Annotated in this window: 51 protein-coding genes (2 of these 51 cut by a window edge); 23 read left to right on the forward strand and 28 right to left on the reverse strand. The window is 42.1% G+C overall.

Annotated elements, in window-relative coordinates:
• The 8 genes in view from ACO05V_RS16705 to ACO05V_RS16740 are tightly spaced (at most 14 nt apart) and all read right to left on the reverse strand, a layout consistent with a single transcriptional unit that may run on beyond the window.
• On the reverse strand, positions 1 to 536 hold the 5' portion of the coding sequence (locus ACO05V_RS16705) for a septal ring lytic transglycosylase RlpA family protein (RefSeq protein ID WP_421854047.1). Its footprint begins 400 nt before the window's first position; 536 of the gene's 936 nt are visible here — the first part of the coding sequence; it begins with the start codon at positions 534 to 536; the stop codon falls past the left edge of the window.
• Positions 523 to 1,581: a lytic murein transglycosylase B gene (gene mltB, locus ACO05V_RS16710; RefSeq protein ID WP_421854050.1), complete on the reverse strand. Its 1,059-nt coding sequence runs from the start codon at positions 1,579 to 1,581 to the stop codon at positions 523 to 525. The genes ACO05V_RS16705 and mltB overlap by 14 nt, the downstream gene beginning before the upstream one ends.
• Positions 1,578 to 2,699, reverse strand: a complete 1,122-nt coding sequence (gene rodA, locus ACO05V_RS16715; protein ID WP_421854053.1) for a rod shape-determining protein RodA — start codon at positions 2,697 to 2,699, stop codon at positions 1,578 to 1,580. The genes mltB and rodA overlap by 4 nt, the downstream gene beginning before the upstream one ends.
• On the reverse strand, positions 2,692 to 4,572 hold the full coding sequence (mrdA, locus tag ACO05V_RS16720; protein WP_421854056.1) for a penicillin-binding protein 2: 1,881 nt from the start codon (positions 4,570 to 4,572) through the stop codon (positions 2,692 to 2,694). Before mrdA ends, rodA begins: the two co-directional genes overlap by 8 nt.
• Before the next feature lie 9 nt (positions 4,573 to 4,581).
• Positions 4,582 to 5,049 (reverse strand): 23S rRNA (pseudouridine(1915)-N(3))-methyltransferase RlmH, encoded by a 468-nt coding sequence (gene rlmH, locus ACO05V_RS16725; RefSeq protein WP_421854058.1) that lies wholly within the window; start codon positions 5,047 to 5,049, stop codon positions 4,582 to 4,584.
• Positions 5,050 to 5,060: 11 nt separating this feature from the next.
• Complete coding sequence (rsfS, locus tag ACO05V_RS16730; protein ID WP_421854062.1) at positions 5,061 to 5,414, reverse strand: ribosome silencing factor; 354 nt, start codon at positions 5,412 to 5,414, stop codon at positions 5,061 to 5,063.
• Positions 5,415 to 5,428: 14 nt separating this feature from the next.
• Positions 5,429 to 6,085, reverse strand: a complete 657-nt coding sequence (gene nadD, locus ACO05V_RS16735) for a nicotinate-nucleotide adenylyltransferase (RefSeq protein WP_421854065.1) — start codon at positions 6,083 to 6,085, stop codon at positions 5,429 to 5,431.
• A complete protein-coding gene (locus ACO05V_RS16740; RefSeq protein ID WP_421854069.1) occupies positions 6,075 to 7,334 on the reverse strand; it encodes a glutamate-5-semialdehyde dehydrogenase in 1,260 nt (419 codons plus the stop codon). Before ACO05V_RS16740 ends, nadD begins: the two co-directional genes overlap by 11 nt.
• Positions 7,335 to 7,465: 131 nt before the next feature.
• On the opposite strand from ACO05V_RS16740, the gene tsaA reads away from it, so the two are divergent.
• The gene (gene tsaA / locus ACO05V_RS16745; RefSeq protein WP_421854072.1) at positions 7,466 to 8,185 is read left to right on the forward strand and encodes a tRNA (N6-threonylcarbamoyladenosine(37)-N6)-methyltransferase TrmO; all 720 of its coding nucleotides are present in this window, start codon (positions 7,466 to 7,468) and stop codon (positions 8,183 to 8,185) included.
• 11 nt (positions 8,186 to 8,196) lie between these two features.
• Positions 8,197 to 8,445: a hypothetical protein gene (locus ACO05V_RS16750; RefSeq protein WP_421854075.1), complete on the forward strand. Its 249-nt coding sequence runs from the start codon at positions 8,197 to 8,199 to the stop codon at positions 8,443 to 8,445.
• A 169-nt stretch (positions 8,446 to 8,614) separates the two neighbouring features.
• Here the strand turns inward: ACO05V_RS16750 and rpsA are convergent, their stop codons facing one another.
• The 6 genes from rpsA to gyrA all read right to left on the reverse strand — a co-directional run bounded on the left by rpsA (position 8,615) and on the right by gyrA (position 18,469).
• The gene (rpsA, locus tag ACO05V_RS16755) at positions 8,615 to 10,297 is read right to left on the reverse strand and encodes a 30S ribosomal protein S1 (RefSeq protein WP_421854078.1); all 1,683 of its coding nucleotides are present in this window, start codon (positions 10,295 to 10,297) and stop codon (positions 8,615 to 8,617) included.
• A 181-nt stretch (positions 10,298 to 10,478) separates the two neighbouring features.
• A complete protein-coding gene (gene cmk / locus ACO05V_RS16760; protein ID WP_421854081.1) occupies positions 10,479 to 11,162 on the reverse strand; it encodes a (d)CMP kinase in 684 nt (227 codons plus the stop codon).
• Positions 11,163 to 11,181: 19 nt separating this feature from the next.
• Complete coding sequence (locus ACO05V_RS16765; RefSeq protein WP_421854084.1) at positions 11,182 to 13,428, reverse strand: bifunctional prephenate dehydrogenase/3-phosphoshikimate 1-carboxyvinyltransferase; 2,247 nt, start codon at positions 13,426 to 13,428, stop codon at positions 11,182 to 11,184.
• A 23-nt stretch (positions 13,429 to 13,451) separates the two neighbouring features.
• Complete coding sequence (pheA, locus tag ACO05V_RS16770; protein WP_421854087.1) at positions 13,452 to 14,573, reverse strand: prephenate dehydratase; 1,122 nt, start codon at positions 14,571 to 14,573, stop codon at positions 13,452 to 13,454.
• Positions 14,574 to 14,612: 39 nt separating this feature from the next.
• Entirely contained in the window at positions 14,613 to 15,692 is a 1,080-nt protein-coding gene (gene serC, locus ACO05V_RS16775) for a 3-phosphoserine/phosphohydroxythreonine transaminase (protein WP_421854090.1), read from the reverse strand.
• Positions 15,693 to 15,781: 89 nt separating this feature from the next.
• Positions 15,782 to 18,469, reverse strand: a complete 2,688-nt coding sequence (gene gyrA, locus ACO05V_RS16780) for a DNA gyrase subunit A (protein WP_421854093.1) — start codon at positions 18,467 to 18,469, stop codon at positions 15,782 to 15,784.
• A 348-nt stretch (positions 18,470 to 18,817) separates the two neighbouring features.
• Between gyrA and ubiG the strand changes: the two genes are divergently transcribed.
• The 3 genes from ubiG (at position 18,818) to ACO05V_RS16795 (ending at position 23,374) form a co-directional block, all read left to right on the forward strand.
• Entirely contained in the window at positions 18,818 to 19,540 is a 723-nt protein-coding gene (ubiG, locus tag ACO05V_RS16785; protein ID WP_421854096.1) for a bifunctional 2-polyprenyl-6-hydroxyphenol methylase/3-demethylubiquinol 3-O-methyltransferase UbiG, read from the forward strand.
• 22 nt (positions 19,541 to 19,562) lie between these two features.
• Positions 19,563 to 20,306, forward strand: a complete 744-nt coding sequence (locus tag ACO05V_RS16790; protein ID WP_421854099.1) for a YciK family oxidoreductase — start codon at positions 19,563 to 19,565, stop codon at positions 20,304 to 20,306.
• Positions 20,307 to 20,509: 203 nt separating this feature from the next.
• Positions 20,510 to 23,374: an insulinase family protein gene (locus tag ACO05V_RS16795; RefSeq protein WP_421854102.1), complete on the forward strand. Its 2,865-nt coding sequence runs from the start codon at positions 20,510 to 20,512 to the stop codon at positions 23,372 to 23,374.
• Positions 23,375 to 23,415: 41 nt separating this feature from the next.
• On the opposite strand, the gene ACO05V_RS16800 is transcribed toward ACO05V_RS16795, so the two are convergent.
• The gene (locus ACO05V_RS16800; RefSeq protein ID WP_421854105.1) at positions 23,416 to 23,955 is read right to left on the reverse strand and encodes a hypothetical protein; all 540 of its coding nucleotides are present in this window, start codon (positions 23,953 to 23,955) and stop codon (positions 23,416 to 23,418) included.
• A gap of 101 nt (positions 23,956 to 24,056) precedes the next feature.
• The gene (gene fabV, locus ACO05V_RS16805; protein ID WP_421854108.1) at positions 24,057 to 25,259 is read right to left on the reverse strand and encodes an enoyl-ACP reductase FabV; all 1,203 of its coding nucleotides are present in this window, start codon (positions 25,257 to 25,259) and stop codon (positions 24,057 to 24,059) included.
• Positions 25,260 to 25,424: 165 nt separating this feature from the next.
• On the opposite strand from fabV, the gene ACO05V_RS16810 reads away from it, so the two are divergent.
• Positions 25,425 to 26,663 (forward strand): glycosyltransferase, encoded by a 1,239-nt coding sequence (locus ACO05V_RS16810; RefSeq protein WP_421854111.1) that lies wholly within the window; start codon positions 25,425 to 25,427, stop codon positions 26,661 to 26,663.
• Between the two features lie 13 nt (positions 26,664 to 26,676).
• Here ACO05V_RS16810 and ACO05V_RS16815 read toward each other — a convergent pair whose 3' ends face one another.
• The 4 genes from ACO05V_RS16815 to ACO05V_RS16830 form a co-directional block, all read right to left on the reverse strand.
• On the reverse strand, positions 26,677 to 26,871 hold the full coding sequence (locus ACO05V_RS16815) for a DUF1289 domain-containing protein (protein WP_421854114.1): 195 nt from the start codon (positions 26,869 to 26,871) through the stop codon (positions 26,677 to 26,679).
• 59 nt (positions 26,872 to 26,930) lie between these two features.
• Positions 26,931 to 27,647 (reverse strand): YebC/PmpR family DNA-binding transcriptional regulator, encoded by a 717-nt coding sequence (locus ACO05V_RS16820; RefSeq protein ID WP_421854117.1) that lies wholly within the window; start codon positions 27,645 to 27,647, stop codon positions 26,931 to 26,933.
• 188 nt (positions 27,648 to 27,835) lie between these two features.
• Entirely contained in the window at positions 27,836 to 29,002 is a 1,167-nt protein-coding gene (locus ACO05V_RS16825; protein ID WP_421854120.1) for a PLP-dependent aminotransferase family protein, read from the reverse strand.
• 113 nt (positions 29,003 to 29,115) lie between these two features.
• Positions 29,116 to 30,021, reverse strand: coding sequence for an acyltransferase (locus ACO05V_RS16830; protein WP_421854123.1), 906 nt, complete (start codon positions 30,019 to 30,021; stop codon positions 29,116 to 29,118).
• Positions 30,022 to 30,263: 242 nt separating this feature from the next.
• Between ACO05V_RS16830 and ACO05V_RS16835 the strand changes: the two genes are divergently transcribed.
• The 10 genes from ACO05V_RS16835 to ACO05V_RS16880 all read left to right on the forward strand — a co-directional run bounded on the left by ACO05V_RS16835 (position 30,264) and on the right by ACO05V_RS16880 (position 41,431).
• Complete coding sequence (locus ACO05V_RS16835) at positions 30,264 to 31,673, forward strand: ATP-binding protein (protein ID WP_421854126.1); 1,410 nt, start codon at positions 30,264 to 30,266, stop codon at positions 31,671 to 31,673.
• A 14-nt stretch (positions 31,674 to 31,687) separates the two neighbouring features.
• The gene (locus tag ACO05V_RS16840; RefSeq protein WP_012070560.1) at positions 31,688 to 32,368 is read left to right on the forward strand and encodes a response regulator; all 681 of its coding nucleotides are present in this window, start codon (positions 31,688 to 31,690) and stop codon (positions 32,366 to 32,368) included.
• A 16-nt stretch (positions 32,369 to 32,384) separates the two neighbouring features.
• Entirely contained in the window at positions 32,385 to 33,341 is a 957-nt protein-coding gene (locus tag ACO05V_RS16845) for an AEC family transporter (RefSeq protein ID WP_421854130.1), read from the forward strand.
• A 56-nt stretch (positions 33,342 to 33,397) separates the two neighbouring features.
• Positions 33,398 to 35,479: a PAS domain-containing sensor histidine kinase gene (locus tag ACO05V_RS16850; RefSeq protein ID WP_421854133.1), complete on the forward strand. Its 2,082-nt coding sequence runs from the start codon at positions 33,398 to 33,400 to the stop codon at positions 35,477 to 35,479.
• Position 35,480: 1 nt separating this feature from the next.
• On the forward strand, positions 35,481 to 36,854 hold the full coding sequence (locus tag ACO05V_RS16855) for a sigma-54-dependent transcriptional regulator (protein WP_421854136.1): 1,374 nt from the start codon (positions 35,481 to 35,483) through the stop codon (positions 36,852 to 36,854).
• A gap of 133 nt (positions 36,855 to 36,987) precedes the next feature.
• Positions 36,988 to 37,875, forward strand: coding sequence for an AraC family transcriptional regulator (locus ACO05V_RS16860; RefSeq protein WP_421854139.1), 888 nt, complete (start codon positions 36,988 to 36,990; stop codon positions 37,873 to 37,875).
• A gap of 23 nt (positions 37,876 to 37,898) precedes the next feature.
• On the forward strand, positions 37,899 to 38,435 hold the full coding sequence (locus ACO05V_RS16865) for a flavodoxin (protein WP_421854142.1): 537 nt from the start codon (positions 37,899 to 37,901) through the stop codon (positions 38,433 to 38,435).
• Positions 38,436 to 38,702: 267 nt separating this feature from the next.
• Entirely contained in the window at positions 38,703 to 39,017 is a 315-nt protein-coding gene (locus ACO05V_RS16870; RefSeq protein ID WP_421854144.1) for a DUF3301 domain-containing protein, read from the forward strand.
• Between the two features lie 239 nt (positions 39,018 to 39,256).
• The gene (locus ACO05V_RS16875; protein WP_421854147.1) at positions 39,257 to 41,143 is read left to right on the forward strand and encodes a methyl-accepting chemotaxis protein; all 1,887 of its coding nucleotides are present in this window, start codon (positions 39,257 to 39,259) and stop codon (positions 41,141 to 41,143) included.
• A gap of 126 nt (positions 41,144 to 41,269) precedes the next feature.
• Positions 41,270 to 41,431: a hypothetical protein gene (locus ACO05V_RS16880; protein WP_421854150.1), complete on the forward strand. Its 162-nt coding sequence runs from the start codon at positions 41,270 to 41,272 to the stop codon at positions 41,429 to 41,431.
• 11 nt (positions 41,432 to 41,442) lie between these two features.
• On the opposite strand, the gene ACO05V_RS16885 is transcribed toward ACO05V_RS16880, so the two are convergent.
• Positions 41,443 to 41,946 carry a hypothetical protein gene (locus ACO05V_RS16885; protein ID WP_421854153.1) on the reverse strand — a complete coding sequence of 168 codons (504 nt, stop codon included), beginning with the start codon at positions 41,944 to 41,946 and terminating at the stop codon, positions 41,443 to 41,445.
• A 218-nt stretch (positions 41,947 to 42,164) separates the two neighbouring features.
• Here ACO05V_RS16885 and ACO05V_RS16890 point away from each other — a divergent pair, with 218 nt between their 5' ends.
• Positions 42,165 to 43,409 (forward strand): multidrug effflux MFS transporter, encoded by a 1,245-nt coding sequence (locus ACO05V_RS16890; protein ID WP_421854156.1) that lies wholly within the window; start codon positions 42,165 to 42,167, stop codon positions 43,407 to 43,409.
• 76 nt (positions 43,410 to 43,485) lie between these two features.
• On the opposite strand, the gene ACO05V_RS16895 is transcribed toward ACO05V_RS16890, so the two are convergent.
• From ACO05V_RS16895 to ACO05V_RS16910, 4 genes are all read right to left on the reverse strand, one after another.
• On the reverse strand, positions 43,486 to 44,088 hold the full coding sequence (locus ACO05V_RS16895; RefSeq protein WP_421857002.1) for a TetR/AcrR family transcriptional regulator: 603 nt from the start codon (positions 44,086 to 44,088) through the stop codon (positions 43,486 to 43,488).
• Positions 44,089 to 44,125: 37 nt separating this feature from the next.
• Complete coding sequence (locus tag ACO05V_RS16900) at positions 44,126 to 44,413, reverse strand: TfoX/Sxy family DNA transformation protein (protein WP_421854159.1); 288 nt, start codon at positions 44,411 to 44,413, stop codon at positions 44,126 to 44,128.
• A 23-nt stretch (positions 44,414 to 44,436) separates the two neighbouring features.
• Complete coding sequence (locus ACO05V_RS16905; protein WP_421854162.1) at positions 44,437 to 44,970, reverse strand: isochorismatase family protein; 534 nt, start codon at positions 44,968 to 44,970, stop codon at positions 44,437 to 44,439.
• Positions 44,971 to 45,066: 96 nt separating this feature from the next.
• Positions 45,067 to 46,785 (reverse strand): ankyrin repeat domain-containing protein, encoded by a 1,719-nt coding sequence (locus tag ACO05V_RS16910; RefSeq protein ID WP_421854165.1) that lies wholly within the window; start codon positions 46,783 to 46,785, stop codon positions 45,067 to 45,069.
• A gap of 253 nt (positions 46,786 to 47,038) precedes the next feature.
• Here ACO05V_RS16910 and trpB point away from each other — a divergent pair, with 253 nt between their 5' ends.
• From trpB to map, 4 genes are all read left to right on the forward strand, one after another.
• Positions 47,039 to 48,301 (forward strand): tryptophan synthase subunit beta, encoded by a 1,263-nt coding sequence (gene trpB / locus ACO05V_RS16915; protein WP_421854168.1) that lies wholly within the window; start codon positions 47,039 to 47,041, stop codon positions 48,299 to 48,301.
• The gene (gene trpA, locus ACO05V_RS16920) at positions 48,298 to 49,083 is read left to right on the forward strand and encodes a tryptophan synthase subunit alpha (protein ID WP_421854171.1); all 786 of its coding nucleotides are present in this window, start codon (positions 48,298 to 48,300) and stop codon (positions 49,081 to 49,083) included. The genes trpB and trpA overlap by 4 nt, the downstream gene beginning before the upstream one ends.
• Before the next feature lie 82 nt (positions 49,084 to 49,165).
• Positions 49,166 to 49,372 (forward strand): ParD-like family protein, encoded by a 207-nt coding sequence (locus ACO05V_RS16925; protein WP_100188612.1) that lies wholly within the window; start codon positions 49,166 to 49,168, stop codon positions 49,370 to 49,372.
• A gap of 1 nt (position 49,373) precedes the next feature.
• The gene (gene map / locus ACO05V_RS16930; protein WP_421854174.1) at positions 49,374 to 50,147 is read left to right on the forward strand and encodes a type I methionyl aminopeptidase; all 774 of its coding nucleotides are present in this window, start codon (positions 49,374 to 49,376) and stop codon (positions 50,145 to 50,147) included.
• 3 nt (positions 50,148 to 50,150) lie between these two features.
• Here map and ACO05V_RS16935 read toward each other — a convergent pair whose 3' ends face one another.
• Positions 50,151 to 51,563, reverse strand: coding sequence for a peptidoglycan DD-metalloendopeptidase family protein (locus ACO05V_RS16935; protein WP_421854177.1), 1,413 nt, complete (start codon positions 51,561 to 51,563; stop codon positions 50,151 to 50,153).
• Between the two features lie 423 nt (positions 51,564 to 51,986).
• Here ACO05V_RS16935 and fdhD point away from each other — a divergent pair, with 423 nt between their 5' ends.
• Positions 51,987 to 52,859: a formate dehydrogenase accessory sulfurtransferase FdhD gene (gene fdhD, locus ACO05V_RS16940; RefSeq protein ID WP_421854180.1), complete on the forward strand. Its 873-nt coding sequence runs from the start codon at positions 51,987 to 51,989 to the stop codon at positions 52,857 to 52,859.
• Entirely contained in the window at positions 52,852 to 55,179 is a 2,328-nt protein-coding gene (locus ACO05V_RS16945) for an FdhF/YdeP family oxidoreductase (RefSeq protein WP_421854183.1), read from the forward strand. The genes fdhD and ACO05V_RS16945 overlap by 8 nt, the downstream gene beginning before the upstream one ends.
• Positions 55,180 to 55,302: 123 nt before the next feature.
• Here ACO05V_RS16945 and ACO05V_RS16950 read toward each other — a convergent pair whose 3' ends face one another.
• Both ACO05V_RS16950 and ACO05V_RS16955 read right to left on the reverse strand, forming a co-directional pair.
• The gene (locus tag ACO05V_RS16950) at positions 55,303 to 56,757 is read right to left on the reverse strand and encodes a TrkH family potassium uptake protein (protein ID WP_421854186.1); all 1,455 of its coding nucleotides are present in this window, start codon (positions 56,755 to 56,757) and stop codon (positions 55,303 to 55,305) included.
• Positions 56,758 to 57,232: 475 nt separating this feature from the next.
• On the reverse strand, positions 57,233 to 57,671 hold the 3' portion of the coding sequence (locus tag ACO05V_RS16955) for an electron transfer flavoprotein subunit alpha/FixB family protein (RefSeq protein ID WP_421854189.1). 494 nt of this gene lie beyond the right edge of the window; 439 of the gene's 933 nt are visible here — the last part of the coding sequence; its start codon lies beyond the right edge, outside the window; it ends in the stop codon at positions 57,233 to 57,235.

Raw genomic sequence — 57,671 nt, forward strand, 5'->3', positions numbered from 1 at the left:
TTTTTATGATAATCAAGACGAGCCGCAGCCGCATACGAAAGATCAATTAAACGATCACCGTGAAACGGCCCTCTATCATTAACCCTAACAATAACAGAACGCTGATTATCAAGGTTAGTTACTTTAAGGTAAGTCGGTAGCGGCAAAGATTTATGGGCAGCTGAAAAGCTATACATGTCATATGTTTCCCCATTTGAGGTTCTATGACCATGAAACTTCTTGCCGTACCAAGATGCGGTTCCCTCTGCGACATATCCTTGAGCAGAATCCATCACCCAATATTTTTTGCCCCACACCTCATAAGGGCTCTTATTACCACCACGGCTTTTTGCTTCCCATTTCGGAACAAGATCAGGAAGGTGGTCCACCTTGATATCACCAGTTGGAGCATGATCCTGTAAAATTGAGTAACGACCGCCACCTGATGCTTTTTCATAGTCCACATCATCTTTACCTAAAACGTGACGAGTACTCATACACCCATTCAATACCAGCAAACTGATGCTAGTAATAAATAGTATATTAATTACTTTCATGGGTTCCAATACTCTCCGCGAGTTCCAATACAGACATGGCATATCGCCGACTGGGGTTGTAATCCATAATGGTGAAAAAGTTGTCATACGCCAACCAATACGAAACCTCTTCAGGCCCTGTCCGCAAACCTATCAGCCCCGTCTTTTGGGAAATAAAAGACTGTGTAGGGAGTACATTTAATTCAGACCAATACGTCATATCTGCACTAGGTTCTCTACCATGATTAATGAAATCTGCTACTTTATCTGGGTCAGCTACATAGGCCATAACAAACCAAGGCTGTCTAGACTTCCAACCATGATGCTTAAGATAATTCGCTACGCTACCGATAGCATCGGCTTCAGAACCCCATAAATCAATATGACCATTTTTATCGTAGTCTATTGCCAATTTCTGATAGTTACTGGGCATAAACTGCCCCATCCCCATCGCACCACTGTATGACCCTTTTGTTTCGCCAATGTTCCAGCCCTCTTTACGAGCAAGCAATAAATAAGCTTCTAACTCACTTTGAAAGTATTCTTTTCGCCTTGGGTAATCAAAAGCCAATGTAGTTAATGAAGTGAAAACATCTTTTGCCCCTGTGATGCGCCCGTAATAAGTTTCAACTCCGATCAGTGCAACAATAACATTTGACTCAACACCAAACTCCCGCTCTGCTTTACTCAACCATTGAGCATTACGCTTTGCGAATTCTCGCCCAAGCTTTGCCCTTTCTTCAGTCACAAAACGAGTTTTATACTCATAATAAGGCGTAACAACTTCGGGTTGATTATCTGACTTTTCAATCACTTTGGGACGCACTTTAATATGAGAAAAAGCTAACTCTAAGCGCTTTCTATCATAAGCATGCTCTTTAACCAGCCTATTTATAAATACTTGAACTTCAGGATTTCCAGCATAAGAGTCCGCCTTATTTTTAGGCATATCTTCAAGAAGAGAATCACTGACTCCCGAATTCGAAGGTAACGAAGAATGATCCATACCACTACACGCAGTTAGACCAAGCGCTAGAAACAAAAATATAGCTTGCTTAATCATCATCTTGCTCTTTTATGTGTTTGTATTGACATTAAAATCCCAAATGTTGCCATGATAGTAATGATAGAAGTACCACCATAACTGACGAGTGGTAAGGGTACCCCAACCACAGGCAGAATGCCTGACACCATCCCAATATTTACAAACATGTACACAAAAAAAGTAAGCGTTAAACTCCCTGCCAACAGCCGCGCATAATTGTCCTCAGCATTTGCAGCGATATACAAACCACGAGCAATAACAAGCAAATAGGCTAAAATCAATATACCACAACCCAACATACCGAACTCTTCGGCAAGCACAGCGATAATAAAATCAGTATGGCTCTCCGGAAGAAAATCTAGCTGCGCCTGCGTCCCTTCTAAAAAGCCTTTGCCATAAAGACCACCAGAGCCGATAGCCGTTTTGGATTGAATAATATTCCAACCAGAACCCAGCGGATCACTCTCTGGATTCAAGAAAGTTAATACACGTTGGCGCTGATAATCATGCATAAACTGCCATAATGTATAACCTGCAATAGGTGCTAATGCGGCTGCACCTAATATATAACGCCATCCTAGCCCTGCAAGAAATAAGACAAAAATGCCAGACACAGCAACCAATAAAGATGTCCCTAGGTCCGGCTGCTTGGCGATCATTAATACAGGCAATACAATAAGACCAAGAACAACTAATATTTGTTTGAAATTTGGAGGAAGTTGTCTATCAGAGAAGTACCAAGCAATCATCATAGGCATGACAATTTTCATAATTTCAGAAGGCTGAAACCGCAATTCACCCGGCAAAGCTAACCAGCGTTGTGCACCCTTTGCCCCAACACCAAATAACAACACGCCAGCTAAAAGTATTGCGATAAAAATAAATAGTGCTGGTGAAGCTCGCCGCATATATTTGGGCGGCAGCTGAGCCAGAGCGACACAAATCAACAACCCAATCACTAATCGAAATATCTGCCGCTCAACCATAGCCACATTCTGCCCTGAGGCAGAATACAGAATAAAAAGACCACCACAAATCAGTAATAACAAAGACCCCATCAACAAGACATCAACGTGAACCAGCTTCCATAAGCGAGCATTGGTAAAAGACAGCGCTCTGCGATAAAAGCTCTCAGTCATTCTTATCACCCTTTAAATAGTCGTAACGTTCTGGATAATCATTGTGTAGATAAGCATCAAAAAGCGCTTTAGTTAGATCTGCAGGCTTAGAGCTACTACCACCGTTCTCAAAAATAGCGAAGACTGAGATTTTAGGATTCTTTGCCGGCGCAAAACCAATAAACAACGCGTGATCATGCAAACGCTTTTCAAGCTTATCTGAATCGTATTCTTCATCTTCCTGCAAGCTAAATACTTGGCCCGTACCTGTTTTCCCAGCAATATCATAATCCGTCCCTTGTAAACGCCTTGCCGTACCATGTGGGTCTGTTATGACTTTGCGCATCGCATCAATCATGCGATCCCAATTACGTTGATCTTTTAAAATAATGTCATGTTCATCACCAAGACCATCTTCAAACTCGGCAGGCTGGTCACCCACAAGCTGCGTCATGCGTGGATAAAAATAATGACCTTTACTTGCTAACGCAGAAGTAGCAGCAGCAATTTGTAATGGTGTTGCCACCATAAACCCCTGACCGATACCCACGTTCACAGAGTCACCTGGATACCAAGGCTCTTTGTACTTAGCCTTTTTCCACTCGTTAGAAGGCAGCAAACCGTGACTTTCACCATTCAAGTCCAGCAAGGTTGTTTGACCAAACCCAAAACGCGTCAAAAAATTATGGATAGGAGTAATGCCCATCTTATTTGCCAGTTGATAATAATAGGTATCAACTGACTCAATAATAGAGCGCTCTAAATTAATCCAGCCATGCCCTGTGCGTTTCCAGTCTCGATAGCGACGACCATCTGGATTTATTTGATAATAACCTTTGGCAAAATAACGTTCAGTCCATGACGAAAAGCCATACTCCAAACCGGCAAGCCCCATAAAAGGCTTAATGGTTGACGCTGGCGGATAGCCACCACGTAAAGCTCGGTTAAAAAGAGGGAGTTTTTTAGATTTACGTAGAGAGGCGTAGTCATTAACTGAAATACCCCGCACAAATAGATTAGGGTCATATCCAGGCTTAGAAACTAACGCGAGTATCCCACCTGTTGATGGATCTATGGCGACTACTGAGCCTGTGTAATCTCCTAGAAGATCATAGGCATATTGCTGGAGTCTAGCGTCTAAATAGAGATGAAGGTCTTTACCAGGTATTGGATTTTGTCGCTCAAGCTCAGACATAATCCGACCGCGAGCATTGACTTCTACTTTGCTGAGTCCGGCCTCACCAAATAATGTTTTTTCGTAGAAGCCCTCAACCCCTGTTTTACCTATAAACAGTGCCCCCTGATAAGCTAACTTGTCGACTGTTTCTAGATCTTTCGAAGTGATTCGCCCTACATAACCAATAGCATGAGCAAAAGCTTCACCGTAAGGATAATAACGCGTTAATTGCGCCTCCACTTGAACACCATCAAGCTTATAAAGATCAACAGAAACCTTAGCCCACTCTTCATCTGTTAATTGGGATTTTAAAGTAAGAGACTGATAAGGACGACGATACTCTTTTCGTCTTTCATCAAAATCTTCCCACTCATCATCACTAATATCGATAATACCGGAAAGCATTTGCTTTAACTTCGGAAAACTTTCTACCCGTTCAGGAATCACCGTTAAACTATGTATAGGACGATTGTCTGCCAACACCAATCCATTGCGGTCATAAATCAAACCTCTAGGGGGCGGTTCTGTAACCAACATAACGCGGTTGTCGTTCGCCTTGGTTTGATAAAGCTCATGCTCTATTACTTGAAGATAAAACAATCGGGCCATCAGTACGATAGCCATTAGCAAAACAAAAACAGCCGCAGCTAATACGCGCTGCCGCGTCAGTCGCTGCTCTTGACGATAATTACGGAAGTTTTGATGTCGACGGCTCAAAACATCACCTTATCTATGATACGGATGGTTATTCATGAGTGTCCAAGCGCGATAAATTTGCTCAGCCAAAATCACTCTCACCATGGGATGCGGCAATGTTAGTCGCGATAAAGACCAAGTCTGATCAGCGCGAGCTGTGCATCTAGGGTCAAGACCATCAGGCCCGCCCACTAACAAACTCACATTGTAGCCATCCATTCGCCACTGCTCTGTCTGGTCTGCCAACTGATCGGTAGACCATTCTTTACCAAGAACTTCCATTGCAATCACTTTATCTCCAGAAGGTATAGCCTCAAGCATACTATCCCCTTCCTTACGGATTGCCTTCGGTATATCGGTGTTTTTTCCACGAGACGACATAGGAATTTCAACAAGTTCTAACGCAAAATCTTTCGGCAAGCGCTTAGCATACTCATCGTAACCCTCAGCCACCCACTTTGGCATTTTATTGCCAACAGCAATTAAACGAACGCGCATTTACAAGAGCCTTACATTTTTTCTGGCTTAATATCCCATAATTTCTCAAGATCATAAAACGCTCGAGCTTCTTCAGTCATTACATGAACAACAACATCATGCAAATCCACCAACACCCAATCACTACCCATGCCACGACCTTCAGATCCTAATGGTTGAAGACCCTTACCTTTTAAATGTTCAAATACATTTTGACCCAAAGCATTAACATGGCGCTTTGAAGTACCGGTACAAATCACCATGTAATCCATCATGTCGGTATGACTTCCTACATTCAACACAGTGATCTTATCACCTTTCACATCTTCCAATGCTTCAACAGCAAAAGCCAAAATTTGATCTGCTGTGAGGTTAAGCTGACTCATATAATTACGTTACCCTATCGATATAATTGATGTTGTTCTATATATTTTTGGACTGGCTCTGGCAATAAATATGCAATCGACTCGTTTTTACGAGCTAACGATCTAATCATGCTAGAGGATATACCCAAAGGAGTAAGAGTCTCGAACCAGACCCGCCCTGAGGGCGCGCATTGTAACTCATGCGACGATGCGGCACGATAGTTTTCGCAAAAACCGTTCAATTCAGAAATCAAGTCAGGTTCCCAACCGGGACGAGACACCACCAACAAATGCGCATACTGGATTATCTGCTGCCAATTATGCCAAGTTGGAAGGGATAAAAAACTGTCCATTCCCAGCACCATAATTAGCGATTCATCAGGGCCAATTTCGTCACGAAGATCTCGCAACGTATCGATACTATAGCTTGGACCCTCTCTATCAATCTCACGAGAATCGACACTCAATCGGACATCACCAGAGACTGCAAGCCTAGCCATTTCAAGCCGCTGCTGGGGCAAAACGCTAGGACGATCTTTATGCACAGGCTGAAAACACGGTATTAACTTCAAAGCCGAGTAATGATAGCGATCCAAAATCTCAACTGCGGTTCTTAAGTGACCATTATGAACAGGATCAAATGTCCCCCCCATAATAGCAAGCCCTGAAACTTTAACGTTATCAATTGTCACGAGTATGACCGTCACCAAGAACCACATACTTCTGACTAGTCAAACCTAACAATCCGACAGGCCCACGAGCATGAATTTTATCAGTAGATATACCAATTTCAGCTCCAAAACCATATTCAAAGCCATCAGCAAAAGACGTCGAAGCATTCACCATAACTGATGATGAATCCACTTCCGTCATAAACGCCCGTGTCTTTGAATAATTCTGCGAAACAATCGCATCAGTGTGATGTGAACCATACTTGTTGATATGAGCTATCGCCTCATCCATACCAGACACAAGCTTAATTGATAACTTAGGCGCCAAATATTCTGTATACCAGTCTTCTTCTGATGCAGCTTCGATCACAGTGCAAATAGCACGAGCTTGATAACAACCTACTAGAGACACACCTTTTTCCTGTAATGCGGACACTAACTTAGGCAAAATATTCTCGGCAACCTCTGAATGCACCAACAATGATTCCATCGCATTACACACACCGTAACGACGTGTTTTTGCATTCATCGCAATAGCAAACGCTTTTTCTAGATCTGCTTCATCATCAATGTAAACATGACAATTACCATCTAGGTGTTTAATAACAGGCACTCGAGCGTCCTTACTAATACGCTCGATCAAGCCTTTACCACCACGCGGAACAATGACATCTACAAATTCAGGCATAGAAATCAACATTCCAACAGCCTCTCTATCAGTCGTATTAACAACCTGCACAGCATACTCAGGCAAGCCAGCAGCAACGATACCTGCAGTTACCGCTTCAGCAATCGCTTGGTTTGAATAAAACGCCTCAGAACCACCACGCAAAATAGTCGCATTACCTGACTTCAAACATAAACTTGCAGCGTCGATGGTCACATTTGGGCGGGACTCATAAATAATACCGATCACCCCAAGAGGAACACGCATCTGTCCACGTTGAATTCCAGATGGTAAATACACCATATCCGATATTTCACCAATAGGATCAGGCAAAGACGCCACCTGCTTTAAGCCTTCAATCATGCCATCAATGCGAGCATCATCAAGTAACAAGCGATCCAATAATGCAGAATCTAAACCTTTTACACGACCATTTTCCATGTCTTTCGCATTTTCTTCTATCAATCGAGGTCGAGCATTTTCCAAAGCGTCTGCCATAGCAAATAGAGCCATATTTTTTTGCTTTGTGGATGCTTTAGCAAGAAGACGAGAAGCCGCCCTAGCTTTCTGACCAATTTGATTCATATAAGATTCTAAAGACATTTTTAATCTCTAATAAAAGTAAAATAACAAACAGCAGATCACCAAATAAATCGCGATCTATTTCATCAAGACAGTATACTATCACAATATTTTTATTCATTTAGCGCAGATTTTCACGAAAGGATTACCCGTTGCCGCACTACAATTCTTTTACTCTCAACACCATTGGCATAGTGCACTCTTGTTACAAGGAAAAATTTGGTATACCAAGACAACCAGGACTAGTAACAGAAGCAACAGCTCGCTTAGAACTCATCCCTCCTTATAGCAGATTAGATATATTAGAAGGGCTAGATGGTTTTTCTCATATCTGGATCCAGTTTATCTTTCATGCCTGCATGACGGAAAACTGGAAAGCCAAAATACGTCCACCACGCCTTGGTGGAAAAGCAAAAATGGGCGTCTTTGCCACACGAGCCACGCACAGACCTAACCCTATAGGTTTATCCGTTGTGAAAATTGGGCGTATCTACCAAGAAGACAAAAAAACCTTCATTGATTTACATGGTGCCGATTTACTCGATGGCACCCCGGTACTCGATATAAAACCTTACTTACCCTATGCCGACAGCATTGCCGACGCAAAAGGCGGTTTTGCCCCAACACCAGCACAAATGCAAATGAAGCCCGTACTATTTTCTGACCTTGCAAAAGCACAATGTGAGAACTATCAAAATTTGCACAAAAGAGAAATAACGACTTTAATTAAACAAATTGTGGAGCAAGACCCTAGACCCTCTTATCTATCAGGACAAGTCGATAGAGAGCACGGCATCAAGCTTTGGGACATAAATATAAAATGGTGCGCAAGAAACGACCATTTTGAAATACTTTGTATTGAAGGCGAATAAGAGGGCAGGAGATGAATAAAAAACAGTTTTTAAATACTTATAAAAAAATCGACTCACTCAACCAAGAGAGAGCAGAAAATACTCAAAATCGGGCCATTTACCGTTCAGAACACGACGAACGCCTAATAAAAGACTTTCATTACGCCAAATTCCAAAAAAACCTCCATAACGCGCAGCAAAGTAATGCACTCAAAGAGCTACTAGAGAAAGATAATTGGAACGAAGAAGACACAGAAAAACTACTTAACTCACTGCGCTAAAAAACATACACCAAGTCTATACCCATGGTTATCCACATGTTCTGTGTATAGTTTTCCTGTCAATAAATTCAAAAAAATAAGCAAAAAAATAAGCAAAAAAATAAGCAAAAAAATAAGCAAAAAAAAAGCGGACCTGAGTCCGCTTTTTATAACAACCAGAAATCAAAACTTAGTTTTGGTTTTCTAGTTGTGCTTTGATCAAATCACCGATAGTGGTTGGACCAGTAGTTTCAGCTTGTTGCTTCTCAGAATGAGATTTCAACGCAGCTTTCTCTTCAGTTGCATCTTTTTGCTTGATAGAAAGAGTGATAGTACGAGCTTTACGATCAACATTAATAATCGCAGCTTCTACTTTGTCGCCTTCTTTCAATGCAGTTGTCGCATCTTCGATACGCTCACGGCTGATTTCAGATACTTTCAAAGTAGCCTCAACGCCTTCAGCAAGAACAACTACAGCACCTTTCGCATCAACTTCAGAGACAGTACCGTTAACGATAGTGCCTTTGTCATTTTCAGCAACGAAAGCTAGGAACGGATCTTCTTCTAGTTGCTTAACACCTAGAGAAATACGCTCACGCTCAGCATCGATAGACAATACAACTGTTTCTAGCATATCGCCTTTCTTGTATTGACGTACTGCATCTTCACCAGTTTCGTCCCAAGATAGGTCAGATAGGTGAACAAGACCGTCGATACCGCCGTCAAGACCAATGAACACACCAAAGTCAGTAATAGACTTGATTGCGCCAGAGATTTTGTCGCCTTTATTGAAAGAAGTTGCGAATTCTTCCCATGGGTTCATTGTGCATTGCTTGATACCCAAAGAAATACGACGACGCTCTTCATCAATGTCAAGAACCATAACTTCAACTTCATCACCAATCTGAACAACTTTAGATGGGTGAATGTTTTTGTTAGTCCAATCCATTTCAGAAACGTGTACTAGACCTTCTACGCCTTCTTCAAGTTCAGCGAAGCAACCGTAATCAGTCAAGTTAGTAACTTTAGCAGTTACTTTAGTGTTTTCTGGGTAACGAGCTTTGATAGCAACCCATGGATCTTCACCCAACTGCTTAAGACCTAGAGACACGCGGTTACGCTCGCGGTCAAATTTAAGAACTTTAACGTCGATTTCATCGCCAACAGCAATAATTTCGCTTGGGTGCTTAATGCGTTTCCAAGCCATGTCAGTGATGTGTAGAAGACCATCAACACCACCAAGATCAACGAAAGCACCGTAGTCAGTAAGGTTCTTAACGATACCTTTAACTTCTTGACCCTCTTCAAGAGAAGCAAGCAATGTTTCGCGTTCAGCGCTGTTAGTCGCTTCCATAACGGCACGACGAGAAACAACAACGTTGTTACGTTTTTGATCAAGCTTGATAAGTTTGAACTCTAGATCCACACCTTCCAAATGAGATGTATCGCGGATTGGGCGAACATCTACCAAAGAGCCTGGCAAGAAAGCACGGATATTTGCGATATCAACTGTGAAGCCACCTTTGACTTTACCGTTGATAACACCGTGAACAATGGCGTTTTCTTCGTAAGCTTTTTCAAGCACAGACCAAGTTTCTGCACGTTTAGCTTTTTCGCGAGACAATTTAGTCTCACCGAAACCATCTTCAACAGCATCAAGAGCAACTTTAACTTCATCACCGATGTTAATGTTGAACTCACCACTATCCGTTAGGAACTGAGAACGAGGAATTACGCCTTCAGATTTAAGACCTGCATGAACAGTTACCCACTCGCTGTCAATATCAACAACGATACCAGTAACAATTGAGCCTGGCGCCATTTCGACGGTTAATAGGCTTTCTTCAAACAGTTCTGCGAAGCTTTGAGTCATTGTATTTCCTATATAGTCGGCCTATATAAATAACTAGGCCATATCCACATTGCCAGCAAATGTGGGTCAATTTTTTTGGATGATGCGATAAAAGCTTGCTGGCACCTTTATCGACTTGAATAACATTTGATCTATTCTAGCACATTCTAGATGAAAAAAAGTAGACGCAAAAAAGAACAGATTATACAAGACCCGCTTTTGCTGTTTCAGCAAAAATCATCTCGACAACCTGTTCTATCGTCAAATCTGTACTATCTATAACTAAAGCGCCTGCTGCAGGCACAAGAGGAGCAATTGCTCTATTCGCATCACGCTCATCTCTTTCTTTAATCGTTTTAACAAGTTCGTCTAGATTAACAGCTTCACCTTTTTGCTGCAATTGCTGCAACCGACGCTGAGCTCGTTCTTCTGCCGAAGCGGTTAAAAATATTTTAATCTGCGCCGAAGGAAACACCACCGTCCCCATATCACGACCATCTGCCACCAAACCAGGCGCTTGTGAAAAAGCACGCTGACGTAGCAACAAACCCTCCCGAACCTCTGGAATAGCCGCTAATTTAGACGCACAATTACCAACTTCTTCCGTTCGAATCGCTTGAGTAACAATCTCGCCTTCTAGAATAATTTCAACTTTACCCTCTTCTGATTGCTGAAACTGTATATCTAAATGCTCAGCCAAGACTTTTAACGTCTCAACATCATCAGAAGACATACCGTGATGTGATACAGCAAGTGCAAGCAGTCGATATAAAGCACCACTATCAAGTATGTGCCATCCCAGCTTTTCTGCGATTAATTGACTTACAGTGCCTTTACCTGCACCACTTGGACCATCAATCGTAATAACTGGGCCTTGGTTGATCATAACTATTCCTCTTATAAAACTATTGCGCCACAGTGCAGTGAAAACCTAACTGCACAGCAACACTCTCCAACTCGTTAAATTCTTCTAATAATTTTTGGCAATCATTCACTTTTGTTACAGATTGGCTTCGCGCTCCTAATGCCAACATAGCAAGCGCCAATTTATCATCACCCGCACAATCCAACTCTCCGCCCATTGGAAGACCACCTTTAATAAGCAAATCGCCATTTTCATAAACACACGCAATCTTCATATGCTTAAGTGCATCCACCAACGCCAACACTCTATCTTCACAATAGTAAGGAAGAGAACCAACACCTTGGATAGAACTGTCACCCTTTGCATAAGCCGCAGCAACACACAACAAGGGCAATTCATCTCTAAACCGATAACTCTGCTCTGGGAATAAAGTGAACGAACTGAACTCGGCAAAACCAGCCTGAACCCGACCTTCATATAAGCCAAATTCACCCAATTCAGGAATAGACACTTCCGCCCCTATCGATTTTAAAAACGATAGGAATGTAAATGACACAAAATCTAAACCCGCATTTTCAATAAGCAACTCAGAACCTGGCAACAAGCTTGCCAATAACACCAACCAAGCCACTTCATATTCATCACCAGACAATACAATATCCGTACCAACTAAAGGCGCAGAAACAATCTTAAAGCCATCAGCACTACCCATGATAGTCACACCAAAATGACGCAACAACACTTCACAATGAGACAACTCTGTTGCCTCTGTTATGACAGATCCATTAGTAGGCGAATACAATGCAGCAAGAAACGCCGACATACGCAAACGCTCAGAACCACTCTTCAGGTTAATCGACACATTAGAAGGCGAATCTGGAACCAAGGTGACAGGCAAACAGTCCGCCACTTCAGATACCACTTCTCCACCCATTTTGCGCACCAAAGAAAACAAATCACTCATCGACTGATTGAGCAACTTATCTTCTGCAATAACAGACACATGAAACGATTGCCCAGCCAAAACAGGTAACAATAAATACAAACTGTCCCTAGATTGATGCACATTAATTGGTGCAATGGGTGCTTTTAAACCACGAAGACCAACCCCATGAATACGTAAGTGATCAGCGGATGCCTCTTCAATTACAACGCCCATATCGCGAAAAGCCTGCATAGTAATGCGCACATCACCAGTCAAATCGACGTTCTTTATTTCACTCACCCCTTCAGAAAGCGCGGCTATTGTAATCACTTTATGTGACAAAGATTTGTCACCTAATAAAGAAATATCACCTTTAATAGCAGAAGCAGGCAAAACAGAAACAGAAACGGGACGAACCTCTTTCGTAGAACCAATTGTACGCTGCTCTAACAATCGAAGAAAATGATCTCGCGCAGACTTAGCACGAGTAAAAACACCAAACATGCTGGCACCATCACCTTGCTCTATTGCGGCACGCATATCAGCAAGACGATCAGTGAAATGATCCAACGTAGCCAACGTAGCGTCTTTATTGGCCATAAAGACATCTCGCCACATCACAGGATCACTAGATGCAATACGAGTAAAGTCACGAAAACCACCAGCAGCAAACTTAAATATATCCTGACTACGCTCTCCGTTAGCAAGCGCATCAACCAAAGTATAAGCAAGCAAATGAGGCAAATGACTTGAAGACGCCAGCACGTGGTCATGATGATTGACATCCATACTCACCACATCCGCCCCAACAGCCCGCCAAAGGCGATGAAGGCGATCCAACAAAACAGGATTACTGTTTGGTAATGGCGTCACTATCGCCATGTGCTTTTCAAAAAGCAGAGAGTTAGATGCCAACACGCCACTCTTTTCAGCTCCAGCAATAGGATGCCCAGGGATGAAATTGGCCGGCACATAGCCGAAAACACGACGAACCGCCTCAACCACACTGCCTTTTGTCGAACCCACATCAGTAACCAACGTACACTCAGATAAGAAGGGCTTAAGATCTGTTAACACAGACTCCATTGCCCTTACCGGAGTAGCAAGAACAATAACATCCATTTTAGAGATAAAATCCGCTGTCATCTCAGCAGGATGGTCAATCACCCCCGTTGAGACTCCTAACGCCAACTCACCCTCTCGACGGTCAACAGCATACATGGTTGCCAAGCCGCGCTCTTTTAACGCTTTCGCAAATGAGCCACCTATCATGCCAAGACCGATGATCATTACATTGCCAAATTTCTTTTTTTCTTGAGACGACATATCAACAGACGCCGGAAAACCACTTTCACCAGTCAAAGCACAACACTCTTATAAAATTGCTAAAGCACAGCCACAGGATAGGAACCCAACACCTTCACTTCCGAAGCACGTTCACGTAACTCATCAATTACGGCACGACAATCTTCATCTAGATAATGGCCAACGAAATCAATATAAAATATATAACCCCAACGGCTCATTAAAGAAGGACGCGTTTCCAAGCGTGTCATATCAACACCATGCCGCTGGAAAGCCTCAAGCAATCGATACAAAGCACCAGGCTCATTTTTCGCACTAATCAATAAAGAGGTCTTATCTTTTCCGCTTGGCGGCACATCTTCATTACCAACGATTAAAAAGCGCGTGGTGTTATCGGGACGATCTTCAATATTAGAAGATACTTTCAACAAGCCATACAACTCACAAGCCACCTCACCTGCAATCGCAGCAACGGCACGACCGCTGCGACCCGCTTCAGCAGCAAGGCGAGCTGCCTCGGCGTTTGAACTCACAGCGACACGTTCTGTATGGGGCCAATAACGATCCAACCAAGCACGGCATTGTGCCAAAGACTGCTGATGAGAATAAATATGAGTGACATCGTCAGAGTTGATATTTGGACTCACCAATAGATGATGGTGAATACGCTCTTCAACCTCACCACATATTTTTAAACGCGAATCACGAAAACTGTCTAACGTATGATTAACAACACCTTCTGTCGAGTTCTCAACTGGCACAACACCATAATTAGCCGCACCAGACTCCACTTCACGAAACACCTCATCAATAGCCGCCATCGGCGCACTGATAATAGACTTACCAAAGTGCTTCAATGCCGCCTGCTGCGTGAAAGTCCCTTCTGGACCCAAGAACGCAATACGCATTGGTTTTTCAAGTGCGAGGCACGAAGACATAACCTGTCGAAAAATCTTCGCCATCTCTTCATTACCCAAAGGCCCTTCGTTACGTTCCATCACTCTGCGCAAAACTTGAGCCTCACGCTCAGGGCGATAAAAGACAACCGCTTCACCGCCCTGCTCAGCCAACTTAACTTCAGCCACTTTTTGTGCACAGCTTGCGCGCTCGTTAATCAGCATTTGTATTTGCGAGTCAATCGAGTCGATACGATCACGCAATAAAGGCAGCGTATCTGGCACTGCTTGTTTAGAATTTGACATGCTATTTATATCCGTAGAGGTTATTGTCTCTAAAAAGTATTATCCGTGACGTTTTTCGAAGTCATGCATAAAGCTGATTAAAGCCTGAATCCCTTCCATCGGCATTGCATTGTAAATACTCGCCCGCATACCACCAACCGAACGATGTCCAGCTAACGTACGCAGACCTGCCGCTTCAGATTCTTTAATAAACAAAGCATCCAACGAATTATCGGCCAAAATAAAAGGCACATTCATACGCGAACGATATTTAGGGTCAATAGGATTGGAATAAAAGCTACTCGCATCAATCGCAGCATAAAGCGCTTCAGCCTTTGCTATATTGAGCTTTTCAATGGCAGCAACACCACCTTGCTCTTCAAGCCACTCAAACACCAAATCAGCAAGATAAATAGCAAATGTTGGCGGTGTATTGATCATAGAATCATTCGCCGCTAACGTGGCAAAATTCCACACTGTTGGCAATACATCACTACTACGCTTTAGCAAGTCCTTACGAACGATACAAATACACACACCAGCAGGGCCAATATTTTTTTGTGCTCCAGCATAGATCATTCCATATTTACTCACGTCAATTTGGCGCGACAAGATATTGGAAGACATATCGGAAACAATAGGCAAAGAAGTCTGTGGCAAATCAAAAATTTCTAAACCACCAATAGTCTCATTCTCACAAAGATGCAAATACGCAGAATCAGGATCAATTTCAAGCTGAGAAAAATCCGGCACCGTGCGGTAACCTTGCTCTTTTGAAGATGCAACAACATTTACTTTCGCGTATTTTTTCGCTTCTGCAATCGCCTTTACAGACCAAGCACCGGTATCAACATAAGAAATCGCATCAAAGCCATTCGCCAAATTGGCTGGAATTTGAGCAAATAAAGTAGACGCACCACCTTGAACAAATAAAATTTCATAGTCATCGCTAATATTCATTAAACGCGATAAACGCGCCTTAGCGGATGCAAGGATAGACATAAACTCAGAACTACGGTGACTCATCTCCATGACAGAAACACCAGCACCATGCCAATCTAGCATTTCAGCCTGTGCTTTTTTCAAAACTGCTTCAGGAAGCGCTGCTGGACCAGAACAAAAATTATATACTCGGCTCATCCTGCTTATTTACCTCTAGTATTTTCAGGAACTACTTTAAAGAACGATCTACAACAAAAGCGACGCACCTAGGTGCGTCGCTTTATCTTCTATTCCGTATCGCTATCAAGGATATCAGGAGATTCGTCGCCATCACTCGGCGCTTGATCAACAACAGCATCACCTGCCTCATCGATCACAATATCTTCTTCATCATCTTCCACAACACGTTCGATGCCCACCAAATGCTCATCATTGGTCAAACGAATCAAGGTAACGCCTTGTGTATTTCGCCCTTGGCATGACACTTCTGTCACGCGAGTTCGAACCAAGGTACCTTGATCGGTAATCAAAATAATCTCATCCGTTTCATCAACCTGAGCCGCACCAACAACGGGGCCGTTACGCTCAGAGACTTGAATACCGATAACACCTTGACCACCACGACCATACACTGGGAAGTCTTCTACCAAAGTACGCTTGCCATAACCATTTTCACAAGCCATCAATACAGCAGAACCATCCTGAGGAACGATAAGCGAAACCACCTTAGCGTCTTCATTCAAGCGAATACCACGAACACCCGCCGCAGTACGACCCATTGCACGAACATCGGATTCTTTAAAGCGGATGGTTTTACCAGAAGATGAAACCAACATAATGTCGTTTTCACCATTGGTAACAGATACACCAACCAACTCATCCGTTTCATCTAAGCTAAGTGCAATCAAACCAGTCGAGCGAGGACGAGCAAAGTGTTGCATCGCTGTCTTCTTAACCGTTCCGTTTGCTGTCGCCATAAAGATGTAGCTGCTCGCCTCAACGATAGCGTCATCAGCAACTTCGTCATCCGCGTCCGAATCAGCCTCAACCGCTTCAACAACAGGTAAAGGCAACAAAGCAGAGATAGATTCGCCTTCTCTCAAAGGTAACAAGTTAACAATTGGACGGCCTTTGGCACCACGACTAGCGACTGGAATTTCGAACACACGCAACCAGTAAACCTTACCAAAATTACTAAATAACATAATGGTGTCATGACTACTGGTCACCAATAGGTGCTCGATATGATCTTCGTCTTTCATGCTCGCAGAAGATTTACCACGACCGCCACGGCGTTGCGCTTGATACTCAACCAATGGCTGAGATTTCGCATAACCTGTATTCGAAATCGTCACTACCATTGGCGCTTCATCAATCAAGTCAGCAATAGTCAAATCCTGACGAGACGTTAGGATTTCTGTACGACGAGCATCACCAAAAGTATCACGCACTTCTTCTAGCTCTTCACGAATCACTTCCATCAAACGATCTGGGTTAGATAGAATATTCAGCAACTCGCCAATCAGCTCGATCAGAGATTTATATTCGCCTAGTAATTTATCGTGCTCCAAACCTGTTAAGCGATGCAGGCGCAAATCCAAAATCGCTTGTGCTTGATCTGGCGACAAATGATATGCGCCATCAACAAAACCGTATCCCGCCTCAAGATCATCAGGGCGACAAGCATCAGCACCAGCACGCTCAAGCATGGCAACCACATTTCCTGGCTCCCAAGACTCGCTAACAATTTTCTCTTTTGCTTCTGCAGACGTTGGCGATGTACGAATTAGTTCAATCACGCGATCAATGTTCGCTAAAGAAACCGCCAAACCTTCAAGGATGTGACCACGTTCGCGCGCTTTACGAAGTTCGAAAATAGTACGACGCGTAACCACTTCACGGCGGTGCTTAACAAAGCATTCAAGAATTTGTTTGATATTAAGTAACTGAGGACGACCATCAACCAAGGCCACCATGTTAATACCAAATACTGACTGCAATTGTGTTTGCGTAAAGATGTTATTTACAACAACATCAGGGTTTTCACCGCGACGCAACTCAATAACGATACGCATACCGTCTTTGTCAGATTCATCACGAAGTTCACTGATGCCTTCCAGCTTTTTCTCTTTAACTAGCTCAGCGATTTTTTCAATCACCTTCGCCTTGTTTAACTGGTAAGGAATTTCAGTGAAAACGATGGATTGGCGATTGCCTTTTTCCATGTCTTCAAAATGGTGACGGGCGCGCATGTAAATACGACCACGACCTGTTTTATAAGCTTCAATAATACCAGCGCGACCATTAATAAATGCCCCTGTTGGGAAGTCTGGCCCTGGTATGTGATCGATAAGCTCATCAATAGTAATGTCAGCGTTATCAATAACCGCTAAACAACCATCGATAATCTCACCAAGATTATGTGGAGGAATATTAGTCGCCATACCTACCGCAATACCCGCCGAACCGTTTACTAACAGTCCAGGTACGCGCGCAGGCAATACTTCTGGCATAAATTCCGTACCGTCATAGTTAGGCACGAAATTGACGGTTTCTTTCTCTAAATCCATCAAAAGATGATGAGAAATTTTCGCCATCCGGATTTCGGTATAACGCATTGCCGCAGCACTGTCGCCATCGACAGAACCGAAGTTACCCTGACCATCGACCAAGGTGTAACGCATCGAGAAAGGCTGCGCCATACGAACAATCGTATCGTATACAGCAGAATCACCATGTGGGTGATATTTACCGATTACATCACCGACGATACGCGCCGATTTTTTGTACGGTTTATTCCAATCATTTTTAAGTTCATTCATCGCAAATAGAACGCGACGGTGAACAGGCTTTAACCCATCTCGCACATCAGGTAATGCTCGACCTACAATAACGCTCATTGCGTAATCTAGGTAAGATCCCTTAAGTTCATTTTCGATACTGACGGGAATAATTTCTTTGGCTAATTCACCCATAGATACAATCGATCCTTATGCCTCGGAGTCAAAAAGACTCCCTAATATCTTTTTATAAGCGCCGCATTGTAACATAAGGAAATAAATAACACCCCTTCAAGCAGCATGTTTTGTTGCTCTATATTGCAATTATAAAAACCGCCTTCCAAGCACCGCCCTGAAGACAGAGTAAGTTTGCTATTGGTCACCCTTGTGGTTGGCGCTATACTAGATGGACACTAGAAAAATTTCGTTTCAACCCCAATATTTTAAGTAAACTAAGAAGCATTACAAAATCTAGCCAGCAGTTCAGCACAACGAACAACGCTTTCACCATTCTTAGCGACATTGAAAAACGGAAACCAAAACATGACAAACACACAACAAAATAATGTAGATCTAAATGAAGTGGCGAAGTTTGAAGCACTAGCAAGTCGTTGGTGGGACACAGAAAACGAATTCAAACCTTTGCACGATATCAACCCTCTTCGCACCAATTATATTACTAAGCACGCAGAAGGTTTAGAAGGCAAAAAAGTGATCGATATCGGCTGTGGCGGCGGAATTCTATCGGAAGCCATGGCAAAACTAGGCGCGAACGTTAAAGGCATTGATATGGGCGAAGCGCCACTTGCCGTTGCAAAACTCCATAAAGAAGAATCTAAACTCGACATTGATTATGAAAAAATCACTGCAGAAGAAATAGCTCAACGTGAAGCTGGCCAATACGATGTTGTAACTTGTCTTGAAATGTTAGAGCACGTGCCAGACCCATCCTCTGTTATAAAAGCCTGCATGACGTTAGTAAAGCCAGGCGGCCATGTGTTTTTCTCTACGATCAACCGAAATCCAAAAGCGTATCTTTTTGCCATCATCGGTGCCGAATACATTCTAAAAATACTACCGAAAGGTACTCATGATTACGCTAAATTCATTCAACCTGCCGAGCTAAACAATTACGCAAGACTGGCAGGACTAGAAGTGACGCACATGACAGGAATGACCTACAATCCTCTTACCAAAGCGTACAAACTTAATGACAAAGATGTATCTGTCAATTACATGATGCACACTCAGAAACTCGAAGCCTAATATAGAGGCACAAGGAGGAGATATGTTTGATTATCAAGCCCCAAGCCAACTACTTAAAGACAAAGTAATCCTTGTCACGGGAGCAGGCGATGGCATAGGCAAAGCAGCTGCCATCACTTACGCAAAATATGGCGCAACCGTAATTCTTCTAGGCCGCACTATAAAAAAACTCGAAGCGGTTTACGATTACATCGAAAAACAAAAATGTCCGCAGGCCGCTATTGTGCCATTAAATCTAGATGGTGCTGCCGAACACGACTATATCGAGCTTGCCAATACAATAAAAAGCGAGTTTGGCCATCTTGACGGCATTCTTCACAACGCTAGCTTATTAGGTGAACGAACCCCCATAGCAACCTACGACCCGACGTTGTTTGAACAAGTCATGCGCGTCAATGTCACCAGCCAATTAATGCTAAATCAAGCCCTCCTACCTCTGATGCAAAAAACCGAAAATGCCTCCATCATTTTCACTTCTTCTGGCGTTGGAAGAAAAGCCAAGGCAAATTGGGGCGCTTACGCTATATCAAAATTCGCAACAGAAGCCATGATGCAATTATTATCGAGCGAGCTAGAAACCCTGTCTCCTAACATTCGTGCTAACGCAATCAACCCTGGCGCAACAAGAACTAACATGCGAGCAAACGCGTACCCAGAAGAAAATCCAAAGACACTCCCTACAGCAGAAGAGATTATGCCGATTTATCTTTATTTAATGGGCAAAGACAGCCTCACAGTAAACGGTAAATCACTGGATGCCCAATAAAGCGAATTGAACTAAAAAGCAATGGGCTTAAAACACGCCCATTGCATCGCACTACTTGCTTCAGTTAATCTGAAGACATGATCAACATCCGAAACAAAATCATTACTTATTGTTTTTTACTTACAGCACTTGCCTCTTTTTCGATACAAGCGGATGCCTCCTACCCCACCGAAAACAACACACCACCCGAATTAAGCAATCACATGAATCAAAACGACACGACATCTCGAGCAACACAACAAACTAGCAGCACAATAGAAGCAATCGGCGATCAAATCACTCCAATACTTAATAAAAGCCTTACAGATAAAAACGAATACCACTTCATAACACTGACTAACAATTTAAAAGTATTATTAGTCAGCGACCCACAAGCCGAACGTTTTGCCGCATCGCTATCCGTCAATGTTGGTAATTTCCAAGACCCAGACAACCAACAAGGCTTAGCGCATTTTTTAGAACACATGCTTTTTCTTGGTACTGAAAAATACCCGGAAGCCGGCAATTACCAATCTTACATAAATACTCATGGTGGCTCTAATAACGCCTACACAAGTACAGACACGACTAATTTTTACTTCGACATCAAACCTTCCGCATACGAAGGTGCACTAGACAGATTTTCACAATTTTTTACCACACCACTGTTTAGTGAATCTCTTACACAAAGAGAAAAGAATGCGGTCGATTCGGAATACAAAGCAAAACTAAAAGATGAAAGCAGAAGAAACAATCAAGCATTTAAAACACTACTTAATCCTGAACACCCATACAGCCATTTCACCGTTGGCAGCTTAGACACACTAAAAGACAGAGCAAATAACCCACTAAGAAAACAGCTACTTAAACTTTATAAAGAAAACTACTTTAGTGAGAACATGGCGCTAGTGATGGTAGCCAACCTACCCCACATTCAAATGGCTACACTTGCTCGCCAACACTTCTCTGATATCCCAAGCAAAAAACCACAACCACAAAAACAATACCCAACCCTTATCTCAAAAGACACACCACAACTACAGTTTGTCCGCTCACTCATCGATAACAGCACATTAAATTTCTACTACCAAATAGATGCCCAAGACCAAAACTACAAGACCCAACCTATACGCTATCTTTCTTATATCCTAGGCAATGAAAACAAAGGGTCACTGTATGCATCCCTTAAATCTGCAGGATTAATCAATGGCATTTCGGTAAGCACTAGCACTGACTATGGTGACAACGCGTTATTCACCGTCAGAATCGCTTTAACCGATGAGGGCTTGAAAAACATAGACATAGTCGCCAAACGTTTTTTTGCCACCATTAGCACCCTAAAATCTTCCCCGATCAACCCATTGTACCTACAAGAAGGGCTCAAACTTAGTCAGCTCATGTTTAATAACCAAAGCTATGTTGACCCCCAAAGCTTAGCCAGATCATTATCGGCAAGAATACTAAAAACACCGCCCGAAGATATTTTGAGCCGCTATCGCCTAGAATCTACCGCAAGTGAAAAACAAGTTCGCCACCTACTAAAACAACTCTCCCAAGAAAACCTTTTAGTACAATTAACATCGAACCACGATTTCCCCGTAAACTGGGCAGAACAGAAGCCAAACTGGCAAATTGAGCCTTGGTATCAGAGCCAATACAGCAACAACCATTTCAGCCAATTATTTTTGGACATCATCAATCTATCGGTAAAAAGCACACAAATCAGTCTCCCCGAAAAAAACACTTTCATCCCTGACTCTTTAGATTTAATTGATGAAAAAGAAACAACCCCCTCCATCATTTTTCAAAAAGAGGGTTTCACTTACTGGAGCAAACCCGATTCAAGCTTTGGCAAGCCCACCGCCATGAACTTTCTAGCAATACGTTTTGCTGATGCCGCAGACACACCCAAACACACTCTAATCAACAGGCTGTGGAGTCGTCTATTCAATGACAGCGTGAGTGACTTAACCTATGCGCCCTATGTGGCAGGACTAGGTTATGCCTTTTACCCTCATACGAACGGCGCAACATTACGAACCAGCGGCTATTCCGACAAACAGAGCGCCTATATCACCTGGTTAATCGATCAACTTTTCTTATTTCGCCCAACACCAGAGAAATTCGAACAAGCCAAAATACAGCTCGCAAAAGATCTAAGTAACCAAAAAAGCAGACAAGCCTACAGCAACGCCAATAGCGCATTGAGCATATTAATCACCAAAAATGGGTTCACTACAAAACAACTAGAAAGTACGCTAACAAATCTCACTTTAGAGGACTTTCAGGAATATACAAAAAAAGCTCGAGAGCATTTTGATATAGTTGGCTATAGCACGGGCAACCTAACTAAAGAACAGACAGAAAAGCTTTCAAACTCGATTTATCAACGCTTTAGTGATCGACTTACCCCCAGAGAGCCACTAGAAATTGAAACCAAGAACCTCACCACCCAAAAGAAATATAACTACCAGTTCGAATCAACGAGTGACGACAAAGTGGTTTTATACGCGCTAATAGACACCAGTGCGCAGGCAACACAAAAAGCCATTACAGAAAAAGCGTATTTCTCAATACTCAGAAAGCTCATCAGCAGTCCCTTTTATCAAGAGCTAAGAACCAATCAACAGCTCGGTTATATTGTTGGAGCACAAGACCTCAGCATACGAAATACACCAATATTAGGACTATTAGTACAATCCCCCAATAAAGACACCTTAACCATTATTAGCGCCATAGAAGACTTTTTAAAAGAACAAAGAAGTAGACTACCAAATATTTCGGAGAACGATTTTTCACAGGCCAAAAACACATTACTTAACGAACTAAAAGTGACACCTAAAAACCTTAGTGATAATGCACTAAGTGAATGGCATCAAATTGCCAAGATAGACCCAGATTTTCTAACCAGAGAAGAATGGATAAAAAGCGTAGAAAAAATTCAACGAGAGGATTTTATTGAGTTTATCAATCGTAAATTACAATCAACCGACACAACTAAAATAATTATTCATAACAAAGCGTTCCCAAAAGAGCTCACCGAGCAACAAGATTGGATAGAAACATCGCCTAACTCTCCTAACCTATAAAGCTAAACCACTGAAAACACGGCACAATAAAAAAACAACCATCAACCGCCAATCAGCTTTTCCAGTTTTTCTTTGTCGGTGGCTGGAGCACCTTTAGCTCCGCTTGCTGTAGGAGCAACGCCCTTACCGATTGGTGAAAAATCCCCCACATCAGGCTGCACCTTCTCAACTGCCGCATCATCTGTTTTTGCTTGATCACCAAAAATCCCAATTTCCGGCATCATGCGAAGACGTTTTGCTTCGATATCTTCTGGTATATTTCCAGTAAACAAAACCGTGAAAGGCGCCTCTTCCGTTCGCTTATTTACTTCATCATAAATGGCTTGTTCACGCTCAGCGATGGCATTCTCTTCCAGATACGACATACCTTTGCCGTCAGCCGTTATGACAATATTTGGCCCTAAAGTCGTTTTTGCTTTTTCTGCCGGAATAACAGCAACCTCCTCTTGTGAACTCACCACAACCTGATGTTGAGCATGAATCACCTGATTACCATAAATAATATCGACAGGCTGACGCTCTATTGTCTGAGCATTAGCAAACAATGACACCGCACTTAGCAACCCCAATGCAAATTTCATAAACACCCCAAAGACTAACTCCTTTCACTATAAGAGATAAAAAGACATAAAAAAAGGAGTTCAAGGCACGCTTGAACTCCTTTTTATCTCTTTAATAATATTTAAAGAGTAATCACATCAAAGTCTGCTTCCGGATCTGCTTCAGCCTCATAATCAACGCCATCTACACCGAAACCAAACAGCTTCAAAAATTCATCTTTGTAAAGTTGGTAATCCGTCTCTGCAAATAGGTTTGCATCATTCACCTGAGGCCAAAGTTCGCGACAAGCTTGCTGCACATCTTCACGTAATTCCCAATCATCCAAACGAAGACGATTTTTATCATCTGTCAATTCTGCTGGATTATGGTTATTGTACAAACGCTCAGAAAACATGCGATAGATCTGATCCATACAACCCTCATGAAGGCCTTTTTCACGCATTACTTTAAAGACCATCGCCAAGTACAATGGCATAACTGGAATAGCAGAAGATGCCTGAGTTACCACTGACTTCAACACAGCAACGTTCGCGCCACCGCCAATTTTAGCCAACTGAGCATCAATAGCTGCAGAAGCACGATCCAAATCTTCTTTCGCTTTACCTAGCGCGCCATGCCAATAGATCGGCCAGGTGATATCAGAACCAATATAAGAGTAAGCTACGGTGCGAACACCTTCCGCCAAAACACCTGCTTCTTGTAAAGCAGACATCCAAAGCTCCCAATCTTGACCGCCCATTACGGTTGTAGTCGCTTCAATCTCTTCTTCTGTAGCTGGCTCAATTTCTGCCTCGATAATCACATCTTTATTTGTATCAATAGCAGTTGAGCGGTAAGGCTGGCCAATAGGCTTAAGAACTGAACGAACAACCTCTCCAGTTTCTGGCATTTTACGGACAGGAGAAGCCAAAGAGTAAACCACCATATCCACTTGACCAAGATCTTGCTTAATCAAATCAATAACCGTGTCGCGTGCTTCATTTGAGAAAGCATCGCCATTAATACTTTTTGCGTACAAGCCTTCTTCTTTCGCAACTTTATCGAATGCCGCAGAGTTGTACCAACCCGCTGTACCGGTTTTCTTATCAGTACCTGGTTTTTCAAAGAAAACACCAATGGTTGCCGCACCAGAACCGAACGCTGCAGCAATACGAGAAGACAAGCCATAACCACTTGATGCACCGATCACGAGTACTTTCTTAGGACCATTTTCAATAGCCCCTTTGCTTTTAGTAAAAGCAATTTGCTCTCTTACATTTTGCTCACAACCTACTGGATGCGTTGTTGTACAAATAAATCCGCGAATCTTTGGTTTTATGATCATAATATCTTCTCAACGTCGTGTTTTGCTTACGCCTTGCATGACAAACCCTACAAATGAGGCAGGCAAGACAAATCTGTCCGCCATGATACAATAGCAGGACGAATATGTCCTGATTCTGCTAAAAATTCAGAACCAAAAAAATCATCGAAACCTTGAGAGAACACAGTGCACCTACTTGTCATCGGCTACGTCTGGCCAGAACCCAACTCCTCCGCCGCTGGCAGTAGAATGATGCAATTGCTCAACTGCTTTCACAAAGCGCAATGGCAACTGTCATTTGCCAGCCCTGCTCAACAAACCGAGCACATGACCGATCTATCCCTACTAGGCATAAAACCCGAACACATAGAACTCAACGATGCTTCTTTCGATACCTATATCACAAACAAAAAACCAGACATTGTGATATTTGATCGCTTTATGATGGAAGAACAATTTGGTTGGCGCGTTGAAAAATTTAGCCCCGATTCATTGCGAGTTCTCAACACCGAAGACCTTCACTCGCTAAGGCAAGCCAGACACAATGCGCTTAAACAGAATAGAGACTTTGTCATTGAAGACCTTTATAGCGACCATGGTATTCGTGAAGTCGCCGCCATTCATCGTTGCGACTTAACCTTGATGATTTCCGAAGTAGAAACCAAACTGCTGATCGATGAATTTCACGTTCCAGAAACTCATGTGCTTCATCTGCCATTCATGCTGCCGGAGCCACAAAACACTGATACACTACTCAGCTTTGAGCAGCGCCAACACTTTATTAGCATCGGTAATTTTCGTCACGCCCCAAACTGGGATGCCGTTCTGCAATTAAAAACAGAGATATGGCCCAAGATTCGCAAACGCTTACCTAAAGCTGAAATGCATATTTACGGCGCTTACCCGCCACCAAAAGCCACACAATTAAACAATGCAAAAGAAGGCTTTTTAGTAAAAGGTTGGGCCGAAGATGCTCAAAAAGTCATGCAACAAGCTCGACTTTGTTTAGCGCCATTACGTTTTGGCGCTGGCATTAAAGGAAAATTGGTGGAAGCCATGCAAATGGGGACCCCAAGCATTACCACGACGATTGGCGCTGAATCCATGCATGGCGATTTTCCATGGAATGGTGTCATCACAGATGATATAAACACCTTTGTCGATGCGGCGATCTCGCTCTATGAAGACAAACCCAGCTGGCAACTGATGCAGCAGAATGGCAATAGAATTTTACGAGCTCGCTATCAAGCAGAAGAATGGGAGCCCAAGTTAATCAATCGATTGAAACTGCAAATACAGCTGAGGGAGAACTTGAGAAAGAAACACTTCTTAGGATTAATGCTGCGACACCACAGCCTTAAAAGTACGCAATACATGTCGCAATGGATAGAACTTAAAAACAAGAATGAAGAAGACCAAGACTAACAACACGAAGCGACTAGCCAGATACAAAGCGGCTTTTAGCTTCTCGCTCACGAACCTTCTTCATAACCGCCTGCTGCGAAGCTTTATTCATACTTCCCCATTGGCTGATTTCCTTGCCCGTTCGATAACACGCGACGCAGATATCTTCTTCGTTAAGCAGACACACATTAACGCAAGGAGACTTTAACTGAGGTTTTGGTTTGGTCATTTTGAATCAACATATAAAGCAAAAGGCCTTGGCGAAAAGTTACGTCAAGGCCTCAAATTCTAATATTCAGCGTTATGATAAACGCGCTGAACATCATCCAAGTCATTCAATAGATCTAAAAAGCGGTCAAACTGCTCCACTTCTTCACCTTGAATTTCTGTCATGTTTTGAGCAACGAATTGAATTTCATCAACCTCAAATTCAATCTCGCCAAATGCATCTGTTAATGCCGTTTTTGCCTTGCTGTAATCGGTATGAGGCGCAAAAACAGTTACTTTACCGTCCTCTAGCTCAATATCTGTTACATCAACATCAGCCATCATCAAGGCTTCCAATACAACCTCTTCGTCAGTACCAGCAAAAACAAAAATAGCACTGTGGTCAAACATATGACTCACGCTGCCTTGGCTACCGATTTTACATTTTACTTTGTTAAAGCAAGTGCGCACGTCACCAAAAGTACGGTTTGGGTTATCAGACAAACAATCCACGATAACCATAGTATTGCCAGGACCAAAACCTTCGTAGCGAGCAGTATCAAAGTCTTCTCCACCACCACCTTTCGCCTTATCAATCGCTTTGTCGATAACGTGAGTTGGCACCTGATCTTTTTTAGCTCGGTCGATCAGAGAACGAAGTGCCAAATTACCATTAGGATCAATACCACCGGATTTTGCGCAAACATAAATCTCACGGCCGTACTTGCTGTAAACCTTGGCTTTTTGGTCAGACGTTTTTGCCATGGACTCTTTGCGGTTTTGAAAGGCTCTGCCCATTACATATTCCTATTCTATACAGTCTTAAAAATGAGATTCTAACGTGTCGCCCAAAAAGAAGGAACTGCTAGCCAAGCATAAATACAATAAAAAGCCAGCCTTATCAGCACAAAAATGCCATGAAGCAAAAAAACCTAGCCAATATTGACACACAGCAAGCAGTGTAAAGACAAACAAGTAACGGTGAGCTAAGCAAGTTGTCGAACAACTTTCGCAAGCACCTCAATCGCTTGATGAATCTGCGCTGGTGAAACACGAGCAAAACTCAGCCGTAGAAACGAATCATCGAGCGGACTTTTACACGGGAAAAATGGTGTTCCAGGAAGAACCAACACCTTATCTTTCAATGCTTCAGCCAGGACTAATTGGGAAGAAACGCCTTCAGGTAATTTCACCCAAAAGAACATACCACCAGCTGGAAGAGAAAATTCAATAAGGTCGCCCAGCTCTGCATTTAAAGCCTCAGCCATTACAGCCCGCTTTTCCTTATAAGCTTTTTGGAGCTGAATAACGTGATCCGGATATTGTCCAGACTTAAAAAATTGGGTAATCATACTCTGAGCTAGACGGTTGGTATGAAGATCAACAGCCTGTTTTACTTTAACCAAGTACGGAGAAAAAGCATCACAGGAAACGATATAGCCAGTACGCAACCCTGGCCACAAAACCTTAGAAAAACTCCCCATGTAAAGCCAAGGCGCTTGTTTTATCAAAGTTGAAATAGGCGTAAGGTCAACATTGTCATAACAAAGATCACAATAAGGATCATCTTCAATGAGCAATATGTTTTTCTCATCAAGCAAGGCCGCGATCTCGCGTCGACGCTGCAAGCTATAACAATGCCCTGCTGGATTCTGAAAATTAGGAATCAAATACACCGCTTTCGGATGGTGCTTTTCAATCGCATCGCGTAAAGCAGAAACAGACATACCCTCTGCATCAGACACAACATCTTGAACTTTTGCACCTTGTAATTTAAAAACCTGACAAGCAGCAAGATACGTTGGCTGCTCGGTTAAAATAGTCGAGTTTTCATCTAAAATTAAACGACTGACGATGTCCAAACCTTGCTGCGAGCCATTGGTTACCAGTACATTATTCGTAAATGTTTCGATGCCTCGATCTGCCACAATAGACACAATACATTCTCGCAAGTCTTTTTCACCTTCGCTTGGGCCATATTGTCGACTGTCTGTTAATTGTTCTAACCTAGGATAAGCAGGCATTAGAGTCTCATCTGGTAAGCCACCAGCCAAAGATAAAATATCCGGCTGTTGACTATAATGCAGCAGCTCACGAACCAAAGAGGCTTCCATGTTTCGTGAGTGAGAAGTCAATAAATGAGAGATATCCATACCAAGCGCCTCGACAGATTAAGAGTAGAGAAAACAGAGTCAGACATTTTAATGAAAGAGAAAAGATACAATTCTCGATTGATTGGAGGATACAGAAGGAAAATCTGTTTTTTTTACTGATCGAGATCCCCCGCCTCAGCTTGCAATAGATATTCGAACTGCCGATCTTTTTCTTGCCAAAGCGCATTCACCCATTGCTGAAAATACGCCCGATATTCTGCATCATTTTGATAGTCACCAAGCAATGCTCGTTCAATCGGCATCATTCTAATATGTACTTTTATCTTGGACACGTTCCCACAAAGATAGTCAAAAAAACTTGGGATTCCCTCAGGATAAACGATAGTTACATCAATTAACTGATGTAACTTGCCATCCATTGCATTTAGCGCAAAGGACAAACCGCCCGCTTTGGGCATCAGGAGATGTTTATACTGGCTAGATTGTTGACCGTGTTTTTTTGTTGTGAAGCGCGTCCCTTCTAGGAAATTCATAATCGACACAGGAAAGTACTGAAACTTTTCGCAGGCCTTTTTCGTCACCTCAATGTCTTTTCCTTTCAGCTCAGGTCGCTTCTTGAGCAACGCAGGACTGTAACGTTTCATAAAGGGAAACTCTAATGCCCACCAAGCCAAACCGATAAAAGGCACCCAAATAAGCTCGCGTTTTAAAAAGAACTTGATAAAAGGAATGCGTCTATTAAACAGGCGCTGCAGAACAAGGATATCTACCCAAGACTGATGATTAGCCGTGACCATGTACCATTCATTAAGCGCAAAATCATGCGAACCTGACACCTCAACGACTGATCGACCTAAACAACGCTGATTAAGATTATTTACCCCGATCCAAAATGTCGCTATGTTATCCAATACAACATTCAAAACGGCGCGCACCGATGTAAACGGTAAAACACTCTTAAACAAAGCCAACACCATGACGGGGACAAAACAAATCAAAATATTTAATACGATCAGAGTAAATGAAAGCAAACCTTTTAACACAGAATAAACAGGCATAAACCAACTTAAAAGTACAAATTTGACGCATAATACTAAAGGAAATCCTTGATTGGAAATCCTCATTATTTACACTCGGACTAAGTAGCCAGCTTTCCCCATAAAACTGTATAGTAAACAGTCGATTAGAATGACCGACGAAACAGCTCGATACCAAAGACATTGTGCTCCTGTATCGATGATTAACAATTCCCTGTGAATGATACATAAACAGGATACACAATAGGATTTCAAACTCCGCTATGGCAGTGACCAAAGGGTTAAAAATTCGACATAAACTTTTTGCAGTTTTTGTTCTAAGTAATATTTTACTCATTGTTTCTATGTGGCAGGTATTTCAATGGAGCTTTGATAGAGGATTTGTATCCTACGCGACGGAACGTGATCGTGACTTTTTAGAACAAATGGCAAACAGAACAGCCAATCTCTATATCTATTACGACGACTGGTATTTTTTAGTACAAGAAAGTCGAATGGAAGGCGAGTGGCATAAAGCAAAAATCGAAAACCTACGGGATTTGGTTCCACCACCCAGCACACCTAACCTAGATTTAATTTATCCATCGCAATACTACCGCCAACGCTTTTTATTATTTGATGGCCAACAAAACCCCATCATAGGCAAAACTCGCTTTGCCGACGCTGAAACTCATGCCGTAATTGTCAATAAAAAAATTGTTGGCTATGTTGGACTTCGCTCAATTAGAGAGCTTGTTCAGGATCAAACATTACGTTTTGTTCGCCAACAGGGCGAAGCGTTTCTACTCATCTCTGCATTTATGCTTGCGATAGCTGCACTTTTAACTTGGCCGCTGGCTCAATGGTTAAGTCGTCCAATTATTTCCATGCAAAGAGCAACCAAACGACTTGCTGCAGGTAAATATGACACACGCATATCAGTAAAAGGGACAGACGAATTATCTAGCCTTAGCTGCGACTTCAATAATTTAGCTTGCACCTTAGAACACACACGAGAAGCACGTAAACGCTGGGTGGCAGACACAGCTCATGAATTAAGAACCCCGGTGGCAATTCTTAGGGGAGAAATTGAAGCGATGCAGGATGGAATCATTAAAATGTCCCCTGAAAGCCTCTCCTCCTTGCATCAAGAAACGCTCCACATTGCGCGCCTAATTGATGACTTAAACCAATTGTCCATGCATGATATGGGTAATTTAAGTTATGAAATGGAGGATGTATCAATCAGCGACATTATTGAACAAACCGTTCAATCTATGACACTTCCATTTAATGAGGCAGGATTAGAATTAGGGTTTGAATATTCTCAGAAAAACCCTATTGTTATGAATGGTGATTCTGATAGATTACATCAGCTCTTTTCGAACCTGATGAATAATTCATTAAAATACACAAATGCACCAGGAAAGCTTACTGTAAAACTCTCAAAAAAGAACAAGAAAGCCATTATTCTTTTTGAAGACTCTGCTCCAGGCGTTAGTGACGAAGATAAAAACCGAATTTTCGAACAGTTCTTTCGTGTCGAAAACTCAAGAAATAGAGCAACTGGCGGGAGAGGTTTAGGTCTCGCTATTTGCGCAAGTATTGTGGATGGACATCAAGGCACAATCAGTGCTTATCACTCCCCAGATGGCGGCTTAGGAATAAAAGTAGAATTCCCTTTAAACAAATAGGAACGAAAAATATTATGAGCAAAGTACTGATTATTGAAGACGAACCAAAATTAGCAGAGCTAATGTCAGCTTATTTAGAGCAAGCTGGTTATGAACATCACCATCTTGACCGCGGAGACATCGCAGTCAATTACATTAAAAATAACCAAGTTGACATTGTTCTATTAGATCTAATGCTACCTGGCTTAGATGGCGTAGAAATCTGCAAACAAGTTCGTCAGTTTAGCGGTGTACCTATTATTATGGTGACGGCAAAAGCAGAAGAAATTGATCGTCTTATTGGTTTAGAAATGGGTGCTGATGATTACGTTTGTAAACCATTTAGCCCACGTGAAATTGTCGCACGCGTCAAAGCTAACTTGCGCCGTGTGGAATTAGACCAAGCCGAATCGCCAAGAACTGATGGCTTTGATTTGGATGTAGATCGTCTACGCGCAACCTATAAAGGTGATTTAATCGACTTAACAACTGTTGAGTTCCAACTGCTTCAATTACTTATCAAAGAACCGGGTCGAGTTTTCGGTCGTGATCTTATAATGAAGAGCATTTATGCGGATAGTCGTGTAGTAAGTGATCGCACTATTGATAGCCATATCAAAAAGCTTCGTAAAAAAATCTCTGCTGTGGCACCAGAATTAAATGTGATTCATTCAGTTTACGGCGCAGGCTATCGCTTCGAGAATAACGATCAATAAACTTTTCCTCTAAGGAATGGCGTTGAACAACTTTTTAGACGAACTGGTATTTTCTTTCTCGATCACCATGCCAATTTTTTTGATTTTGGTGCTAGGGATCATTTTATATCGAGTACGACTTATTAATGATAACTTCATTGATGTTGCTTCTAAACTGGTGTTTAACGTCACCCTTCCCGCCCTGCTTTTTATTAGCATATCCAAGACAGATCTCAGCAGCGATACAGACCTTTCTTTGGTTATTTATGCCATGGTTGCGGTCATAATAAGCTACATCGCACTAGAGTTTATAATGTCTATTTGGGTATCGGACAAAGCAGAACGAGCCGTTCTAGTTCAGGCTGCTTTTCGCTCAAATATGGGAATTATCGGCTTAGCGTATTGTGTAAATGCTTATGGTAATGAGGTATTTTCTGTTGCTTCTGCTTATTTAGGCGGAGTAACAATATTATTCAATGTATTATCGGTTATCGGTTTAAGCCGAGCCTTGGGCGGAGAGGCCAATATTAAAGGCATCGCAAAAGGCATAGCCAAAAACCCTCTAATCATTGCCATCGTCGCGGCATTTGCTACCTCACTATCGGGCCTAACGTTACCAACAACACTTTATAAAGCCGGTGATTACTTTGCACAAATGACGCTACCTTTGGCACTGTTATGCGCCGGAGCTTCATTAAGCTTTAAGTCGTTAAAAAATGGCATTTTAGGCGCCATCATGGCCTCTATTGGTAAACTGATATTCATCCCTTTCGCCATGACACTTGGTGGCTATTTACTAGGTTATAGAGGAATGGAACTCGGCGTCTTATTCCTCATGTCATCTGCTCCAACTACATCTGCCAGTTATATAATGGTTAGAGCCATGAATGGAAACTCTGCACTCGCCGCAAACATAATCGTTATAACCACTATCGCATCCTTGATTACAACCAGTATTGGCGTTACTTTGTTACGCAGTTTTAATTTAATCTAATCCGATTAATTAAATGTTTAAAACTGGCTGAACATAAAAGGCTCGCGAGACTCTCTTTGATTTCACAATTCCGTAAGCATCGTCTTTTCTTTCTTACCTTCGGATGTACTCTACTTACCCTGCTATTCTTTGGTGTAAACACCATTGCCTATCAAGCGCTCATTATTGACAAGCACTCTGAAGGACAAGATAAACTACTTGATTACGTTATCGAATTACGCAACGAATTAAAAAACTACCATATTCTTCCCTATGCTCTGGCTGATAACCCTACTCTGCTAGCCTTTATGAACACCCCTAAAGATCCAGCTTTAAGACAGCGACTGCAGCGACAATTAGAAGATTTGACCCATGTATCCAAAACACAAGATTGGTTCATTCTGTCAGCGCAAGGAGATCTTCTGGTATCCAGCGAACAATCCCCTAATTTCAATTTGGACGACTACTTTAGCAAAACAGACTTAAGCAATGTGCTAAAAGAACAACAAGGAGAATACATCCTCGTATCTGGCTATAACCCCAAACAATATCATTCAGCACACCTTGTATTGGCACCTGTTTATACTAAAACAGGACTAGCAGGTGCTGTCGCAGTGCGAATTAATGTTAGTGACTTGATTGAACGTTGGAATCTTCTCGACGATCTCGTCGTCATGACAGACCAAAATAGCCTCATCTTTTTAGCCAGTAAATTAAATCGCCTGTTAGTCAGTAATTGGTTAGATGACCATACAGATGTTCAATTTTTAAATAATACGCGTTCTAAAATTTACCATCTAAACAATGAAAACTACCTTTTACAGAATGTCACTTTAGATGACCTAAAATGGCAAATTCATTATTTATCAAATTTAAAAGGCATTCAGAAAAAAGCTCAAAATATCGCTTTTATTAGCCTAGGTTTTTTTGCTCTGATATTTCTTTTTTGGCTTTATCGTCGAGAACGCGCCCTAAAAATCGCGTCAAAATTAGAAAACGAAATACTCATTGCCAATAGTGCTCAGCGCCAGCGAGTCCTGATTGAAAATACTCACGTAGGACTTTTACAGCTAACAAAACGTGGAGAAATATCTTTTGTAAACCCTATGGGGCTGCGCTACTTTGGACAAAGAGCAGAACTTAACAGCCATTATTTATATGAATTCCTACCTGATTGCCCAGAGAACCAAATCGCATTAGCTTTTATCAAATCCCTACAAATACAAGAAGTCGCGGGAAGTACATTCGCAGAAAATTTATTAGAACAAGAAGTTGTCCTACAAAAAGAAAATGGTCAGGTTTTCCCAGCATTGCTCTCTGTGTCTTCTTTAAAATGGAGCGATTCACAGGGCTACTTAGTCACCTTACTCGACATAAGCAAACGTAAAAGAGCAGAATTAAATTTACTTGATGCAAATACTCGCCTTGAAGAACGTGTATTAGAACGAACAAAAGCATTAGAAGCGGCACAAAAAGAGCTATTAAGAGCAGAAAAACTCGCCGCCATAGGACAAATGTCGACGGCCATCGCTCATGAGCTGAACCAGCCACTAACAGGCATAAGAACATTAGCCTACTCCGCAGAACTTTTACTTAAGCGTCAAGATTCAGAACAAGCACTAAAAACTCTCATCGACCTAGAATCTCTCGTTGTAAGAATGCAAAAACTAACCAGCGAGCTAAAAGTACTTGCTTATAGACGACCTGAACAGCTTGCGTCAACCTCTATAAAAAGCTCAGTAGAACGGGCTATTGAAAGCCTTGGTGATGACGTCAATAACGTCCATTGGGAAATAGCATTCAACGATTTAGACGAAGTTATCGCCGAGCCTACTCGATTAGAAAGAATATTTTCCAATTTGATTAGTAATTCGGTTCAAGCCTGCGCAGAACTAAAAATCACTCCAAACATTAAAATTTCCCTAGAAACACACGATGAACAAATAACCATAAGTTATCAAGACAATGGGCCAGGCATTGAAAAAGCTCAGCTTACTCATATTTTTGAACCTTTCTTTACTACCAAACCCATCGGAAAAGGCTTAGGTTTAGGTCTTGCCATCAGCGCAAACCTAGCAAAAGATATGAATGGCGCTTTAAAAGCAAGCCATGATGATAACTCGACACTTGTATTCCGCTTAACACTGTTAAAGGCTTAATATGGAAAAGAGTAACACCAACCATCACATTGAAATCTGGCTACTCGATGACGACGACATCGTTCGCTCAACCACTGCCCAGTGGCTGCGCTTATCCAATTATGAGGTAAGAGAGTTTCAAGAAGCCCAAGAACTGATCGGGCAGTTTGACGTTGGATTAGCTTGCATTATCGTCAGCGATATCCGCATGACACCAATCGACGGCTTAACGTTAATGAGCGACTGCCTATCCAAAGAACCCGAGCTTCCATTTATTCTTATTACCGGACATGGCGACGTCGATACTGCCGTCAATGCTTTGCGTGATGGAGCTTTTGATTTTCTTGAAAAGCCCTTCGACCCAAATAGACTTCTACAAACCGTCGAAAAAGCCGTTCAGCTAAGAGCGGTTCAACTTCAACATGCTAATCAATCACAATACCTTGGTGATTTACACGGCTTAGAAGAAACCATTATTGGTAAAAATGAGCAAATTGTCCGTGTCAGGCAGCAAATACGCACCTTCGCCAGTATGGATACTCATGTCATTGTTTATGGAAAAACCGGTTGTGGTAAAGAATTAGTGGCCAAAGCGTTACACGACTGCAGCCCAAGAAGTACCCATCCCTTTGTTGCCATTAATTGCGCAGCCATCCCAGCAGACCTGTTTGAAAGCGAGCTATTCGGCCATGAAGCTGGCGCCTTCACCAGTGCCAACAAGCAAAGAATCGGTAAACTTGAGCATGCCAGTGGCGGCACTTTATTTCTCGATGAAATAGAAAGCATGCCACTAGCAATGCAAATAAAATTATTACGAGTCCTGCAAGAGAACCAACTCGAACGAGTCGGTAGCAACAATACAATAAAGATAGATCTCAGAGTCGTTGCCGCTGCCAAGAGTGACCTACAAACTCTCGAAAATTTCAGACAAGACTTATTCTTCCGGCTGAATGTATCACAAATACACCTCCCAGATTTGCGTAACCGAGGATCCGATGTCCCATTGCTTTTTGAACATTTTTGTCGCAACGCAGTAAAAGAGCGTGGGGGAGATTTTAGACAACTTAGTCCAATCGATCATGAAACATTGACCTTATATGGATGGCCTGGAAATGTTCGTGAACTTAGAAACGTCGCGCTACGCTATGCACTTGAACCCAATACAAGTGTGGCAAAAATATTGGCAGGTTACCAAGCTCAAGACGATATAGACACCATCACACCGCTGCCACTCAGCGTAAAGGTACAAGAATTTGAGCGCAGCCTAATTGAGGCCAGTATCCGACAGCAAAAAGGCAACATTCAACTGGTCTTAGAACAGCTTCAACTGCCACGAAGAACATTAAATCAGAAAATGCAGAAATATGGCCTCAATAGAACGGACTACTTAGATTAATCCTTCTTAACAATGCATCAGATAAAAATATCAAAAAAGTGATTCTCATATAAAAATTTTAATGAGAATCACTTGCATCAAGAAACAAAAAAGCCTCTAATGATAACCATTATCAAAATGAAGGCAACATACAATGCAACTAAATATGCGCGATGTGTATGACAATGCAGGAAATATCAAAGAAGCGTTAGCGGCATGGCTATCCGGCCATAAAAAACTGCTTGCCCTACTTCCAAATTTGCACTTACTTAATCAACACTTAAGTAGCAATGCAGATGTCTCATTTCATGAAGAAGCACAATCTGGACTGTATTTTTCTTTCTTAGGAACGGGACCAATAAACACAGCAAAAGATATACACTCTGTGCAAATTTCGTATCAACCGCAGAATATTAGCAGTCATATTGTAATGACTAAAGGCGATGAACATAGCCTACTACAAACTCGTATTAGCCCGGCCCACCTTGCCGCCGTACTCGGTGAAACTGAAGATCAAATAATCCAGCATTTTATGGCTATGGGTGAAAAACTGGGTAATAAAAACGCTGTTATTCAGCTTCCTATTACAGAAAGAACTCTCACCGTCATTGAGCCAATACTGGCACATAAAAGTCATTCAATAAGCCTCGCGGGGCACCTCTATTCAGCCATATTTACTCTGATCGAGCAGTTGCAAATGTTGAGCTATTTATCACAATGCGAAGAATGCCAGAGCAAACTTTTTCATGCACAGAACCTAATAGAAACACCTGAATACGACACTCTAAACATGAAACATCTAGCGCAACAAGTTGGGCTTAATACAGAAGCTCTCGCCATTGGCTTTAACCTTATTGTTGGACAATCCATTGAAAGCTACTGCACCCAAAGCCGGATCAAATTTGCGGCGGCCCAACTAAGACAAAACCCTACGGCAAAACCTCATATCGTCGCTCAAAGTGGATTTTCAGAAGATCAATTTGAAGCGGCATTTATTCAACACTTTGGTGTCAGCAGTCACCAATACGGACAAATTCACTAAATTATAGGAAGTTAAGGCATCACATGGCTCAATCAACCATCGCCCTTATTTACGGCACAGACACAAATAATACAGAAGAAGTTGGCCATAAAATTGCCAAACAATGGGAAGAACTTGGCGAACAAGTAGACATATTTAACATAAAAGACATCGAGCTTAGCCAACTTGAACAATATTCCATGCTTATTTTAGGCATTCCGACTTGGGACTTTGGTGGCATTCAATCAGACTGGGAAGATATCGGAGACAGTCTGGCTGAGCTCGCCCTTGAAGATACCGTCATCGCACTATATGGGCTGGGTGACCAATTTGGCTACGGCGATTATTTCGTCGACGCTGTAGGCTGGTTATATGAAAAATTATTACCAACTAACGCCACCTTTATTGGCCAATGGCCTACAGAAGGCTATGAATTTGAAGCCTCTAGAGCTTGTGTAGATAGCAAAGAGTTCTTTGTCGGCTTAGCGATTGATGAAGACCAACAGTTTGAACTCACTGATCAACGTATCGAGCAGTGGGTTATCCAACTTTACGCAGAAAGAGCAGTAGAAGCCGCCTAAATTATCGCCTGACTGGCCATTAGATTGAAGCTACGACTCAAATTTGGTTTACCCACACATTCGCTGCCCCGAATGCCCAAATTTAGCCTTTAATCAATGAGATAATTTTACGACTTGCTCTAAATAGCGTGAAGACCGTGGCTACCTCTCCTTTCTCTCCTGCTTGGAGGTAGCCACGTATTTCTTTCCAGAAACTATTTTTTTCTAGCCACCATTCGCTATGATGTATGATCGCTTTTTCACCTCAACAACCAATAGCTGGCATAAATGAACTTACAACTTTCCGACATCGTCATTTTGCTCATCCTCGCCACAGCAATTTATTCATGGTGGCAAAACACATCGATTAGAGAACAAGCATTAATACAAGCCAAACAGCACTGCGAATCACTTAACTTACAACTACTAGAAGACAGTGTGGCAGGCTCAGGATGGAAACCAGTTTGGCGGAATGGAGAGTTTAAAATCCAAAGAACCTATAAATTTGAATTTAGTTCCAGCGGCATAGCACGCTATTCAGGCAAGATAACTTATCTTGGAAACCAAAAAATTCAAGTCTGGTTAAGTCCTCATGATTTTTAGGAACACTCATTTTTAAGACACTAATCAAAATGTAAAATCGCCCACATCATCTGCAAATAAAAGCATATTTTTATGTCAATTAATTGCAAATAAGGTCATATTAGAAATAGAATACATGAGTAATTTTTTGTAAAGCGTTGATAGACATCAAAAACATATAAAGATAGAGTACATATTGTCCCCTATCATAATGTCTATCCGTATCGGTTAAACCTATAATAATAAGTGCAGGACATAATATGTTGGCAAATCTTAGTTTCCGTACCAAGCTACTCTCTCTACTTATTGCAGCCATTCTTGGGTTCATTGTTGTAACTGCCGTTGCTTTACAAGGATTGAATGTACAAGATACCTCCTCTTCAAAGTTTGATCGCCTAACCACTGTAGATAAAGACCTCGCCTCCCTCGTCATTACCTTAATGGAAGAATACGAGTCACTCTCTAGCATTGATAACAGCACCTATGAAGGCTTCGTTGAAACACTAAAAGTTAATCATGAAAGTTTCATGACAACACTTGAAAAAGACTTGAACCTTCTTCAAGACCCAGAAGCGAAGAAAAATATTGAGAGCATTACTGCTTCTTTAAAAGACTATAGTGACGCATTAATCCTATTGGTTACTCAGAAGCAAAAAGTAGGTTTTAATGGCTCTTCAGGTCTTAAAGGTGAAATTTCTCAACTAGGTGAAAAAGTAACAGAAGAAATTTCTTTCTTAAGTTTAGTAAAACAAGAATTTTTACCCGTTCGAGAAGCCAAAAAGAACTTTATCTTTGAACCCGTTCCAGCTAACAAAGCAGCCTTTATGGAACGTTATGATAAGTTCTATAAACGTGTTACTAACTTTGGTCTAGAAGAGCGCTTTGGAGAAGTAATCAATAAGTACTTTGCTGCTGTAGAAACTTTTGACAAAGAAAATCAGAAACTTATCGTTCTACAATCACAATTTACAGAACAAAAAACAATTTTTGGTCAAACGCGTTTGACAGCTGTCGAGTATATGCAAAAAGCAGTCTTAGAAGCACGTCAACAAGCGTCTGCTAGCTCAAAACAAGCCAGTATCAGTTTAATCATTGTTAGTATTGTTGTTGCAGTAATTGCCGCTCTTATGATGATGGGGATTGGCAGTAGCGTGAACAAAACCCTTAATCAAATCATCAAAGACCTAGGCAAAGTAAAAAGTGGCGACCTAACAGCTCGTTTGCATGTAAACAAAAAGCGTAATGATGAATTTGACTCTTTGTGTAGCTCTGTAAACGAAATGACGACAGCCCTAAGCTCGGTAATTGGTGAAGTTGTCGATACCACTCAAGGTGTTAACAACATGGTCACTGAGCTAAACACTTCCGTCACCAACATTGCACAGAGTAACCGCTCCGTAAGTGAGCAAACAAATTCTCTAGCAGCAGCGACAGAAGAAATTTCTACAACAATTTCGAGCATATCCAGCACCACTGAAGACCTAAGTAGCCAGTCTCAGCACACTTATGAATCTGCAAAAGTAGGCGCAGAAACCATTAAAAGTGCTCTATCAAACCTTTCTAGTACCATTAGCGTTGTGAACAAAACCAGTGAGCAACTAAATGAACTTGGTCAATTATCAAAAGATATCGACAACGTTATCGGCATGATCAATGACTTGGCGAATCAAACCAACCTTCTCGCACTAAACGCAGCCATTGAAGCAGCACGTGCAGGTGAGGCGGGTCGAGGCTTCTCAGTGGTTGCAGACGAAGTTCGCTCACTTGCTGAAAAAACAGTCGATGCGACGGCCAAAATTACTGATATCGTTAGTACAATTCAATCATCTACTCAAACAGCAATCGAAACCATGCACAGTGGTCAAGAAAGCTTGCACTCCATTGAAGAGTTCAGCGAAAAAGCAGAAGTGGCTATACGTGAAATTGAGCGAAACGCACAGACAAGTTCTGCGTCTTCTATTGATATGGCTCGCTCTATTCAAGAGGTTGCCAAAACTGCGGTGCACATGAGTGAAGAAATGGACAAAATTGCGCAGCAACTTCAACGCGACAATAGCTACATTAAAAGCATTGAAGGCAATACACGCGACATCCATAATCAAGTTAACAGCTTAGATAAAAAGACAAGTGTTTTTACTACGCGTTAATGTGACTAAGCAAACTACTGATATAAAAAAACCGGCTTAATAGTCGGTTTTTTTATTGAAAATTCCATTTACAACAAGTTGAACCAGACATTTTCTTATAATTATTTTTCATCGAGCACAAATACTATGCATTCTCTTGCCACTGTCGCCCTTGGCGCCTTCGCTATCATTTTCTTTTGCGCTGCGTTAATCATTGGCCTCATTATTGTTAAGAAATACAAAGCAGAACAGATACGACTCAATGAGCTAGCAAAGAAGCGCCCCGATACAGAAAACAAAAGCCGTTAATTACTTTAAGATTATGGGTAAATACGAACAATACCACTTTTACCTTCTATGTCTCCCAGAATCCAAACCTTCTCGAAAGCATGAGGAACTGGCATGATAATAAGATGCTCAAGCGCCTTAATATCCGCTTGGCTCCATGCTGGATGCGTATTTCGAATCACCAACCAGACTCTTGTTGAGTCATATTGCTTACCAGATTTATTTTCTAAAATCTTATTTAAGGACCTTAGCAACCTCTCGTCAGCAGGCTCTTCTTTCAGAGCACGCAAGACATTACGCGTAACTGAAGTGAGATCGCGCCCAAGAATTTCCATCGCCTCTTCTTCTGAACCGTAGAGATGCGCAATTTCTAAATCAAGCCGTTCGCCCTCAAGCATACAAGACACATCAGGACGAATCGGGTCATTATGCCAAATATGGCGAATATGCTTGCCCGTATTACGCTCATAACAACGCATAAAAAGTTTAGCCGCTTGATGCTCAAGCTCTATCTTCTCTTTCTCACTGTTATGCATAACACGCTCTCCAAACAACAGAAGTCACAATTACTTTTTTCACTATCTTATGAATTAAACAACAAAATCACAAAATTAAATGCTAGCCAAATACTTCCTTATTTTATGCACATATCTGTAAGCTGAGTTTTATAAAGCCTGAGTATAATACTCGACTATTATTAGGGGGCGGCGCTTGCTTATAACCCTTCAAACATCATATTTTCTTTGGATAACATATGGAAAATGCTCACAACAATACCTCTTCTTCCGGCATGGGGTCGAAGGAGTTCACACTTTTAGTTGCTCTATTAATGTCGATAACGGCAATTTCCATCGATGCTTTACTGCCAGCTCTTGGCGTTATTGGTAAGGAACTGGAAGCAATAACCGCAAACCAACCACAATTGCTCATTAGCATGCTGTTCTTAGGTTTGGCAATGGGGCAATTAATTTGTGGCCCACTTTCCGACGCCTTAGGTCGTCGTCCTATCCTATTTGGTGGCTTTGCGCTGTATTTGGTTGGTACTGTGGTCTGTTACCAAGCAGACAGTTTAGAAATGCTGATGTTGGGTCGTTTTATTCAAGGCTTAGGCGTTGCCGGGCCTTATATTTCCGCTATATCCCTGGTTCGTGATTTGTACCACGGCGCGCAAATGGCTCGCATCATGTCTTTGGTTATGATGATTTTCGTCTTGGTTCCAGCTATTGCCCCTACACTTGGTCAAGCGATTATGTTTGTCGATGACTGGCGCGGTATTTTTGAGATGTATCTTGTTTATGCTGTGTTATTGATTGTTTGGATTGGCTTTCGTTTAAAAGAAACCCTGCCAAAATCCAACCGCATCCCTTTTTCAAAAAAAGGCTTTTACGAAGGCTTTAAAGAAGTAGTAACAAATAGAATCACGGCGAGCTACACCATTTGTATGGGACTATTTTTCGGTAGCTTCATTGGCTATTTAAACTCTTCACAGCAAATATTTCAGGTGCAATTCAACACTGGCAACCTGTTCGCACTTTACTTCGGCTTATTAGCCTTAGTATTGGGTTTTTCTTCTTTGATTAACTCTCGCATCGTTGAAAAACATGGTGCGAAATACATCGCCTTCCGCGCCATCTGCGTTGTTGTGATTGCATCCATTGCTTTCTTTGCTTTACATGCTTTTGTAACGATCAGCTTATGGATGTTCTTAATCTATGCTGCCATTTTGTTCTTCTGCTTTGGTTTGTTATTCGGAAACGTTAACTCTCTTGCGATGGAACCAATGGGACACGTAGCTGGTATCGCCTCTGCCGTTATTGGTTCAGTGTCATCTATTATGTCGATGAGTATCGGCACTGTGATAGGTCAAATGTACAACAACACCTTGATGCCTATTTCGGGTGGCTTTGTCATTATGGGCTCACTCGCTATATGTATCATGTACTGGGCGGAAAAAGGACGCGTTGAAGAAGTGATTGAAGAAACAAGCGCCACGGCTTAATTCAAGCACCTAAGGACTTTTTAGAAAAGTGTTAAGCTCGTGTTAGAACGGCATTAAACAAGCCAAATAGTCACTACTATTTGGCTTGTTTTGTATTGATTGTACCTCTTAGCAATTCATCAAGCTGACTTTCCAGTTCAGTTTTGTCCATCATTGTTTGTTTCATTAATGCCGGCATCAAAAGCGCTTCTTTACTAACCGCTTTTAACGCAAAGAAATTCATCGGCGATACGGAAAACTCAGCAATCCAAACTAATAAAGTCGACTCCAACACGGCTTCAAATTCAGCAAACAAGGCAAAGGTAGACGGCAACATTTTATGTTGCTCGCCAAGCAAAATACGATACACAGCAAGACGTTCGACTTTATTAACCCAAGCCTCCCAAAGCAATATCCAACCTGAAATAAGCGAGAGATTTTTCTTCGTTTGTAAACGCATCAAGACCTTCTGCATCTCATCTTGCGCTTGTTCCGTTAACGAGGTTAACACCGTTTCCCACAACACCAACTTGGTCGGAAAATTACTATAAACAGTGGGTTTAGACACGCCAGCTGTCACAACGACTTGATCAATACTGGTACTTTGATAACCCTGTTGAGTGAACAAACCACACGCCGCCTCCACTATGTGGCCTTTTTTACTGGGTCTTCCTCTTGCCATAATTTCCTCTAAAATCATCAAAGAGCCAGATCCATCTAACTCTATATTGTTTGACTTATTCCTCTAATTTAAGGATCTCTTCTAATTCTTTATAGTCGTCCAGCTCCATTAGTAATCGAGCCTTTTCATTTTTTGCTATCTTTAACCAACTCTCACCCTCTAATGCACCAACCAGCGCATAAAGAAAATTCAGGCTAGGATTAACGCGACTTTCTTTTTTTAAACGAATAAAGGCTCGAACTGGCCCAAGTGACCTGAGCTCTTCTTCTGTCGTTATTCCAATATCAAAAAGCAAAGCTTCCGACTTTGGACCCAACCCTTTTAAATCCCTTAACTTAGCCAAGACCACAGCACCTTCACTATTTTCTAATGAGAACTTAACCATTCAGCTGTGGTAACGACTTGTAATTTCACCTCTGGAATGATCAGATTTTCCCATGTCCAATTATGATGTTCGACAATACATGTTGCCGACAAATGCCCCCTATCAGCAGTGGTATGAGCATCTGAAATCGCTGTCAGGTTAAAGCCTTTACTCAAGCAAGATCTTAGCGTCGTATCGACACAAAACTCTGTCGCTGCACCAGTGATAAGCACATTGTCTACTTTCAAGGAGGTCAAAATAGACGCTAAATCCGTTTTGTAAAAAGCATCACAAGCCGTCTTAGTGATTTTCATATCATCCGCTTGCACATCAAGCTCATCAATAATTTCCCAGCCTTGAGTCCCTTCAAGCAAACCATCTTCTGCTGTCCCATTATGCTGAACATGCAAAACCAGTCCGCCATTCTCCCGAATAAAACAAGCGAGAGAGTTGATATTACTAACGACGTTATCGGTATTTAATCTTGGGATTAAAAACACCGACTTTTGCATATCAATGACCAATAAAACATCCATCCATTTGCTCCAACATTAATATTTTTATACTAAGAAAATATTTATACCTTATCTCAAGTGAAGTATTTACCAGTAACTCGTTCATCATTTTTAAAATCAGATACATGTTGCACCATGTTTTCTTAAAAATTCACTCACTTGATGGGGTGTATATTTATTATCTACTAAAGATAACGGACACTTCCCATTAGAGTCTCTAAGATTTACATTAGCGCCATTTTCAACTAGAAGCGGGAGAATATTATAAAAACCTTTTTTAATAACTTGTGTTAATGGCGTATAACCCAATGGATCAATATTATTAACTTCATGTCCATTTTCTATAAGCAATCGGCTTATATCAATATATCCATGTATAATAGAATAAAACAACAAATCCGTCTCTTCAGGATAAAGAGAATATAGAACCTCATAATATTTGGAACCATTAACATCAGCGCCTTTCTCTATAAGCTTTTTTGCAATATCAAAATTATTAGCAAACACAGCATAAGACAGAGGAGTTAGATTATCTTTTATTCTAAAATTAACTTTTGCCCCCATATCAATCAGTCGTCTGGCTACATCATAATTCTGATGCGCTATCGCGTAAGACAATGAAGTTTCACCATTATTAGCCACCAAGTTTATATTGGCTCCTTTATTTAACAAAAGATCAACAACATCAAAAAAACCTTTTTTAATTGCATACATTAATGCAACTTCACCATATTTATCTTGCAGATCTAAGTTAACGCCATGCTTAATAAGGATTTTTGCTACATCTGGCTGATCATTTGTTAGAGCTAAATGTAATGTACTACTTCTACCGAGTTTTGCATGAACATCGCCCCCTTTTTCAATTAATAGTATAGCGAGCTCAGGATGATGAATTGGAATGTTAGGACCGTAGTATTTTAATGACTCAGCCATCTGGTACGAGTGCCCTAAAATAGCATGAATAAGATAATTTGCGTTTGTATCACTATCCGAACTAAGGTCAAATCCATACTTAAGAATAAGATACTCTATTTCAAATCTGTCATTTTTCATCGCCCAGTTTAATAAAGAATAATAGTAGTCATCAGTATAAAATTTAGCACTTAAGTCTGTACCAGCTTTGAGTAAAATTTCTGCTATTTCTATCTCTAGATTATATTCTTTGGTATACGATGGTACAGACCAAGAACGCTCTCTTTCCAAGAGAGTAAAAAAAAGATTAGACTCATTCTTTTTATGAAAGTTTACATCAGCACCTCTTGATATAAGTGCTAAAACGCTATCTTTAGCTAGTGACTCAACTGCAACTCGCAAAGAAAAGCTATTATCACTGCCGCTCACATCCACTTCAGCACCGTTGTCTATGAGCAAATTAATTAGTTCAACATCGTTATTTTCAGCGGCGAGTGATAAATAACTGTTCCCGGCTATATTACTTTCATTGATATCCGCTGTTGCTCCCATACTTAACAGGATACGGATTAATTCAGTATTACTCCTAACTAAAGCAAATTCGAGTGCAGTCCTTCCATATTTATTTTCTTTCTCTATATTCACACCAGATTTAATAAGCAGTTTAGCAATGTCTTTTTCTTTCTTCTTTATAGCGTACATAAGCACACTTAACTCGTCTCCTTGAGCTTCGGCATCGGATTTATACTGATCAAAAAAAACCGAAAACTCAGGATTCTTTTTATAAATATCTTGCTGTATCCTAATATCTTCAGCGTCGCTATTATGCTGAACTATTACAAAAAAGGCATAAAAAGCCGATATAATAGTTAATAAAATAAAAAAAGCCACAAACATTGAAGTTTTAAAGCGTTTACTATTCATAATATCCCTTTACTACAGAATGCTTAAATAAACTAACATTGTACAATAATTTAGACACTAATAGCATTGTGCATTAAAAAAACCATGCCAAGATCAACCTAAATGTAAAAAACCACAACACTTCAAAGCAGGCATTAGAAGCGGTAGGCACATCGCGTTGTGGAAACACTTGACGTACGATCAATATCACATTAAATTAACTAAACGGTATAGTTCATTTAATAGAGAGTAATAGCAATTTTAGGAGCAAGTCATGCAAAGCGAGAACGGTTTCTACGGGCAATACGGCGGTAGCTATATTCCTGAAATCCTTTATTCGAGCCAACAGCAAATTTTACATGCGTTCGAAGAAGCCAAAAACGACCCAGAATTTCTCGCTGAGCTAAATAAACAATGGCAGCAGTTTTCTGGCCGCCCAACACCGCTGACTTTTTGTGCAAATTTGACCGAACACTTTGGCGGCGCACAAATTTACCTGAAGCGTGAAGATTTAAACCACAGTGGCGCCCACAAGATGAATAACGTGATTGGCCAAGGCTTATTGGTTAAACGCATGGGTAAAAAGCGCGTCATTGCGGAAACGGGTGCCGGACAACACGGCATTGCCACCGCCCTTGTCGCAGCGCGTTTAGGCCTAGAATGTACTATTTATATGGGCGCAAAAGACATTGAACGTCAGTATCCAAATGTTTTCTGGATGAAACAGCTTGGTGCTACTGTTGTACCTGTTACCACTGGCGCACAAACATTACGCGATGCATTAGACGAAGCGCTACGTGACTGGTCTTCTAGCCACGAAGAAAGCCATTACCTAATTGGTACCTCTTGCGGCTGTGCGCCCTTCCCTGAAATGGTGGCCTATTTTCAATCTGTGATTGGCAACGAAGTTCGTGAGCAAAGTGTCGCGCAATTCGGTCAATTCCCGGATCACCTATACGCTTGTGTTGGCGGTGGTTCAAACGCTTGTGGTTTGTTCCTACCCTTCCTTGATGACAAAGAAGTGGAAATGGTCGGCGTAGAAGCGGGCGGCAAAGGTTTAGAGCTTGGCGAGCACTCTATTCGCTTATCTCATAACCTTGGCCAACCAGGTATTGCCCAAGGCTTTGCAACCATGTTCCTGCAAGATACCGCTGGGCAGTTGCAAGAAACCCACTCTATCGCTGCCGGTTTAGACTATGTTGGCGTTTCTCCGATCATTGCCCATTTGGCGGAAATTGGTCGCATCAAAATGACCTATGCCATGGACGATGACGTCATTGCTGCTTGTACGTTATTGCTGAAAAAAGAAGGCATTATCCCTGCGCTAGAATCGTCCCATGCATTAGCCGGTGCTTTTAAAGACGCGCCGAACTTACCGAAAGATACTAAGATTGTCATCAACTTGTCTGGTCGTGGCGACAAAGACATCTTTAACGTAGCAAAAGCGGTGCAAGATGAAACCTTCCCGCAGTTTCTAACCGACTACCTTGCTTCTTACCCAACTAACCACGCTGACCATAAGGAGCAAAACGCATGAGCCAATTAGCGACCTTTATTGAAGAAAAACGTCAACAAAAACCTATTTTGTCGATGACGCACGTGGTTTACGGCTACCCGAGTGTTGAGGAAAGCTTAAGCTGGATGGAAAGACTGATGAAGGAAGGCGTCGACTTCATCGAAGTGCAATTTCCTTTTTCTGACCCTGTCGCTGACGGCCCAAGTATTGTTGCGGCTTGCCATAAAGCATTAGAGCAAAAGTTAGACGTAGAAACCTGCTTGTCTCAACTAGGAAAGCTCGCGAAAAGCTTTCCTGACAGCCGCATCGTTCTAATGAGCTACTTAAACCCAATGTACCGCTTTGGCTTAGACAAGTTAGCCAAGCGAGCGGCAGAAGAGAACATTCTAGGATTGATCCTACCAGATCTGCCAATTGAACAATCGGCCACTTACCAAGCGGCTTGTAAAGCCAACGGTATCGATCCTGTTTGGTTAGTAACGCCAGTAACACCGCCAGAACGATTAGCCATGTTAGCAGGCCAAGCAAGCGGGTTCCTATACTGCGTCGCTCGTTCTGGTGTTACGGGTCATTCTGTCCATGAAGGCAAAGCCAAGCAGACATCACTTGATGAGTATTTGGCACAAATCAAACAGCACGCCAGCGCCCCCATGGGCGTGGGTTTTGGTTTACGTGAACGCGCTCAGATAGAGCAACTGATCGGCAAAGCTGACATTGCTATCCTTGGTTCTGCGCTTCTAGATGCGTACAACAAAGGTGGTCAAGAAGCCGGTATTAAACTGATCAAAGACTTGTTTCACTAAAAAGCCAATCAATAAATAGCACTTGAAAAGATCAAACCATGAATATATGATCCATATACACTTTATATATGGATCATATCTCATGGGTATTATTAAAATCTCCGACGAACTTCACGATGACATTCGCAAAAGCTGCCATGTCATGTCGCGCTCTATCAATGCGCAAGCCGAATTCTGGATCAAAATGGGACGCTTAGCCGAGCTTAATCCCAGCCTCACTTTTTCTGAATTGATCGCCAATGAACTGGCTAATGCCAATACTGAAACACCATTGAAAGCCGTCAAGTAACATGCAAGTTCACATCAAAACACCATCCGAAATCAACTTCATGCGCGAGTCTGGCAAGTTATTGGCAAGTGTATTCCACATGCTCGACGACTTTGTCAAAGAAGGTATTTCGACTTTAGAGATAAATAACCAAGTTGAACACTTCATTCGCGATACCTTGGATGCAAGACCGGCAAGCCTTGGGCAATATGGCTATGAGTTTTCCCTCAACTCCTCTATCAACGAGGTGGTTTGTCACGGTGTGCCAAATGACAGCCAAAAGCTCAAAGCAAAAGACATCATCAATCTAGACATTACTTTGGAAAAGAACGGCTTTATCGCCGATTCCAGCAAAATGTATGTCATGAGCGACGCCAACCCTATTGCCAAACGCTTAGTCAAAACCACCTATGAGGCGATGTGGGCTGGGATCAAGAAAGTAAAGCCTGGCGCAACTTTAGGCGATATTGGTGCAGCGGTTCAAACCCTAGCAGAAAGCAAGGGTTACTCAGTCGTAAAAGAGTATTGCGGCCATGGCATTGGCCGAGAAATGCACGAAGAACCACAAGTGCTGCATTACGGTAAAGCAGGAACAGGCATGACATTGGAAGAAGGCATGACCTTCACCATTGAACCCATGATCAACCAAGGCAAAGCCAAAACTAAGACGAAAAAAGACGGTTGGACCGTCGTAACTGCTGACAAGAAATTATCCGCCCAATGGGAACATACCATTCTAGTCACGCCAACAGGTTATGAAGTGCTAACACTTAGAAACGAAGAAACCGCTGCCTAGATGTTAATCTAATGTAGATTCCAACTCTGCTGGTGAATCGGATTGAACACCAGCAACATCTTCGTATTCTACCTGAGCTTTTATCATTAAAAGAATCCAGCGCTTTACATTCTTGTCGTACTCTTCTCGATCTTTTTTAGGTATCGATTGCGTAGTAGGAATCTCTGCCGTCATCGGGTTAACTGGTCGACCTCTTATGTGTAATTCATAATGCAAATGGGCGCCAGTTGTCCGGCCAGTATTTCCTGACAAGGCAATTACTTGACCACGCTTAACCTTCTGACCTTTTTTCACCAATATCTTGCTCAAATGTAAAAAGCGCGAGCCATAAGGACCGGTGTAATCAATCACAATGTATTTACCAGCGTATTTATGCGTCGCTATTCGAGTTACTACGCCATCACCTGTCGCCAACACCTCAGTTCCTGTGGGCGTTGCTAAATCGACACCATTATGTGGTGCAGGATGGCCTGTTATTGGGTGAAGTCGATTAGGATTAAAAGGCGAACTGATTCGATAATGCTTTCGTGTTGGCCAGCGTAATAAAGCTGGCGTTAAACTATTTCCATCCAAATCATAAAAACGACCATCTGAATGTAAAAAGGCACTGTATGTTTGACCTTTTACCGTAATTTCAAGCGCTTCTAATTGATCTTCACCTACTTTCACACCATCAATGCTGCCACTCTTAATGACAAAGTCAAAGGCATCATTAGCCCGAAGATCTTTGCGAAAATTCACTCGACCTTTCAGTACATCATTAATAATTAGAATATTTGTATCCGATAAGCCGGCCTTCTTAGCTGAAAGGTAAAAGTTTCCGACAATTTTGCTGTGCACCGCTTTTTGCGTATAAGTAATAGGTTTGATGTTTTCTTTGTAGCTAAAACCACCGCCATCATGCTGAACATAAGACACACTTTTACTGATATCAATTCGGCGAGTGATTTCAAGTAAATCACCGTTTTCGTCTAATTGAAAAGTGAATTTATCATTGGGAAGCAAAGGCTCAAGAACCAAGTATTCCTGATCGGCTTCCAATACAGAGTACAAGGCATCTCTTGATAACCCTAAGCGAGCAAAAATACGCGCCAAGGTGTCACCAGACTTTATAACGTATTCTATCGACGGAATAGAAGCGGTAACTTTCTCAACATTTTGTAGAGGATCTGTCGTAACCAACGAATCGTAATTGTTATCTTCATCCGTATTCGAACTGACTTGAGGAGAAGTAATGTTCTCTTTATTACTGACACCAATTGAGCTGGGTAACACATAGTCTTTAGGATTATTATCTGCTGGAGATACAAGAGACTGATAAACAAACAACAAAACAATAAAAACAACAAAAATAATGGATAACCAAGCTCGCGGGCCTGACAAAGCCCAACGCGAGAGGCGATTAATAAACTGCATAAATAAAAAACTCATTAAACAAAAAGTGGCTCACGGAGAACCCGACTATGCGCTAACATCTTGGTTACGCACGTTCTCGATATATGACAAAAACAGAACCACACTTTGTAGCATGTGCTTTTTCCTTGCCACTGCTGGAGTGCAAATAATCACAGTCCATACCCTTTAAGCCTATAGTTTTACAAAACCAATACAAAAAGGATATTTGAAGCTTAAATTTTCGGGGTAGAATACGGCATTTTAAGTGCTAAAGAAATACTTAAACCTTTGAAACCCTATCGTATATCGCTTCTTCGTTAAACAAACAATATTCATTCAGAATTCATGTCGTTTTCATGCTCTTTCTTAGCGCAAAAGCATTGGACGCTCTTCATCTCTCTCCGTACTATAAGCACATCTTATTTATTAACTGATCCAACTATCATGCAACATTCGCCTATTTCTTTTATCAGTCACCGACGCCAAGCATTTGGCCGCTGCAAAGAGTTACATAAAGATATTGCGCAGCCACAACTCGAACAAAGGCCATTAGAAGCGGCCGAGCTGGTTGAAGAAATGCCATTAGCCATTAGCATCAACGATATTTCTTACGCCGTTATGATGGTCACGCCAGTGCATTTAGAAGCCTTTGTGATCGGTTTTGCTCGCAGCGAGGGTATTATTGAACATATCAATGACATCCGAGACATTTCAGTACAGCTCACAAAAACGCAACCAGACATCGAAAGTGTCGCAATCAATTTAGAACTCAGCCCACGTCGATTTTCTCAATTCAAAAAAAGAAGACAAACACACCTTGGAGCGACTGGTTGTGGCTTATGTGGAATTGAATCCTTAACTCAAGCGATTCCAATACTGTCAACACTTCAGCCTAGCCAAGCGATACACGAAACAAGTTTAATCGCATTAAGGTCGTGCTTAGCCGAGTACCAAGAACTAGGGCACAAAACCGGTGCGGTTCATGCTGCCTTATTGATATCTCCAGAAGGCGAACCCATTTGTTGCATGGAAGACATAGGCCGACATAATGCCCTAGATAAGGTGATTGGCTATGCGCTACAACAGGATATAAACTTACATAATTACAGTGTTTTAATGTCGAGTCGATGCAGCACGGAACTGGTTCAAAAAGCCGTACGAGTAGGACTTTCTAGACTAATCCACCTAGCATCACCAAGTACGCTAGCAGTCAAACTCGCTCAACATTATGGACTCACATTAATTCATTTACCCAAGCAAGATGCACCACGAATATTCGCGTCTTCAGCACAGCCGAAAGGAACACACCATGAGTAAAAAAACTGACTTTTATATGCCATACAAAGGACCGGCTGGCGGCTGGGGCGCATTGCAGAGCACGACAAAACATTGGCTAAAAAGTGAAAACGCCGTCCGCAACATCAATACCTTATTAAAAACAAACCAACCACATGGCTTTGACTGTCCCGGTTGCGCTTGGGGTGAAAAACACGACCCAGCAAAGATTCGTTTCTGTGAAAACGGCGCTAAAGCCGTTAACTGGGAAGCAACCTCTCGCAAAGTCGACGCAGCTTTCATGGCGGAACACAGTGTGTCTTGGCTAAATACGCAAAGTGATTACTTTCTTGAATATCAAGGACGAATCACTGAACCTATGCGCTACAACAAAGAAACGGATCATTACGAAGCGATTTCATGGGAACAGGCTTATAAGCAAACCGCCGACACACTGAAAAGACAAACCGATGCTAACAGAGTTGCTTTTTATACTTCTGGACGAGCAAGCAACGAAGCCGCTTTTCTTTATCAGTTGTTTGCGCGTGCTTATGGCACCAATAACTTTCCAGATTGCTCAAACTTATGTCATGAAGCCAGCGGTTATGCCCTCACCAGCAGCATTGGTATCGGCAAAGGCACGGTGGAAATTGACGATTTTGAACGCGCAGATGCCGTTTTGGTTTTTGGTCAAAACCCGGGGACAAACCACCCTCGCATGCTAGAAACCTTGAAAGAAGTTGTGCAACGTGGCGCTCAGCTACTCACCTTTAATACTTTGCGCGAACGAGGTTTAGAACGTTTCCAAAATCCTCAAAACCCAGTAGAAATGCTTACCAATGGCTCCAAGCCTACCAACACTGGCTACTTCTGCCCTAAAATTGGTGGCGACATGGCCGTGGTGCGTGGCATGGTCAAAGTGCTCATCGACTTAGAAGAAGCCGCTCAACAACAAGGCCAAGCCGTTTTTGATCACGAGTTTATCAAAGAACACACACAAGGCTTAGACACTTACCTTGAGCAAGTTAAGCAAACCTCTTGGCAAGACATTATTGATCAATCAGGTTTAACAAAAGAAGAAATTACTCACGCCGCCAACGTGTATGCCGAAGCAAACAACACCATTCTCACGTGGGCAATGGGCATTACTCAACACCATCATTCAGTTGCCATGATCCATGAAATGGTCAATTTACTCGCGCTAAAAGGCAATATTGGCAGACCTGGCGCTGGCGCTTGTCCTGTTCGTGGTCACAGTAATGTGCAAGGTGACCGAACCATGGGCATTAATGAACGCCCTTCTCAAGCCTTCCTTGACGCCTTAGAAAAGCACTTCAACTTCACGCCACCACAAGAGCATGGTCTAGCCGTTGTGGACACAATTAGATCAATGCGTGATGGCAAAGTCGGTGTATTTATTGCGCTAGGTGGCAACTTCGCGGCATCGACACCCGACACAGAAGCCACCAAACACGCTCTACAGCAATGTGAACTGACGGTACAAATCAGCACAAAGCTAAACCGCTCTCACCTAACAACTGGGACAGAAGCCATCATCCTGCCTTGCCTTGGTCGCACCGATATCGACTATCAAGCCAAAGGTCAGCAGAAAGTCACAGTGGAAGATTCTTTTAGCATGATCCATGCCTCTGGCGGAGTGCTGGAGCCTTTAAGCTCAGAGCAAAGATCTGAGCCTGCCATTGTGGCTGGAATCGCCGAAGCAACGTTAGGCAAATTTCCATTAGACTGGATGGAAGCCGTCGGCGATTACGACATTATTCGTGAACATATTTCGGCCGTCGTACCAGGGTTCTCAGACTTCAATCAGCGCATTTTGCAAGACGGCGGCTTTTATCTTGGCAACAGTGCCAGAGAACGAAATTGGAAAACGCCAGCAGGCAAAGCCATTTGCCACACTCATGTATTACCTGAGTCTATTCTGCCGAAGCGCGCGCAAGATTTGCTGTCAGACAAAACACTCATTATGCAAACTCTGCGTTCTCACGATCAATACAACACCACTATTTATGGTATGAACGATCGATATCGTGGCATTAAAGGCGAACGTAAAGTGGTGTTTATCAACCCGGCGGATATACAACGTCTCGGCTTTGAAGAAGGCCAAAGCGTTACACTGCGCTCAATTTGGGATGATGGTGTAGAACGAAAAGTTAGCGGATTCAAGCTAGTCCCTTACAGTATTCCAGCAGGCAACATCGCAGCTTACTACCCAGAGACTAACCCATTAGTACCGCTAGACAGCCATGGGGAATTCAGTAATACACCAACCTCAAAAAGTATTGCGATAGAGCTAGAAGCCTACGAAGAAGAAAGTAACGGCATCTCGGTTGCTGCGGTTTAACCTTCTTTTTAAACAATACGCTCTTTATATGGTCATAAAAAAGGGGCAAATATCGATGAGATATTTGCCCCTTTTTTGCTTATTACTATCAATCAAAAGTACTACTGGTCGATCAAATACTTATTAATGACGCCACATAACCGGAAAGAAAAGCACCAGCACAGTAAAGTATTCCAAACGCCCCAGAATCATTGCAAAACTCATCAACCAAGTTCCGCTATCACTCAATGGCGAAAAGTTACTGCCCAGCTCGGCAAAGCCCGGACCAAGTACGTTTAAACAGGCCGCCGTTGCGCTCAACGATGCCATAAAACTCATACCTGTCATCATGAGTAAAATCGTAAAAAGCACAGTGATCATAGCGGCAAGACACATAAAGCCCATCACAGAATGACGCACATCGGCACTGATTGTGCGGCCTTGAAACTTCATTGCAAAGACACCATTTGGATGCACCAACCGCTTTAATTCCAAAGAAATAGACTTCAAAGAAATGATATTCCGAATAACCTTATTGCCACCCGCTGTCGATCCTGCACAGCCACCAATGTAGCCAACAAAAATCAACACTATTGAGGTCACCGCAGGCCAAGATCCAAAATCAGTTGCTGCATATCCTGTACTGGTAATAAACGAAATCACATGGAAAAACGACTGAGTAATCGACACCCAAAAGCCGTCTTCTGAATCCGTTTGGAAAAGAAACAAAGCCAGCAACAAGGCCACAAACGTAATGATTTTCAGAAAGCCTCGCGTCTCTTCGTCTTTCCAATAAAGCTTAATACTGCGAGCAATATAAATACGATAATGCAGCGCAAAATTGACCGCGCCCAGCACCATAAAAAGATTACAAATCCATAAAATTAACGGACTGTTAAAGTAGCCCATACTGGCGTCATGAGTTGAAAAGCCGCCAGTCGATACCGTGGTAAAGCTATGACCAATGGCATCAAACGCTGACATGCCAGCAAAGTAATAACTCAAAGCGCATAAAGCCGTGATGGACAAATACACCATCCATAAATAATGGGTTGTACTAGATACGCGAGGAGAAAGTTTATCGTCTTTGATCGGTCCCGGTGTTTCTGCTTTTAACAAGCGCATGCCACCGATGTTCAACATGGGAAGAATCGCCACCACAAAGATCACCACACCAAGACCGCCCATCCATTGCAAAAACTGGCGATACATTAAAAAGGTCGGCGGCATATCATCTAAACCAGACAACACAGTCGCGCCTGTCGTCGTCAAAGCACTAATGGATTCAAACACGCCATCGGTAAAGGAAATATCTGTCACCGATATAATAGGAATAGCACCCAACACACCGACAGCCAACCAAGTTAAACTGGCGAACAACATGGCTTCACGCGTATTTACGGAGGGTAACGGGTGTTTTTTAAACACCAATAAAAGAACCAAAGATATGCTAAAAGTAATCAAGGCTGGCGTCGCAAAAGCACGCCCAACATCGTCCTTAAAAAACATAAAGGACAACTCGCCGAATACGAACTGCACCACGCTCATCCATAAACACGGCATCGTCAGCAAACGCATAATCAATAATGGGCGAATCATGAGTCGTCACGACTCCTATAAATAATCTGCACGGTATAAAAACATCTTCGATAGAGGGAATATTTCAACAGAATTACAGGACCGAGGCACTCAATAAATTCTGACGCACACTATAAGTCAATCAAGCCAAATTCTAAACTTTTCATTTTTGCAAACAAACGCTTTTAAAAAAGACTATTTTGCAAACATTATGGACGAATTATGAAACCTGTGCTTTTATTAAACAAAACAATAATATTAAAAAGGAAACACTATGGAAAATATTCTACTAAATGATTTTCTTCATCTTACTGCGCTTACTATAACCGTCTGCTGCTTTTTAGTTATCAGCGGCAAGCGAGTCATTGAGCTTTGTTCCCAAACCAATTCAAGCAAATAAAAAAAACCGAGCCTAAGCTCGGTTAACGTCACCAAATTCTCAACAGACGGTCTAACTTAATGTTTGGCCGTCAAATTCCATTATGACAATGTAGCTCTAAAGTTTGCTTGTCATTTCAGGAAGCACATCAAAAAGATCGCCGACCAAACCATAATCTGCAACTTGGAAAATAGGCGCGTCTTCATCTTTGTTTACCGCTACAATTACTTTGGAATCTTTCATTCCAGCCAAATGCTGAATGGCGCCAGAAATACCAAACGCCATATACAAATCCGGCGCAACAATTTTACCGGTCTGACCAACTTGCAAATCATTTGAGACAAAACCTGCGTCAACCGCTGCACGAGATGCTCCAACCGCTGCACTTAGTTTATCGGCCAAGGCTTCAACCAGCGTAAAGCTCTCGCCACTGCCAACACCACGACCACCAGACACTATACGGCTGGCACTAGCAAGATCTGGTCGTGCCGACTCGGTAATGTCATCGGATTGCCACACTGACAAGATGTTATCTGCGACAAAGTCGACTGCCTCG

The organism is Marinomonas sp., assembly GCF_965225885.1.
GTDB lineage: Bacteria > Pseudomonadota > Gammaproteobacteria > Pseudomonadales > Marinomonadaceae > Marinomonas.

Bases quoted from the DNA above. Each gene is read 5' to 3' on its own strand.
- ACO05V_RS16885 (WP_421854153.1), bottom strand. From the start codon at position 41,946: ATGCATAACAGTGAGAAAGAGAAGATAGAGCTTGAGCATCAAGCGGCT.
- ACO05V_RS16945 (WP_421854183.1), top strand. From the start codon at position 52,852: ATGAGTAAAAAAACTGACTTTTATATGCCATACAAAGGACCGGCTGGC.
- pheA (WP_421854087.1), bottom strand. From the start codon at position 14,573: ATGTCAAATTCTAAACAAGCAGTGCCAGATACGCTGCCTTTATTGCGT.
- ACO05V_RS16840 (WP_012070560.1), top strand. From the start codon at position 31,688: ATGAGCAAAGTACTGATTATTGAAGACGAACCAAAATTAGCAGAGCTA.
- ACO05V_RS16910 (WP_421854165.1), bottom strand. From the start codon at position 46,785: ATGAATAGTAAACGCTTTAAAACTTCAATGTTTGTGGCTTTTTTTATT.
- map (WP_421854174.1), top strand. From the start codon at position 49,374: ATGCAAGTTCACATCAAAACACCATCCGAAATCAACTTCATGCGCGAG.
- ACO05V_RS16750 (WP_421854075.1), top strand. From the start codon at position 8,197: ATGAATAAAAAACAGTTTTTAAATACTTATAAAAAAATCGACTCACTC.
- ACO05V_RS16830 (WP_421854123.1), bottom strand. From the start codon at position 30,021: ATGCCTGTTTATTCTGTGTTAAAAGGTTTGCTTTCATTTACTCTGATC.
- gyrA (WP_421854093.1), bottom strand. From the start codon at position 18,469: ATGGGTGAATTAGCCAAAGAAATTATTCCCGTCAGTATCGAAAATGAA.
- ACO05V_RS16825 (WP_421854120.1), bottom strand. From the start codon at position 29,002: ATGGATATCTCTCATTTATTGACTTCTCACTCACGAAACATGGAAGCC.
- ACO05V_RS16835 (WP_421854126.1), top strand. From the start codon at position 30,264: ATGGCAGTGACCAAAGGGTTAAAAATTCGACATAAACTTTTTGCAGTT.
- ACO05V_RS16795 (WP_421854102.1), top strand. From the start codon at position 20,510: ATGAATCAAAACGACACGACATCTCGAGCAACACAACAAACTAGCAGC.
- ACO05V_RS16870 (WP_421854144.1), top strand. From the start codon at position 38,703: ATGAACTTACAACTTTCCGACATCGTCATTTTGCTCATCCTCGCCACA.
- rodA (WP_421854053.1), bottom strand. From the start codon at position 2,699: ATGACTGAGAGCTTTTATCGCAGAGCGCTGTCTTTTACCAATGCTCGC.
- ACO05V_RS16820 (WP_421854117.1), bottom strand. From the start codon at position 27,647: ATGGGCAGAGCCTTTCAAAACCGCAAAGAGTCCATGGCAAAAACGTCT.
- ACO05V_RS16865 (WP_421854142.1), top strand. From the start codon at position 37,899: ATGGCTCAATCAACCATCGCCCTTATTTACGGCACAGACACAAATAAT.
- ACO05V_RS16875 (WP_421854147.1), top strand. From the start codon at position 39,257: ATGTTGGCAAATCTTAGTTTCCGTACCAAGCTACTCTCTCTACTTATT.
- rpsA (WP_421854078.1), bottom strand. From the start codon at position 10,297: ATGACTCAAAGCTTCGCAGAACTGTTTGAAGAAAGCCTATTAACCGTC.
- mltB (WP_421854050.1), bottom strand. From the start codon at position 1,581: ATGATGATTAAGCAAGCTATATTTTTGTTTCTAGCGCTTGGTCTAACT.
- ACO05V_RS16845 (WP_421854130.1), top strand. From the start codon at position 32,385: ATGGCGTTGAACAACTTTTTAGACGAACTGGTATTTTCTTTCTCGATC.
- fabV (WP_421854108.1), bottom strand. From the start codon at position 25,259: ATGATCATAAAACCAAAGATTCGCGGATTTATTTGTACAACAACGCAT.
- ACO05V_RS16905 (WP_421854162.1), bottom strand. From the start codon at position 44,970: ATGGATGTTTTATTGGTCATTGATATGCAAAAGTCGGTGTTTTTAATC.
- ACO05V_RS16855 (WP_421854136.1), top strand. From the start codon at position 35,481: ATGGAAAAGAGTAACACCAACCATCACATTGAAATCTGGCTACTCGAT.
- ACO05V_RS16890 (WP_421854156.1), top strand. From the start codon at position 42,165: ATGGAAAATGCTCACAACAATACCTCTTCTTCCGGCATGGGGTCGAAG.
- ubiG (WP_421854096.1), top strand. From the start codon at position 18,818: ATGACAAACACACAACAAAATAATGTAGATCTAAATGAAGTGGCGAAG.
- rlmH (WP_421854058.1), bottom strand. From the start codon at position 5,049: ATGCGCGTTCGTTTAATTGCTGTTGGCAATAAAATGCCAAAGTGGGTG.
- ACO05V_RS16860 (WP_421854139.1), top strand. From the start codon at position 36,988: ATGCAACTAAATATGCGCGATGTGTATGACAATGCAGGAAATATCAAA.
- ACO05V_RS16895 (WP_421857002.1), bottom strand. From the start codon at position 44,088: ATGATTTTAGAGGAAATTATGGCAAGAGGAAGACCCAGTAAAAAAGGC.
- ACO05V_RS16925 (WP_100188612.1), top strand. From the start codon at position 49,166: ATGGGTATTATTAAAATCTCCGACGAACTTCACGATGACATTCGCAAA.
- fdhD (WP_421854180.1), top strand. From the start codon at position 51,987: ATGCAACATTCGCCTATTTCTTTTATCAGTCACCGACGCCAAGCATTT.
- trpB (WP_421854168.1), top strand. From the start codon at position 47,039: ATGCAAAGCGAGAACGGTTTCTACGGGCAATACGGCGGTAGCTATATT.
- rsfS (WP_421854062.1), bottom strand. From the start codon at position 5,414: ATGAGTCAGCTTAACCTCACAGCAGATCAAATTTTGGCTTTTGCTGTT.
- ACO05V_RS16815 (WP_421854114.1), bottom strand. From the start codon at position 26,871: ATGACCAAACCAAAACCTCAGTTAAAGTCTCCTTGCGTTAATGTGTGT.
- ACO05V_RS16790 (WP_421854099.1), top strand. From the start codon at position 19,563: ATGTTTGATTATCAAGCCCCAAGCCAACTACTTAAAGACAAAGTAATC.
- serC (WP_421854090.1), bottom strand. From the start codon at position 15,692: ATGAGCCGAGTATATAATTTTTGTTCTGGTCCAGCAGCGCTTCCTGAA.
- ACO05V_RS16800 (WP_421854105.1), bottom strand. From the start codon at position 23,955: ATGAAATTTGCATTGGGGTTGCTAAGTGCGGTGTCATTGTTTGCTAAT.
- ACO05V_RS16880 (WP_421854150.1), top strand. From the start codon at position 41,270: ATGCATTCTCTTGCCACTGTCGCCCTTGGCGCCTTCGCTATCATTTTC.
- cmk (WP_421854081.1), bottom strand. From the start codon at position 11,162: ATGATCAACCAAGGCCCAGTTATTACGATTGATGGTCCAAGTGGTGCA.
- ACO05V_RS16740 (WP_421854069.1), bottom strand. From the start codon at position 7,334: ATGTCTTTAGAATCTTATATGAATCAAATTGGTCAGAAAGCTAGGGCG.
- ACO05V_RS16950 (WP_421854186.1), bottom strand. From the start codon at position 56,757: ATGATTCGCCCATTATTGATTATGCGTTTGCTGACGATGCCGTGTTTA.
- ACO05V_RS16935 (WP_421854177.1), bottom strand. From the start codon at position 51,563: ATGCAGTTTATTAATCGCCTCTCGCGTTGGGCTTTGTCAGGCCCGCGA.
- trpA (WP_421854171.1), top strand. From the start codon at position 48,298: ATGAGCCAATTAGCGACCTTTATTGAAGAAAAACGTCAACAAAAACCT.